At 32.9% G+C, this 57,671-nt stretch carries 42 protein-coding genes (2 of these 42 only partly in view); 33 read left to right on the top strand and 9 right to left on the bottom strand.

The features are described 5' to 3' along the window. The 28 genes from ACM55K_RS06350 to ACM55K_RS06215 form a co-directional block, all read left to right on the top strand. A protein-coding gene (locus ACM55K_RS06350) for a glycosyl hydrolase family 95 catalytic domain-containing protein (RefSeq protein WP_416849396.1) crosses the window boundary here: on the top strand, positions 1–1,575 show its 3' portion. The gene continues 432 nt to the left of window position 1, outside the view; the window shows 1,575 of its 2,007 coding nt (coding positions 433–2,007); the start codon falls outside the window, past its left edge; its stop codon occupies positions 1,573–1,575. A gap of 569 nt (positions 1,576–2,144) precedes the next feature. Continuing rightward, on the top strand, positions 2,145–5,138 hold the full coding sequence (locus ACM55K_RS06345) for a SusC/RagA family TonB-linked outer membrane protein (RefSeq protein WP_416849395.1): 2,994 nt from the start codon (positions 2,145–2,147) through the stop codon (positions 5,136–5,138). Between the two features lie 10 nt (positions 5,139–5,148). Continuing rightward, a complete protein-coding gene (locus ACM55K_RS06340) occupies positions 5,149–6,663 on the top strand; it encodes a RagB/SusD family nutrient uptake outer membrane protein (protein ID WP_416849394.1) in 1,515 nt (504 codons plus the stop codon). A gap of 286 nt (positions 6,664–6,949) precedes the next feature. Continuing rightward, complete coding sequence (locus ACM55K_RS06335; protein WP_416849393.1) at positions 6,950–10,267, top strand: VCBS repeat-containing protein; 3,318 nt, start codon at positions 6,950–6,952, stop codon at positions 10,265–10,267. Beyond that, entirely contained in the window at positions 10,260–13,520 is a 3,261-nt protein-coding gene (locus tag ACM55K_RS06330) for a VCBS repeat-containing protein (RefSeq protein ID WP_416849392.1), read from the top strand. The genes ACM55K_RS06335 and ACM55K_RS06330 overlap by 8 nt, the downstream gene beginning before the upstream one ends. A 40-nt stretch (positions 13,521–13,560) precedes the next feature. Continuing rightward, the gene (locus ACM55K_RS06325) at positions 13,561–14,916 is read left to right on the top strand and encodes a vanadium-dependent haloperoxidase (RefSeq protein ID WP_416849391.1); all 1,356 of its coding nucleotides are present in this window, start codon (positions 13,561–13,563) and stop codon (positions 14,914–14,916) included. Then, on the top strand, positions 14,916–15,833 hold the full coding sequence (locus tag ACM55K_RS06320) for a GyrI-like domain-containing protein (protein ID WP_416849390.1): 918 nt from the start codon (positions 14,916–14,918) through the stop codon (positions 15,831–15,833). Before ACM55K_RS06325 ends, ACM55K_RS06320 begins: the two co-directional genes overlap by 1 nt. A gap of 141 nt (positions 15,834–15,974) precedes the next feature. Then, on the top strand, positions 15,975–17,282 hold the full coding sequence (locus ACM55K_RS06315) for an MFS transporter (RefSeq protein WP_416849389.1): 1,308 nt from the start codon (positions 15,975–15,977) through the stop codon (positions 17,280–17,282). Then, on the top strand, positions 17,275–18,450 hold the full coding sequence (locus ACM55K_RS06310) for an amylo-alpha-1,6-glucosidase (RefSeq protein WP_416849388.1): 1,176 nt from the start codon (positions 17,275–17,277) through the stop codon (positions 18,448–18,450). Before ACM55K_RS06315 ends, ACM55K_RS06310 begins: the two co-directional genes overlap by 8 nt. A 1-nt stretch (position 18,451) precedes the next feature. Then, positions 18,452–19,390, top strand: a complete 939-nt coding sequence (locus ACM55K_RS06305; RefSeq protein ID WP_416849387.1) for a carbohydrate kinase family protein — start codon at positions 18,452–18,454, stop codon at positions 19,388–19,390. Positions 19,391–19,432: 42 nt separating this feature from the next. Further along, the gene (locus ACM55K_RS06300) at positions 19,433–20,647 is read left to right on the top strand and encodes an MFS transporter (RefSeq protein ID WP_416849386.1); all 1,215 of its coding nucleotides are present in this window, start codon (positions 19,433–19,435) and stop codon (positions 20,645–20,647) included. Further along, entirely contained in the window at positions 20,644–22,518 is a 1,875-nt protein-coding gene (locus ACM55K_RS06295) for a trehalase family glycosidase (RefSeq protein WP_416849385.1), read from the top strand. The genes ACM55K_RS06300 and ACM55K_RS06295 overlap by 4 nt, the downstream gene beginning before the upstream one ends. 64 nt (positions 22,519–22,582) lie before the next feature. Further along, positions 22,583–23,008: a CBS domain-containing protein gene (locus ACM55K_RS06290; RefSeq protein WP_416849384.1), complete on the top strand. Its 426-nt coding sequence runs from the start codon at positions 22,583–22,585 to the stop codon at positions 23,006–23,008. Between the two features lie 158 nt (positions 23,009–23,166). Then, the gene (locus ACM55K_RS06285) at positions 23,167–25,449 is read left to right on the top strand and encodes an NADP-dependent malic enzyme (protein WP_416849383.1); all 2,283 of its coding nucleotides are present in this window, start codon (positions 23,167–23,169) and stop codon (positions 25,447–25,449) included. Between the two features lie 95 nt (positions 25,450–25,544). After that, positions 25,545–26,126: a Holliday junction branch migration protein RuvA gene (ruvA, locus tag ACM55K_RS06280; protein WP_416849382.1), complete on the top strand. Its 582-nt coding sequence runs from the start codon at positions 25,545–25,547 to the stop codon at positions 26,124–26,126. Positions 26,127–26,149: 23 nt separating this feature from the next. Continuing rightward, positions 26,150–33,316: a T9SS outer membrane translocon Sov/SprA gene (gene sov / locus ACM55K_RS06275; RefSeq protein ID WP_416849381.1), complete on the top strand. Its 7,167-nt coding sequence runs from the start codon at positions 26,150–26,152 to the stop codon at positions 33,314–33,316. Between the two features lie 93 nt (positions 33,317–33,409). Next, positions 33,410–33,790 (top strand): glycine cleavage system protein GcvH, encoded by a 381-nt coding sequence (gcvH, locus tag ACM55K_RS06270; RefSeq protein WP_416849380.1) that lies wholly within the window; start codon positions 33,410–33,412, stop codon positions 33,788–33,790. Then, positions 33,759–34,166, top strand: a complete 408-nt coding sequence (locus ACM55K_RS06265) for a VanZ family protein (RefSeq protein WP_416849379.1) — start codon at positions 33,759–33,761, stop codon at positions 34,164–34,166. Before gcvH ends, ACM55K_RS06265 begins: the two co-directional genes overlap by 32 nt. 183 nt (positions 34,167–34,349) lie before the next feature. Beyond that, positions 34,350–35,093, top strand: a complete 744-nt coding sequence (gene deoC, locus ACM55K_RS06260) for a deoxyribose-phosphate aldolase (RefSeq protein ID WP_416849378.1) — start codon at positions 34,350–34,352, stop codon at positions 35,091–35,093. Between the two features lie 18 nt (positions 35,094–35,111). Then, positions 35,112–37,229 carry an energy transducer TonB gene (locus tag ACM55K_RS06255; RefSeq protein ID WP_416849377.1) on the top strand — a complete coding sequence of 706 codons (2,118 nt, stop codon included), beginning with the start codon at positions 35,112–35,114 and terminating at the stop codon, positions 37,227–37,229. 107 nt (positions 37,230–37,336) lie between these two features. Then, entirely contained in the window at positions 37,337–38,239 is a 903-nt protein-coding gene (gene cyoE, locus ACM55K_RS06250; protein WP_416849376.1) for a heme o synthase, read from the top strand. Positions 38,240–38,241: 2 nt separating this feature from the next. Continuing rightward, positions 38,242–38,829, top strand: coding sequence for a cytochrome c oxidase subunit 3 (locus tag ACM55K_RS06245; protein ID WP_416849375.1), 588 nt, complete (start codon positions 38,242–38,244; stop codon positions 38,827–38,829). A 42-nt stretch (positions 38,830–38,871) separates the two neighbouring features. Then, the gene (locus ACM55K_RS06240) at positions 38,872–39,849 is read left to right on the top strand and encodes a cytochrome c oxidase subunit 3 (protein ID WP_416849374.1); all 978 of its coding nucleotides are present in this window, start codon (positions 38,872–38,874) and stop codon (positions 39,847–39,849) included. 16 nt (positions 39,850–39,865) lie between these two features. Continuing rightward, the gene (locus tag ACM55K_RS06235; protein WP_416849373.1) at positions 39,866–40,216 is read left to right on the top strand and encodes a cytochrome C oxidase subunit IV family protein; all 351 of its coding nucleotides are present in this window, start codon (positions 39,866–39,868) and stop codon (positions 40,214–40,216) included. A 75-nt stretch (positions 40,217–40,291) separates the two neighbouring features. Beyond that, positions 40,292–40,933, top strand: coding sequence for a hypothetical protein (locus ACM55K_RS06230; protein WP_416849372.1), 642 nt, complete (start codon positions 40,292–40,294; stop codon positions 40,931–40,933). Positions 40,934–40,945: 12 nt separating this feature from the next. Then, positions 40,946–41,632 carry an SCO family protein gene (locus ACM55K_RS06225; RefSeq protein ID WP_416849371.1) on the top strand — a complete coding sequence of 229 codons (687 nt, stop codon included), beginning with the start codon at positions 40,946–40,948 and terminating at the stop codon, positions 41,630–41,632. Position 41,633: 1 nt separating this feature from the next. Then, positions 41,634–42,218, top strand: coding sequence for a DUF420 domain-containing protein (locus ACM55K_RS06220; protein ID WP_416849370.1), 585 nt, complete (start codon positions 41,634–41,636; stop codon positions 42,216–42,218). A 7-nt stretch (positions 42,219–42,225) separates the two neighbouring features. Next, the gene (locus ACM55K_RS06215) at positions 42,226–42,477 is read left to right on the top strand and encodes a hypothetical protein (RefSeq protein WP_416849369.1); all 252 of its coding nucleotides are present in this window, start codon (positions 42,226–42,228) and stop codon (positions 42,475–42,477) included. Positions 42,478–42,490: 13 nt separating this feature from the next. Here ACM55K_RS06215 and ACM55K_RS06210 read toward each other — a convergent pair whose 3' ends face one another. Then, positions 42,491–43,900: a DUF4403 family protein gene (locus ACM55K_RS06210; RefSeq protein WP_416849368.1), complete on the bottom strand. Its 1,410-nt coding sequence runs from the start codon at positions 43,898–43,900 to the stop codon at positions 42,491–42,493. A 194-nt stretch (positions 43,901–44,094) separates the two neighbouring features. Between ACM55K_RS06210 and ACM55K_RS06205 the strand changes: the two genes are divergently transcribed. The 3 genes from ACM55K_RS06205 (at position 44,095) to tsaB (ending at position 47,592) form a co-directional block, all read left to right on the top strand. Continuing rightward, the gene (locus tag ACM55K_RS06205) at positions 44,095–45,531 is read left to right on the top strand and encodes a TolC family protein (protein WP_416849367.1); all 1,437 of its coding nucleotides are present in this window, start codon (positions 44,095–44,097) and stop codon (positions 45,529–45,531) included. Between the two features lie 6 nt (positions 45,532–45,537). Next, positions 45,538–46,842 carry an efflux RND transporter periplasmic adaptor subunit gene (locus ACM55K_RS06200; protein WP_416849366.1) on the top strand — a complete coding sequence of 435 codons (1,305 nt, stop codon included), beginning with the start codon at positions 45,538–45,540 and terminating at the stop codon, positions 46,840–46,842. 81 nt (positions 46,843–46,923) lie between these two features. Continuing rightward, positions 46,924–47,592 (top strand): tRNA (adenosine(37)-N6)-threonylcarbamoyltransferase complex dimerization subunit type 1 TsaB, encoded by a 669-nt coding sequence (tsaB, locus tag ACM55K_RS06195; RefSeq protein WP_416849365.1) that lies wholly within the window; start codon positions 46,924–46,926, stop codon positions 47,590–47,592. Positions 47,593–47,604: 12 nt separating this feature from the next. On the opposite strand, the gene ACM55K_RS06190 is transcribed toward tsaB, so the two are convergent. From ACM55K_RS06190 to ACM55K_RS06175, 4 genes are all read right to left on the bottom strand, one after another. Continuing rightward, positions 47,605–48,432 (bottom strand): mechanosensitive ion channel family protein, encoded by an 828-nt coding sequence (locus tag ACM55K_RS06190; protein ID WP_416849364.1) that lies wholly within the window; start codon positions 48,430–48,432, stop codon positions 47,605–47,607. A gap of 77 nt (positions 48,433–48,509) precedes the next feature. Next, on the bottom strand, positions 48,510–49,019 hold the full coding sequence (locus ACM55K_RS06185) for a YtxH domain-containing protein (protein WP_416849363.1): 510 nt from the start codon (positions 49,017–49,019) through the stop codon (positions 48,510–48,512). A gap of 301 nt (positions 49,020–49,320) precedes the next feature. After that, positions 49,321–49,521 (bottom strand): dodecin family protein, encoded by a 201-nt coding sequence (locus ACM55K_RS06180; protein ID WP_416845068.1) that lies wholly within the window; start codon positions 49,519–49,521, stop codon positions 49,321–49,323. Positions 49,522–49,641: 120 nt separating this feature from the next. Then, positions 49,642–50,541 carry a NifU family protein gene (locus tag ACM55K_RS06175; RefSeq protein WP_416849362.1) on the bottom strand — a complete coding sequence of 300 codons (900 nt, stop codon included), beginning with the start codon at positions 50,539–50,541 and terminating at the stop codon, positions 49,642–49,644. A 152-nt stretch (positions 50,542–50,693) separates the two neighbouring features. On the opposite strand from ACM55K_RS06175, the gene ACM55K_RS06170 reads away from it, so the two are divergent. Both ACM55K_RS06170 and ACM55K_RS06165 read left to right on the top strand, forming a co-directional pair. After that, a complete protein-coding gene (locus ACM55K_RS06170; protein ID WP_416849361.1) occupies positions 50,694–51,692 on the top strand; it encodes a PorP/SprF family type IX secretion system membrane protein in 999 nt (332 codons plus the stop codon). A gap of 12 nt (positions 51,693–51,704) precedes the next feature. Then, on the top strand, positions 51,705–52,223 hold the full coding sequence (locus tag ACM55K_RS06165) for a gamma carbonic anhydrase family protein (protein ID WP_416849360.1): 519 nt from the start codon (positions 51,705–51,707) through the stop codon (positions 52,221–52,223). 276 nt (positions 52,224–52,499) lie between these two features. Here ACM55K_RS06165 and murI read toward each other — a convergent pair whose 3' ends face one another. From murI to bamA, 4 genes are all read right to left on the bottom strand, one after another. Continuing rightward, positions 52,500–53,276: a glutamate racemase gene (murI, locus tag ACM55K_RS06160; RefSeq protein WP_416849359.1), complete on the bottom strand. Its 777-nt coding sequence runs from the start codon at positions 53,274–53,276 to the stop codon at positions 52,500–52,502. 109 nt (positions 53,277–53,385) lie between these two features. Continuing rightward, positions 53,386–53,886, bottom strand: a complete 501-nt coding sequence (locus ACM55K_RS06155) for an OmpH/Skp family outer membrane protein (RefSeq protein WP_416849358.1) — start codon at positions 53,884–53,886, stop codon at positions 53,386–53,388. A gap of 20 nt (positions 53,887–53,906) precedes the next feature. Then, complete coding sequence (locus ACM55K_RS06150) at positions 53,907–55,136, bottom strand: OmpH/Skp family outer membrane protein (protein WP_416849357.1); 1,230 nt, start codon at positions 55,134–55,136, stop codon at positions 53,907–53,909. A 37-nt stretch (positions 55,137–55,173) separates the two neighbouring features. Beyond that, positions 55,174–57,671, bottom strand: partial view of an outer membrane protein assembly factor BamA gene (bamA, locus tag ACM55K_RS06145; protein WP_416849356.1) — the 3' portion only. 247 nt of this gene lie beyond the right edge of the window; the window shows 2,498 of its 2,745 coding nt (coding positions 248–2,745); its start codon lies beyond the right edge, outside the window; its stop codon occupies positions 55,174–55,176.

The raw sequence follows: 57,671 nt of genomic DNA, 5'->3' as shown, positions 1-57,671 counted from the left end.
GTCGAAATTACTCCTACTAAAGATATCGAAATATTGGCTAATAATTATATGATTGTCCCTGATGAATTGAAAGATGCCAAAAGTCAGTTTCGGGTATTAAAAGACAATCAGTATTTAATGCCGGTTTTTGGAACAACGGCAAAAACATTAACGGGTAAATATACCGTTTCAGCATCCACTACATTTCTTTTTGACGGGCAAAGCGAAACATTGAAGCAAACTGGAAATGAAGTTGGTTTTTCTAAGAAATTAGTAAAAGGGAAAAAATATCGATTTGCTATTGCCGGTGGAATTTGTACTTCAAAAGATATTACGGATCCATTGAACGAATCCGAAAGACAGCCAATATATGCATTGCAACAAGGAATTGATAATTTATTGAATCGTCATAAAGATGCTTGGGCTGAATTATGGAATACAGGAGATATTCAAATTGAAGGCGATTTAGATGCACAACAACGCGTTAGATTTGCGTTGTATAATTTGTATTCCTATATACGTCCAGAAACAAGACAAAGTGTTGCGCCTATGGGATTGTCTTCTCAGGGATATAATGGACATATTTTTTGGGATAGCGAGCTTTGGATGTATCCTACACTTTTAGCCTTACAGCCAGATATGGCAAAATCATGTTTGGATTACCGTTCAGACCGTTTGCAAAAAGCGAAACAAAAAGCTACAATATATGGCTATAAAGGTGCGATGTATCCATGGGAATCTGATGATACAGGAGAAGAGGCAACACCAACCTGGGCTTTGACAGGAATCTTTGAGCAACATATTACGGCTGATGTTTCGATTGCGTTTTGGAATTATTACGCTTACACACAAGATAAGTCTTGGTTAAGAAAAGAATGGAACGTGTTAAAAGAAACTGCTGATTTCTGGGTAAGTCGTGTAGTTAAGAATCAGGATGGAAGTTATTCTATTTTGAATGTTGTTGGTGCGGATGAATATGCACAGCATGTTGATGATAATGCATTCACAAATGCCTCAGCTATTGAATCATTAAAAAATACAATTAAGGCAGCCACAATTTTAAATGAACCTATTGATTCGAAATGGGTATCGGTATCTGAAAAATTAGTAATTCATACAGAAAATGGAATCACCCAGAATTACAAAGGATATAAAGGACAGATTATAAAACAAGCTGATGTAAATTTATTAGCGTATCCATTACATATTATTACTGATAAAGCACAAATTGAAAAAGATTTGGAATATTACGCTGAAAAAATTGATAAAAAAGATGGACCTGCTATGGCTTCAGGAGTTTTATCCGTTTTGTATGCTCGATTGGGAGATAAAGAAAAAGCATATAGTTATTTTGTGAAATCATATTTACCAAATAGTCGACCTCCTTTTGGGGTATTCTCAGAATCAGCAAATAGCAATAATCCTTATTTTGCAACCGGAGCCGGTGCGATGCTTCAAGCAGTAATTTATGGTTTTGGAGGAGTGGAGCAAACAGACCACGGATTGCAATATAATAAAGGGCTGTTGCCAAAAAAATGGAAGTCTTTAAAAATAATCGGTTTGGGAATGGATAACAAAACTATTACAATAAAATAAATAGCATAAACAATTTTTTCAGCCACGAATACACTTTTTAATCTTTTCTAAAGGATTTCAATAGTAGTGTATTCGTGGTTTTTTGTTTTTAGATATCCTTTTTTTATTTTCGAAAGAATAAAAACTTAAAAAATGAGAATTTATTAGGCTGAAGTTTCCCGTTTGGAAAAAGTGATATTTATTTTGATTATAATCAAAATTATAGTTTTACAGGTAATGAACGAAAAAGTTCATTGTGTCATTTTTACATTAAAATAATGATAAAAATGATTTATTCGCAATGCTTTTTTGATAAATCAGCGTTGTGTTGATGATAGCGTAAATGATTTTAGGTGTAAATGGATTATATGTTGAATATCTGTTTTTTTTAAGTGTTTTTTTTGTGTTTAATATAATTTTAGTATTAATATTTTGAAGTATTAATTTTTAAAATCGAAAACGTTTTCGGCTTAACGAAAACGTTATAGTTTGTAATTTTCTTAATATTATCATAAAATTAGTATTATGTTTACGACATATTTTAAAACAAACCATTAAAAACAAATTATTAACCAACTTATTTATTACGTATGAAAAATAGTCTACTAAAAGGCTTGATGGTGTTTCTAACGATGCTATGTACTAGTTTGACCTATTCGCAAGATGTGTCCGGTACGGTATCTGATGCTAGCGGTCCGCTTCCAGGGGCTTCTATATTAGTTAAAGGAACAACAAATGGAGCACAAACAGATCTCGATGGAAAATTTACTATCAAAAATGTTGGCTCAAACGCAGTTTTGGTTTTCAGTTACATTGGTCTTAAAACTCAAGAAGTAAGTGTAGCAGGAAAAAGCTCAGTGACTGTAATGTTAAAAGAAGACTCAGCTGAATTAAAAGAAGTTGTAGTTATTGGCTACGGTTCTGTTAAAAAGAAAGATGCAACTGGTGCAGTTGATCAAATTGGAGCGAAAGATTTCGATAATGTATCTTCTCCTTCTCCTGCTCAATTATTGAGAGGTAAAGTAGCGGGTGTGCAAGTAACTCAATCAAGTGGAGAGCCAGGAGGTGGGGTTGCAATTAGAGTAAGGGGGAATTCTTCTATTCGTTCTGGTAACGGTCCATTAATCGTTATTGATGGTGTGCCTTTGGATGGTGGAAACGTTTCTGCCGGTGGTGGACTTACATCTAACAGTGGTGCTCAAGATTTAGGGACTTCTTCAGCTAGAAATCCGTTAAACTTTGTGAATCAAAATGATATAGAAAGTATAAGTGTATTGAAAGATGCTTCTTCTACTGCTATCTACGGTTCTCGTGGTGCCAATGGAGTAATTGTAATTACTACTAAAAAAGGAAAATCTAAAGAACCTCAATTAACTTACAGTACATCAGTACAATTCAGTAAAATGTCTGGTAAATTTGGAGTAATGAGTGCAGATGAATTTGTAGCTGCTGGTGGAGTTGATAAAGGTTCAAGAACCTATGATTGGAAAGATGCCGTTATGCGCAATGGTTTTACTATGAATCATGATTTGTCTTTTAGCAAAACAACTGAAAATTCTAATACTAGAATATCTTTTGGTGCAGCTAATACAAATGGTATCGTAAAGAATTCAGGATTAGATAAATACTCTGCTTCATTTTACAATTCAAATGATTTTTTTGGTGGTGCTTTAAAAGTAGAATCAAGATTGATTTATGCATCGTTAAAAGATGAAACTACATTGTTATCTAATAATGCAGGTTTTATTGGAAATTTAATTGGTACAGCATTGTATTGGAATCCAACATTACCTATTTATAATGCTAATGGTTCTTATAATGTAGTAAGTAATACGTATTTGAATCCAGTACAGTTGTTAGACGCTTACAAAGATTTTACTAATACAAATAAAGTTTTGGGAAGTATTAATACTACCTGGAAGATTAATAGCCACTTGAAATACCAATTCCTATTTGGTATAGAAAGTTCTAATTCTACCCGAAAAGTCCAATTGTTGCCAACTATTGATATCTTGAATACTGCCCAGGCAGCTGTTCCTGGTTCAACGGATGTAAAACATGGTCAAGCAGCTATTGCTGTTCAAAACAAGTTTAATAAAACGTTTGAACATACTTTGAATTATAATAATGATTTAAGTGATAATTTTAATTTAGATGCGTTAGTAGGATATTCTTATTATGATTATACTGCAGATGGAAGTAATTCATCAGGAATTGGTTATGACATGGCTCAGACTAACTTGATTGATAATATTGAAGGTGGTCTTCAAAATGAGTTTAGAGTTTCTTCTTTTAGAAATAGAGTGGAATTACAATCTTATTTTGGTAGGATTAACGCTACTTTATATAAAAAATTAATTCTTACCGCTACCTTGCGTTCTGATGGATCTACTAAATTGGGAGTAAATAACAAATACGATTACTTTCCGTCAGCAGGTATCGCTTATAAAGTGGTAGATAGTAAAGAGGGTATCGTAAACAACTTCAAAATTAGAGGAAATTATGGTATTACAGGAAATCAGGAATTTGCACCAAACTCTGCAATTTCAAGAGGTTCTTATGGAATCAATGGTACTTTAGGTGTAGATACGAATTCTAATGCAGATTTGAAATGGGAAACTACTAAATCATATGGTGTAGGAACTGATTTTGAATTGTTTAATAATAAATTGACAGGTTCATTGGATTATTTCCAAAGAGATACCAAAGATTTAATTTTCCCTGTACCTGCGGCTGCTACGCAACCAGGTCCACCGTCTCCACGTTTCAAAAATTTACCTGGAAACTTAATCAATAAAGGTGTTGAGGTTTCTTTAAGTTACAAAGTTATTGATAAAGAAGATTTAACTTGGGATATCTCAGGTAATGCATCTTTCTTAAGTAATGAGGTTAAAAACTTTGCGGGTTTCATCTCTACAGGCGGATTGAATGGACAAGGATTGTCAGATGCTTATGCGCAAGTAATTACGAATAATAAACCAGCATATACATACTACATGTATGAGTGGAGAGGGTATGATGCAAGTGGAAATTCTATCTATGCTGATGCGGCTGGTAATGATACTGGTTTAGGAACAGCAGCTAAAAAATTATTGGACAAACAACCTTTACCGAAAATAAATGTTGGTTTCTCTACTAATCTTGCTTACAAAGGATTTGATGCCAGTGCTTCTTTCTATGGTGCATTTGGTCACTATATCTACAATAATACTACTAATGCTTATTTCTTCAAAGGAGCTTTCCTTGGAGGAAGAAACGTTACTCAAGAAGCAGCTACTTCAGCTCAGGCTCAGGGAGATCCAAACTCGCCATCTACTAAATACTTAGAAAAAGGTGATTTCTTAAGAATGGGTAATTTAACTTTTGGTTATACAATTAAGGGGGATGCTTTAGAGAAATATAAAATTAAAACAGCTCGTTTTTATGTAAATGGTTCTAATTTATTTATAATTACTGGTTATTCAGGTTCAGATCCTGAGGTGGATACTGATAAATCTTTGAATGGTGTGCCTTCAGCAGGTATGGAATATCTATCTTACCCAAGAGAAAAAAGTGTGTCTGTTGGACTTAACGTAACATTTTAATTAAAAAACAATGAAAAGAAATAATATTATAAAAAGCATCTTATTTGTCAGTACAATTGTACTAGGGGTAAGTTGTACCAATCTAGAGGAAGAAGTATTGGATGGTGTAGTTATTAATAATACTGCAGGCGGTACTGTTAATACAGCATCCTTATTGATTAGTGCCTACAATGGATTAAGAGGTTTTCAAGATCAGGACAAAATGTTCGCTTTAGACGAAATGTCAACTGATGCTTTAGTAGGGCCTACTCGTGGGGGTGACTGGGATGATAATGCAAAATGGAGACAGTTGCATACCCACACTTGGGCGCCAGATAACAATGAGATTAGAAATGCATGGAATTCATTACTGTCTCAAGTATACAACTGTAATTTAGTTGTGGAAAACGGTACTGCTTCAGAGGTAGTTCAAGCTCGTTTTCTAAGAGCATTTTATTATTACAATGTAGTTGATTTATACGGACAGGCACCTTACAGAGAGGCGGGGTCTTCATTAGAAGCAGATCCTAAAGTATGGACCAGACAAGAAGCAACGGCTTTTGTAATTAGTGAATTAGAGGCTGTTGTTGGAAGTTTGCCTGCACGTGTTGCTGGCGATGCCAGTATCGCAAATAAAGACGCAGCTCACTTTTTATTAGCTAAATTGTACTTAAACAAAGGGGTTTTCAATGCTGCTGATGCTGCAGGACCTTATGTTTTTGATGCAGCTGATATGACCAAAGTGGTATCTCATGTAGATGCAATCAGCAGCTCTTTAGCCGCGGATTATTGGGATAATTTTAAACCAGATAACAACACTTCTCCTGAGATATTATTCTCTTCAAAAAATTTAAGAGGTGGTGCTGGTGGAGGTGTTCAGTCAAGATGGAGAATGGGTATGCACTACAATCAAACTCCTGATGGATGGAATGGTTTTGCTACTGTAGCTGAATATTATAACAAATTTAGTCCGAACGACAGACGTATTAAAAATTCAGATCCAGCGATTATTGCTGCTTTTGGTAACAATGTTGGTTTTCAAGTTGGTCAAATGTACAAACCAGGTGGGTTAATACCATTGAAAGATAGAAATGGGAATCCATTAATTTATACTGCAGCTTTGACATTGATTACCGGAGGCGCTACACTTGAAACGGCTGGTATTAGAAGCCAAAAATATATTCCAGATGCTGCTAATTTAGGTACTCCGGAGAATGACTATGAATTAATGCGTTATTCTGATGCTTTGCTAATGAAAGCGGAAGCTGTATTAAGAGGTGGTGCAGGAAGTGTTGGAACGATCATGACTGCTATTGCTGCACGATCAGGTCAAGCGGCTTCGCCTGCTACACTTGATGGTGTATATCTTGAAAGATCTAAAGAATTATGGTATGAGGGATGGAGAAGAAATGATATGATTCGTTTTGGTAAATTCTTAGCAGCAAGAGAGCTGAAACCATACGTTTCTGATAAAAGATATGCTTTATTCCCTATACCTGCAGACGCTTTGTTTAATGCGAATTTAAAACAAAATCCTGGTTACTAAGGGTTTGATTATAATTTATTATGTTTTGAGTTAGTTATAAAGAGGGTATTGATTTACCCTCTTTATTTTTTTATACTATACTGTTTCTTCAAGTGCCTTTGAAATAGACTCCATTTTGTCTACTTTTTTTTACAAAAAGTAAAGATTGGTTTTCATGGGTTTAGTACTCAAAAATGAAATTTTTTTATTTAGAAATGACCTATTTATTTTTAGTATTTATTTTTTTTTATAATGAATAATATATAAATTGGTCAATTATAATTACCTAATTAAATAGTTTTTAAATATGTTTAATCGTATTGTTTTATTGTTACTTTTTATTTTCCTTTTCTCCAATTGCTCCAAAAAAAATTCAGAAAATGCGAATGCTTTATTTTCCAAATTAGACTCTACAAATACCGGAATTAATTTTGTAAATGAAGTTAAGAATGGTGTGGATATGAATATATTCAAATACAGAAATTTTTATAATGGTGGAGGTGTTGCAATAGGAGATGTCAATAATGATGGGCTTTCGGATGTGTATTTTACATCTAATCTAGGAGCTAATAAACTCTATCTAAATAAAGGGAATTTTAAATTTCAGGATATTTCCAAAAAAGCAGGTATTGAAGGTACGAAATCATGGTCGACAGGTGTTGTAATGGTCGACATCAATGCCGATGGTTTTCTCGATATTTATGTTTGTAATGCTGGAAATTCAAAAGGGAATAATCAAAAAAACGAGCTTTTTATAAATAATGGTAATGGGACCTTTACTGAAAAAGCAGATGAATATAATCTTGCTGATACTGGTATAACAACTCATGCTACTTTTTTTGATTATGATAAAGATGGCGATTTAGATTGCTACATATTAAATAATAGCTTTATTCCTGTAAGCAGTCTTAATTATTCGAATAAAAGAGATTTGAGAGATAAAGATTGGGATGTAGCAGATATTCTTAAAGGAGGTGGAGATAAATTATTGCGGAACGACAACGGAAAATTTATTGATGTAAGCGAAGCATCTGGAATATATGGTAGCCTTATAGGTTTTGGCTTGGGAGTCACAGTAGGTGATGTAAATGGAGATTTATACCCGGACATTTATATTTCTAATGATTTTTACGAGAAAGATTATTTATACATTAATAATAAAAACGGAACTTTCACAGAACAAATTCAAGGATGGGCATCTCACATAAGTCAATCTTCTATGGGGGCTGATATGGCCGATATAAATAATGATGGTAAAGCCGATATATTTGTAACAGACATGCTGCCTGAAAACGATGAGCGCTTAAAAACTACCACAAATTTTGAAAACTATGATCTATATCTTAGAAAAATAAATTTAGATTTTTTCAATCAATACATGCAAAATACTTTGCAGCTTAATAATGGAAACAATCAATTTCTTGAAATAGCAAATTATGCGGGTGTCTCTAAAACGGATTGGAGTTGGGGTGCTTTGATGTTTGATATGGATAATGACGGTTACAAAGATATTTATGTATGTAATGGGATTTATAACGATTTGACCAATCAGGACTTTGTTGATTTTTTTGCTAATGAATTTATGCAAAAAATGATAGTTACTGGCAAGAAAGAAGAAATTGAAACAATTATCAATAAAATGCCAAGTACGCCAATACCAAATTATGCTTTCAAAAACAATAAAAATCTAACATTTACTAATGAAGCCAAAAATTGGGGATTGGATACGCCCAGTTTTTCCAATGGCGCTGCTTATGGGGATTTAGACAATGATGGCGATTTAGATTTGATTGTCAATAATGTCAATATGCAAGCCTTTGTTTATAAAAATAATTCTGAAAAGAACAAAGGAAACCATTTTGTAAAAGTTAAACTAAAAGGGGATAATCAAAATAGATTTGGAGTAGGAAGCGTGGTTCAATTATTTTCAGGAAAAGAAATTTTAAGACAAGAGTTAATACCATCAAGAGGTTTTCAATCCTCTGTTGATTATGTTATGACTTTTGGAATTGGAAGTAAAAAAATTGATTCTTTACAAGTGATTTGGCCAAACAGTAAATTTCAAACGATTAAAAAAATAAAAAATAATTGTACACTCAGCTTGAATATTACAAAAGCAAAATTAAATTATATTCCAAAAGTTGATAAACCAAAACCATTGTTTTCGGAAAAGCAAAGTCAGTTTTTGACACATAAAGAAAATGATTATATCGATTTTGATTATGAAGGTTTAATTTCAAAAGAACTTTCACAAGAAGGACCTTCACTTGCTGTTGCAGATGTTAATGGTGATGGTAACGAGGATCTTTTTATTGGCGGAGCCAAAGGACAAGCCGGAAAAATATATTTGAATAATGGAAAAGACAATTACACGATTACGGACCAAAAAGATTTAGATAATGACACCAGTTATGAAGATACCGCAGCCAGTTTTTTTGATGCTGATGGTGATGGAGATCAGGATTTACTAGTTGGTTCTGGTGGAAACGAAAAAACGGATCAAACGAATTATAAAAATAGATTGTATTTGAATAATGGAAAAGGGATTTATACCAAAAGTAAAACGAATATTCCATCGACTAATAATAATGTTTCCGTAATAGCTACAAATGATTTTGATAATGATGGTGATATTGATGTTTTTATTGGTAGTCGAAGCGTTCCAGGGGTTTATGGAATTGACCCAAAACAATTATTATTGGAAAATGATGGGAAAGGAAATTTCACTAATGTAACCGATAAGAAAGCTTTCAAATTGAATGAAGTAGGTATGATTACGGATGCTGTTTGGGAAGATATTGATAATGACGGAAAAAAAGATTTAATTATTGTAGGCGATTGGATGGCGCCGCGAATATTCAAAAATACTGGAAGACGTTTGACAGATTATAAATCAAGTCTTATGGAATTAAAAGGTTTTTGGAATGCAATCAGCTGTGTAGATTTGAATAATGATGGTAAAAAAGATCTAATACTTGGAAATAAAGGAACTAATACTCCTTATAAAGCATCAAGCACTAATCCGATGCGATTATTTATAAATGATTTCGACAATAATGGAACAATTGAACAAATTGCTACCCGTTTTATAGATAATAAAGATGTACCAATTCATTTAAAACTAGAATTAGCCAAGCAAATTCCTTCAATCAAAAAGAAGAATTTAAGTTATGCTGATTATTCAAAGAAATCATTTCAGGAACTATTTGCTCAAGATATAGTTGATAATTCTATCCAAAAAACAGCAATGATTCAAGAAAGCGTAATCGCTATTAATAAAGGAAATGGAAAATTTGAAGTTAAAGCGTTACCAAAAGAAGTTCAATTTTCTTGTGTAAATGCTATTTGTACTTTGGATGTGAATAAAGATGGAGTTTTAGATTTGATTTTGGGTGGAAATCAATACGAGTTCAAGCCTCAATTTACCAGATTAGATGCTAATTATGGGAGTGTACTTTTAGGAAGTAAAAATGGAACTTTTACTTTTTTGCCTTATAATAAATCAGGTTTCTTCATGAAAGGTGAAACAAAACATATTAAAACAATAAAAAATAAGAATAACACTATTGCTGTTATAGCTGTTATTAATGATAATGCCCCTAAAATATTTAAACGCAATGAATAATTTTTTTAGAATAGTATTAGTTTCATTGCTGATTGTCAGTTGTTCAAAAAAGCAAGATCAGTTGTTTGAAAAACTATCGTCAGAGAAAAGCAATATTACATTCAATAACCAATTATTAGAATCCAAAAACATCTCTATTTTAGATTATCTCTATTATTATAATGGTGGCGGAGTTGCATTGGGAGATATCAATAATGATGGTTTGGTAGATATTTATTTTACTTCAAATCAAGGTAAGAATAAATTGTATTTGAATAAAGGCGGTAATAAGTTTGAGGATATTACAACGAAAGCTGGTGTAGAAGGGCAAAGTGATTGGAATGCTGGGGTTATAATGGCAGATGTAAATGGAGATGGATATTTAGATATTTATGTTTGTTCAGTTGTTGGCATTAATGGCTTTGAAGGTCAAAACGAATTATTTATCAATAACAAGAACAACACATTTACCGAAAGTGCTGCTGAATACGGATTAGATTTAGATAATTACAGCTCATCTGCTGCATTTTTTGATTATGATAATGATGGCGATTTAGATATGTATTTATTAAATCATGCTGTTCATTCTGAATTATCATTTGGTAATGCTGAAATTAGAAATAAGAGAAGTTACGAATGCGGAGATAAACTATTTAGGAATGATAATAACAAATTTGTTGATGTAAGCGAGCAAGCAGGAATTTTTGGCGGAGCCAATGGGTACGGTTTAGGAATAGCGGTTTCTGATTTTAATCTTGACGGCTATCCTGATATTTATATTTGTAATGACTTTCATGAAGATGATTATTATTACTTAAATAACGGTGACGGTACTTTTACGGAAAGTTTGAAAAAACATTTTGGGCATACCAGTAGATTCTCAATGGGAGTCGATGTTGCGGATGTAAATCACGATGGATTTCCTGATATTATGACATTGGACATGCTTCCAGAGGACGAAAAAGTTTTGAAATCTTCATTAGGGGATGACAATGTTCAAATGCTGAAAATGAGAACGGAGAAATTAGGGTATCATTACCAGTATACCAGAAACATGTTGCAACTGAATCAAGCAGGAGAACATTTTACAGAAACTGCTTTACTAAGTGGTGTTGCAGCTACTGATTGGAGTTGGAGCGCATTATTTGCTGATTATGATGAGGATGGGGAACAAGATATATTTGTATGTAATGGAATTCCGAAACGTCCAAATGATTTGGATTATGTGAAATACTTTTCAAACGATCAGATAAAAAGCAAAATCAGTGCTACTAAATTGTTGGACAAAGAAGCTTTAAGGAAAATGCCAAAAGGCAATGTGACCAATTACGTTTTTCAAGGTTCGAAAGATTTAATGTTTAAAAACAGATCTAAAGATTGGATTGAAAATGATTCCATAATTTCAAATGGTAGTGGTTATGCTGATATTGATAATGATGGGGATTTAGACGTAATTACTAATAATTTAAATAGCGTAGCTTCCGTTTATGTAAACAGTACGAATAAAAGTTCTAACTATTTAAAATTGAGATTGCAGTTTGGCGGGAAAAATACTTTTGGTATTGGGACCAAAGTAATTTCTTATTCTAAAGGAAAAAAACAATTCAAGGAACTGCAAACTACGAGAGGATTTCAATCTTCTTCGGAGCCTATTATTCATTTTGGTTATGGGAATACAAGAACTATAGATTCGTTAACGGTTATTTGGCCAGACAAAACATATCAAACATTGAAGAATGTTAAAACGTGTCAAACACTGACTATAAAACCGAATAGCAACCGAAAAGCATTTGATTATAGTAAATTACATCCTGCTGTCATGCCTATTTTCAAAAAAGTACCGACTAATTTAGGAATCGACTTTACGCATCAGGAAAATGATTATATCGATTTTGTTTTCCAAAAATTAATTCCTTACCAACGTTCTGATCGTGGACCAGCAACGGCAGTAGGTGATTTAAATGGAGACGGTAAAGATGATATTTTCTTTGGCGGAGCCAAAAATAAAAAAGCAGCCATTTATCTTCAGAACTCAAACGGTTTTGTTAAAAAGTCTTATAATCAAATTGAAAAGGATTCTATTTTTGAAGATGCTTCAGCTGTAATAGGCGATTTTAATAATGATAAAGTCAATGATTTGTTCGTGGCTTCCGGTGGAGGTGAAAATGCATCTAATTTACAAGACCGATTATATTTAGCTAATAAGGGGCAATTGGTAAAAACGATTTTGCCTGATTTAGCCCAAAACGCTTCAGTTGTAAAAATGTTCGATTATGATAAAGATGGTGATTTAGATGTTTTTATTGGTAATAATTCGGTAAACAATAGATTTGGTAGCATGCCGGATTGTTATTTATTGAACAATAATAAAGGTGTGTTTACCATTGTTGAAAGTAAAACCTTTTCAAAAATTGGAATGGTTACGGATGTTATTTTTACGGATTTTAATAAAGATAGTAAAATGGATATTATCGCAATTGGTGAATGGATGAAACCGACTTTTTTTGCCAATACGAAAGGAAAATTCAAAGATGTTACCGAAACTATTTTTCCTGAAAAAAGTAATGGATTATGGCAGTCTATAATACCTTTTGACATTGATAATGATGGTGATAAGGATTATTTGGTTGGAAACTGGGGAATGAATTCTAAATTCAAAGCTTCCCAGGAGTTTCCTATGAAAATGTATTACGATGATTTTGACGGAAATGGTTCTTTTGAAACTATTGTGGCTAAAGAGAAAAACGGGAAGTATTACACCACAATGGGGCTGGACGAGTTAGCCGAACAGTTTAGTGGAATGCTTAAAAAGAAATTCAATAGTTATAAATCATTTGCGGGAAAAATATTAGAAGAGGTTTTTGATCCAAAAATGCTCGGAAAAGCAAAATTATATGAAGTGCACAATTTGAAATCGGGGTATTTAAGAAATGACAAAGGGAAATTTACTTTTGTTGCTTTTTCTAATAAAATGCAAGTAGCACCAATTACCTGTTTTGTAAAATCAAATTTTGATTCGGATACAAAAGAAGAAGTTTTTGCGGCCGGAAATTATTTTGGAGTATCTCCTTATCATAGCCGATTTGATGGATTTTCAGGAGCTTTAATAAAAAATGAAAAAACAATTTATTTAGGAAATCAAATTGGTGTCGATTTAACTCAGAAAGCAGTTAAGCATTTAGATATTATCAATTTAAATAACAAAAAATATTTATTGATTACCATCAATAATAACAAAACTGAGGTTTATGAAATACCAATGATTAAGAATTAATTTAAAAAATACTACAAACAAAATAATTAAACCAAATAAAATGAAATCTAAAATTTATCTTTTAGGACTTATAATGCTATTTTTTATTTCTTGTAAAAAAGAAAATTCAATTAAAGTTACAACAAATGATTTCTGCGCTACAGTGGATACAGTAACGGGAATTATGGTTCATGATATCTTTTCACCTCCCGTTGCAAGTAGAATTTACGTTTATCCTAATGTTGCAGCTTATGAGATTATGGCACAAAACAATGCTAAATATCAAAGTCTGCAAGGGCAATTAAAAGGATTAGATTCTATCCCTAAACTAGATTCGAAAAGTGGAGTCAACAAAAATTTAGCGGCACTTATTGCCCATATTGAAGTGAGTAAACAATTGATTTTTTCTGAAGAAGCGTTAGAAAAATACAGAGATAGTTTATATGAAAAATGGGAAAGTGAGAACGCTGAGGAATTCTTGGTTTCTAAAGAATATGGCTTAAAAGTAGCGGATCGAATTAAAAAATGGATGGGAAAAGACAATTACAAGCAAACCCGAACTTTTTCTAAATTTTCGGTTTATGCAAACCAGCCCGGAAGATGGCAACCAACACCGCCCGCTTATATGGATGCTGTTGAACCACATTGGGGAGAAATAAGAACTTTAGTGATGGATTCAGCTTCTCAATTTAAACCAATTGCACCCCACCCTTTTTCTACAGATAAAAATTCTGCTTTTTACAAAGAAGCAAAGGAAACCTATGACGTAGGGAATATGATTTCCGAAAAATTAATTGCAATGGAGAAGAATAAAAGTACGGTAATTCCAGAAGAATCAGCAATTGCTACTTTTTGGGATTGTAATCCATATGCAACAGTGACACAGGGACACATGATGTTTGCTAAGAAGAAAAACTCACCTGATGCACATTGGATGAATATTACTAAAATTGCGCTGAAAAAAAATAAATGCGACTTTGAAACTTGCGTTTTTGCCTATACTAAAACCTCGATTGGAGTTTTTGAAAGTATTATTAGTTGTTGGAATGAGAAATTTAGAACTAATGTAATTAGACCGGAAACCTATATTAATCAAAATATTGATGAAAATTGGAGACCGCAATTACAAACACCTCCTTTCCCAGAATATACGAGCGGACATTCAGTGATTTCTTCTTGTTCGTCACTAATTTTAACTTCAATTTTTGGAGATAATTTTAGTTATATTGATGATTCTGAAGTTCCTTTTGGATTACCAAAAAGGCCTTTTAAATCGTTCAAGCAAGCAGCAGCGGAAGCCGCAATTAGTAGACTGTACGGAGGTATTCATTACAGAGCAGCAATCGAAAATGGTGTTGTGCAAGGTAATAATATTGGGAATTATTTGAATAAAAAATTAAAGATGTTTAAAAAGTAATGACAGTCAGAAGAAAAATTATATTAGGATTCAGTGCATTTTTTTTAGTCTTTTTAACTTGGTATTTATTTATTAAAAAAAGTGATTATTGTATTTCATTTAAGATTAATACTGCTACAGGAACTATTTTTCAGGGTGTTCAGGAATGGTCAGCCACTCAGTTACTAAATCAAAAAGAAAATTATACTACTCTGGAAAAGAGAAATTTTGATTTCATCAAACAAGAAATGAAAAAAGGGAACTCCTATATGGAATATACTTGGGAAATGAAATCCATTAATGACTCAATAACCGCAGTAACCGTTGGCATAAAAGATTTCGATAATAGTTCGTTCAATAGACTTACTGCGCCTTTTTATAGTACTAAGTTTAAGGTAGAACAAATTAAAAAAATAACCGATTTTAAAAACGGCTTAAATAATCATATAAAAAATTTTAAAGTCAAAATTGATGGCGAAGGTACTTCTCAAGAAACATTTGTAGCTTATATAAGCTTGAAAAGTATATTGCAGGAAAAAGCACAAACTATGATTGCAAATGATGCAATTATAACTGGTTTTTTGCAACAAAATAATATTAAGATAATAGGAAGTCCTTATTTAGAAATTCAAAGTTGGGATCTTGATAAAGAAACAATCAATTTTAATTATTGTTTTCCAATTGATAAAAATACCAAAATTATCGAAAATGAGATAGTTAAATTCAAAGTATTGCAAGCTCTTAAAGGTTTAGAAGCTACCTATTACGGGAATTTCAGAACTTCGGACAGAGCATGGTTTGCTTTGCAGGATTATGCAAAGAAGAATGACATTAAATTAGAAAATAAACCATTAGAGCATTTTCTTGCAAATCCTTTTAATGGGGGCGATGAACTGGAATGGGAAACTAAAATAATTATTCCATTTGCGAAAAAATAAAGGTTAAAAATTTAGATTATTTTAACATTTCGAAAACGTTTTCGGGTATTCCGAAAACGTTTTTGTTTTAATTATGTATTGAATTGGGGATTTTAAAATTAAATTTAAAAAAAATTAACAAACCAATACATTAACCAAAGAATGGGAAGTAAAATAAAATTAAATTTTTGGCAAATTTGGAATATGAATGTCGGTTTTTTTGGTATTCAATATAGTTTTGGTTTGCAACAAAGTGCTGTTAACCCGATTTATGATTTTTTAGGGGCCAGCCCAGATCAAATTCCTTTGTTAAATCTTGCTGGACCCATGACCGGTCTATTAATACAGCCTCTTATTGGTGCATTGAGTGATAAGACGTGGCATCCGAGGTGGGGAAGACGCAAGCCCTATTTTTTTATTGGCGCTATAATGTGTAGTGTTGCCTTATTGTTGTTTCCGTTTAGTAGTTCGTTATGGATGGCTGCGGGGTTACTTTGGATATTAGACGCCGGTAATAATACAGCAATGGAGCCTTACAGGGCTTTCATTGCTGATAAACTTGATGAAGAGCAACTACCTTTAGGTTTTCAGATGCAAAGTTTTTTTACTGGTTTGGGACAAACCTTAGCCAATTTGTCTTTATTTATTTTTCCGCTGATTATTGTAGGAAAAACAGGTTCATTGCCCACTTGGGTTTATGCTTCATTCTTTTTAGGAGCAGTTTGTTCTATTGGAACAATTTGGTGGAGTATGAAAACAACAAAAGAAATTCCACCTACAGCCGAAGAGCTTTTGTATATCAAATCAAATAAAGGTGGGGTATTTGATCCGCTGATAGAAATTTTTTCTGCAATTGGCGAGATGCCTAAAGTCATGTGGCAATTATCGTTAGTCTATCTATTTCAGTGGTACGCTTTGTTTTGTTATTGGCAAAATTCTTCCAAAAGTATCGCTTTATCCGTCTGGGATGCTACCCCAAAAAGTAATCCTGAAGCTTATGAAGCAGCAGTTGGATGGACAGGATTAGTTAATGGATGGTATAATGTTGTAACTTTTTTGACGGCATTTGCATTAGTGGGATTTGCAAAAAGATACAGCCCTAAAAAAGTGCATGCGTTTTGCTTGTTTATAGCGGCAATTGGTCTTTTGGTTTTTCCACATATACATGATAAGAATTTATTGTTTTTTGCGATAACAGGTTTTGGTATAGGCTGGGCCAGTATGATGGGAATTCCTTATTTAATGGTCGTGTCAGATATTCCAAAAGAAAGATATGGGGTCTACATGGGGATTATAAATATGATGATTGTTATTCCAATGATTATTCAAAATGTGTCATTTGGATATATATTGAAACATTTTTTGAATAACGATTCTCGATTAGCTATAACTTTTGCAGGAGTATTATTGATTATTAGTTCAGTATGTACCTTATTTATTAAAACTAAAAAACAAGAATTAAGTGAATGATTTAAATTATATAAAAGCAATTGAATTACTGAAAAGGGCAACTTCATCTGAAGGTTTTTTGGCAAGTGCTCAAGATATTTCTAATTATAAAAGAGTTTGGGCCCGCGATGGTGTGATTTGTGGATTAGCTGCTTTGGCTTCCGGAGAAGATGATTTAATTGAGACTTTTCGTAAAACATTAGAAACATTAGCCCGTAATCAACATTATAATGGAACTATTCCTTCAAATGTAATGACGAATGGTGATGCAGTTGAAGTAAGTTATGGAGGCTTAGCGGGTAGAGTAGATGCTGTTACTTGGTTTATTATTGGGATTTGCCAATATGCTTTCTATAAAAACGATATCACTTTCGTGAAAAAATACGAAGGTAATATTCAAAAATGTTTACAGCTTCTGGAAGCTTGGGAATTCAACAATAAACATTTGTTGTATGTGCCGCTTTCAGGAAACTGGGCAGATGAGTACATAACTGACGGCTATGTTTTATACGATCAATTACTTAGGATATGGGCACTGAAAAGTTATAATCATTTTGCAAAAAATAATGCGATTGCTTCTAAAATTGAAAAAATTACGGAGCAACTTGAAATTAATTTTACTCCAAATTCAGTTGGGGAGAAATACCACGAAAGGGCTTATAACGAAGCCAACATTCAGGAATTCATGCCTTGTTCTTTTTCACCGGCAGGTTATAAAACACAATTTGATGCTTTCGCCAATTCCTTGGCTTTGTATTTGAATATTGGGAATGAAAATTTTCAAAAAAGTATTTTGGAACATGCCGTGAAACTTTCAAATGAAAGGCCTTTGAAATTAATACCGGCTTTTTGGCCAGCAATTGAAGAAAGCGATTCAGATTGGAATTTGCTCAAAAACAATTGCAAATATGAATTCAGGAATTATCCAAATGAATTTCATAACGGAGGAAGCTGGTCTATGGTTAATGGGTTTTTTGGTCTGGCTTTGCTAGCCAAAGAAAAAGGAGAGGAAGCCACCCAACTTTTGAATGCCATAAATGAAGCAAATGCTATTGAAGATTTTAGTTTTTACGAAAATTTCAATAGTGAAACCAAAACGCCAAATGGAGTTCCGTTTTGTGCGTGGAGTGCAGCAGCAGCAGTAATGTTGCATCAAAGTATACATACAAATTTTAAATTTTTAGTTTAAATTGGAAAAAACAATAGACATAATATGCGCAGGAGAAGTATTGATTGACTTTATTGGTCACGAAGTAAATACTTCAATAAACAGAACAAAAGATTATCACCGTTTTCTAGGTGGCTCACCTACAAACGTGGCAGTGAATGCTGCAAGATTAGGATTGAAATCTGTATTGGTAGCCACTTGCGGTCAGGATGGTTTAGGAGAATATATCGTTCGAAAACTAAAATTAAATAATGTAATTACTTCCCAAATCAGAAAATCAGATACTGAACCGACCTCCGTTATTTTCGTTTCAAAATCTACTGGGACGCCAGATTTTATTCCTTACAGGGAAGCAGATTATCAAATAAAACAAAGCCAAATTCCAGAGGAGTTACTGGAAAGTGCCAAGATTTTTCATACTACTTGTTTTGCTTTAAGCAAAAATCCAGCTCGAACAACAATTCTGGAAAGTGCCAAAAAAGCAAAAGCATTGGGATTACAAACGAGTATAGATATTAATTTTTCGGAAAGAATATGGCCTGATAGAGAAGAAGCAAAACAAGTTTTAAGAGAATATTTATCAACTAATCCTCTTGTGAAACTAAGCGAGGATGATTGTTACAGACTTTTTGCAGAAGCGAAAACTGAAGATTATATTTTTGAATATTTCCATGAATTAGGTGCTTCGACTATTTGCCTGACAAAAGGAAAAGACGGTGTAGTATTATCAGATAAAAATTTCGGAATGTTTCACCAAAAAGCTACGCATATCGATGAAATAAAAGATACAACAGGAGCAGGAGATGCTTTTTGGACTGGTTTTTTATACGCACAATTATTGAATAAAAATTTTGAAGAAACAATAACGATAGCTCAAAAACTAGCTGTTTTGAAACTTCAAAATGTGGGAAGATTGCCAGAAGGAATTAATATTCAAGAATATTTGAATGCTGATTCTTAAATTTAATCTGAATCAAGTTAATAGCTTTTAAAAACTAAAAAAATGAAAAAAAACGCTGTCAAAATTGCGATGTATCTCAATTATTTTGTGTTTGCAATATTATTAAATAGTGTTGGGATTGTTATACTAAAATCGCAAGCAAATTATGGAGTAGATGAATTGCAAGCCAGTATTCTCGAAGCATTCAAAGATCTGCCTATTGCGATAGTTTCTTTTTTGATAGCGTCATTTTTGCCAAGAATAGGGTATAAAAGAGCCATGCTCATTGGATTAGCATTGGTTTCTGTAGCCTGTATAAATATGTATTTTGGAAATTCGTTTGACACCGCAAAAATACTTTTTGCAACTGTTGGAGTTTCCTTTGCTTTGATAAAAGTCTCCGTTTATTCACTAATTGGGACAGTTACAGAAAATCAGAAAGAGCATAATAGCTTGATGAGTAGCATTGAAGGTGTTTTTATGATAGGAATTGCCTTGGCTTACTTTTTATTTCCTGCTTTTAATTCGGATACAAATCCAGATTCATGGTTAAATGTGTATTGGTTGTTGGCCGGAATTTCATTAATATCATTTGGATTTTTGTTTTTTACCAAATTTGAAAATCAAACGGAAATCCCAGGAGTTAATTTGGTCGATGATTTTGCACAAATGTTCAAATTGTTTGCTCAGCTTCTAACAATCGTTTTTGTAATTAGTGCTTTTTTGTTTGTAATGATTGAACAAGGGATAATGTCTTGGTTGCCTACATTCAATAGTAAAGTACTGCATTTGCCACAAAATATTAGTATTATGATGGCGAGTATATTGGCAATTACTTTAGCAGTTGGACGGCTTTTAGCGGGTGTGATTACAAAAAAAATAAATTGGATTTGGGTACTCAGTTTTTGTATCGTGATGGCTATGCTGATTGTTGTTTTTGTTCTTCCAAAAACAGTTGGTTTAGAGGTTAAAGAAATTAATTCACTTAGCGACATTCCATTAATAGGATTTGCATTTCCATTAGTTGGACTTTTTATTGCGCCGATTTATCCACTTTTAAATTCGGTTGTTTTGAGTGCTTTGCCAAAGAAATTGCACAGTTCAATGACGGGTTTAATCGTTGTTTTCTCAGCTCTTGGAGGCACCCTTGGATCTAGAGTTATTGGTTATTTGTTCAAAAATGAAGGTCCTGAAAATGCTTTTTTCTATACTTTAATTCCAATGTCATTATTGCTTGTTTCATTTTTTATATTAAAAAAACTTACTTCTAAAATATGAATTTCTTAATTAACATAGACAAGGTATTTCATGAATTACTACTTCAGGAAGATACCGATAAAGATAAAAAAATAACTAAAGATGATAATGGGCCTAAAAAGTTTGCTTTAGTTGATGAAAACACCAAACAAGAAATTGTTATTGAGGGCACGTATCATTTGTCAAATTTACTTCAGGAATTAGCTTTATTAAAAGAAAATAAAGTGGAAAAAGGGGAGATAGATTTGAGTCGTATTCAAGAGAATCCTGTAGAACGGATTTCCAGGAAAATTAGAGAAGACTATTGGAATGAATTGACCAGAACTATTGATAGAAAAGGTTTGGATCAAATTCTTCAGGACGAGAAAACGACCAATGAAGTTCCTACGCTTTATGTTTCGGCAAAAGACAAGCAAGGTGTTGCCTATTTTCAGGAATTGGAAAAAGAACTACAGAATTTTAAAGTAGGTATTTTGCCCGAAAATTTCTCGATGGAATATGTAGATACATTAAATAAAAAACCAGGTATTTTGGCTTTGGCTTTAGAGCAAAAAATATACAGTTTACAAGGAGTGCCTTTCGTGGTTCCCGGAGGAAGATTCAATGAAATGTATGGGTGGGATAGTTATTTTATTGGAGTTGGTTTGATTATAGATAATCAACTGGAAAAAGCAATGTCAATTGCCGAAAACTTTAAATACCAAATCATACATTACGGTAAGATTCTCAATGCGAATAGAAGTTATTACTTAACGAGAACACAACCACCATTGTATTCTTCATTATTAATTGAAATTGTAAAAAAGAAAGTGCCTAGTTTAGAATGGTTGAGAAGCCATTTGGAGACAGTTATTTTGGAGTATAATACGGTTTGGATGGTTCAAGGAAACCGATTAACACCAACTGGTTTAAATCGATACAAAGCTGATGGAGTTGGAATGCCATTTGAAGTAGAGCCTGGACATTTTGATGATGTTTTAGAACCGTATGCTAAAAAATACAATTTACCAATCCGAGAGTTTGAAAAACAATATTTAAACCGAACTCTTGTTGATGCGGAGCTTGACGTCTATTTTGTTCATGATCGTAGCTTGAGAGAAAGCGGTCACGATACTACTGATAGGCTTATAAATACGTGTGCCAATTTAAACTCGGTAGACGTGAATAGTTTCCTTTATAAATATGAAAAGGACATTGAGTATTTGATAAAGGAGTATTTTAATAATAATTTCCAAGTTGGAGATGTAGCGTATACTTCGGAAGAATGGGAACAAAAAGCACTTTTTAGAAAAGACAAAATTGATGAATTGTGTTGGAATGAAGAATCAAGCATGTATTTTGATTATGATTTTGTAAATAAAAAACAATTTCCATTTGAAGCAGCAACTACATTTTTTCCTTTATGGGCTGGGTTGTGTAATGAACACCAAGCTAAAAAGTTAGTAGAAATAGCTTTGCCGCAATTTATAAAAACAGGGGGAATTACAGGAAGTACCAAAGCGAGCAGTGATAGTTTTTCAAAAGATGCGCCACAACGACAATGGGATTACCCATTTGGTTGGGCCCCACATCAAATGTTATTGTGGGAGGGTTTAATTAACTATAAATTTTTCAATAAGGCTCAAGAAATGGTCTACAGATGGTTGTGGTTAATCACTAAAAATGCGGTTGAATATAACGGAACCATTCCTGAAAAATTTGATTTAGAAATAAGTTCGCATAAGGTTTTTGCTGAATATGGTAATGTAGGAACTGAATTTGATTACATCGCCAAGGAAGGATTTGGTTGGGTAAATGCATCGTATCAATACGGTTTGCAAATATTGAGTGATAATTTAAAACAAGAACTAAATAAGCTGACTTCACCCGATGAATTATTTAATGTGAAATAAATAAATAAATTTACCATTTGATTACTATTTTTTTTAACTTTATAATAAATTAAACTTATCTATTATGACTGTTAATCAAATATTAAGCACAAAAGGAAAGGAAGTTTATTCCATACTTTCCACTAACACTGTATACGAAGCATTAACAGTGATGAGCGAAAAAAACATTGGAGCAATTCTTATCATCGAAGATGGAATTTTGAAAGGTGTTTTGTCTGAGAGAGATTATGCCAGAAAAATTGTTTTGAAAGCTAAATCTTCAAAGAAAGCCTTGGTTCATGAAATTATGGAGGCCGATGTAGTTACAGTAAAACCTTCCGATAACTTAGATTATTGTATGGAATTAATGAGTACTAAAAGGGTGAGACATTTACCTGTTTTAGAAAACGATACTGTCATAGGAATTATATCCATAAGTGATGTTGTAAAAGCAATAATCGAAATCCAAAAAGATACAATTCAACATTTAAACTCTTACATTACCCAATAAAAAGAATCAAAAAAGGTATAATTATAAAAAGCTGCAGTTAATGCAGCTTTTTTTTGGAACCCAAATAGGCTTGTTTTTATACAAAAGAATGGGGGAAAAGTCCTCTTTTTTTAAATCAAGACTCCTATCTTTGTAAGCTAGAATAAAATCTAAAAACAATGGACAAAAATAGCAAAAGAAGAGAAGCATTATTATACCACGCAAAGCCAACTCCTGGTAAAATTCAAGTAGTTCCCACTAAGAAATACGCAACACAAAGAGATTTATCTTTAGCCTATTCCCCTGGTGTAGCCGAGCCGTGTTTAGAAATAGCTAAAGACGTAAACAACGTTTATAAATATACTGCAAAAGGAAATTTAGTTGCAGTAATCACAAATGGAACTGCAGTCTTAGGATTGGGCGACATTGGTCCGGAAGCTTCAAAACCAGTAATGGAAGGTAAAGGATTGTTGTTTAAAATTTTTGCTGATATTGATGTATTTGACATCGAAATTGGGACAAAGGATATTGAGGAATTTATCCAGACCGTTAAAAATATAGCACCAACTTTTGGTGGAATTAATTTAGAAGATATTAAAGCTCCGGAGTCTTTTGAAATAGAAAGAAGATTGGTTGAAGAGTTGAATATTCCAGTAATGCATGATGATCAACACGGAACAGCTATTATATCATCAGCTGCTTTATTGAATGCATTAGAACTGGCTAATAAAAAATCAGAAGATGTAAAGATGGTGGTTTCCGGAGCGGGTTCTGCTGCTCTTGCTTGTGCCGATTTATATGTTTTATTAGGAGTAAAAGTTGAAAATATATTGATGTTTAACAGTAAAGGAGTTTTGACAAAAGACAATCCTTCTCTTTCTGTTTTGCAACAAAAATATGCCAGAGACATAAAACCAATGAGTCTTGAGGAAGCATTAGTTGGTGCAGATATCTTTTTAGGTTTGTCAACAGGAGGTATTATGTCTCCACAAATGTTGATGGGAATGGCAGAAAGCCCAATCGTTTTTGCGATGGCAAATCCAGATCCTGAAATTGATTATAATCTAGCTGTTGCAACTCGGAAAGATGTTATTATGGCTACGGGACGTTCTGATTTTCCTAATCAGGTGAATAATGTTCTTGGATTTCCTTATATTTTTAGAGGAGCGCTTGATGTTCGTGCAACCAAGATAAACGAAGCCATGAAAATGGCAGCTGTAAAAGCGCTGGCTTTATTGACAAAAGAATCTGTTCCTGAACAAGTAAATGTTGCTTATGGAGCTACAAAATTAAATTTTGGTAGAGAATACATCATCCCAAAACCATTTGATCCAAGATTGATAACTATTGTGGCACCTGCTGTTGCAAAAGCTGCGATGGATTCAGGAGTGGCATTAAATCCTATTACAGATTGGAAAAAGTACGAAGAGGAGCTTTTGGACCGCCTGGGGAATGATAACAAAATGGTTCGTTTGATTACAAATAGAGCCAAAATGGATCCAAAAAGAATCGTTTTTGCGGAAGCAGATCATTTAGATGTGCTTAAAGCAGCTCAAATTGTATTAGAAGAAGGAATTGGTTTTCCAATTTTATTAGGGAACAAAGAAATAATTTTAGAATTAAAAGAAGAACTAGGTTTTGATGCCGATGTTCAAATTATAGACCCAAAAATAAAAGAAGAGGAGCCTAGAAGAAATAAGTTTGCCAAAACCTATTGGAAATCCAGACAAAGACGTGGAATATCGTTATTGGATGCTCAGAAATTAATGCGTGAAAGAAACTATTTTGCTGCGATGATGGTCAATGAAGGTGAAGCAGATGCACTAGTTACAGGACATTCTAGAAGCTATCCATCTGTTGTAAAACCAATGTTGCAACTTATTGAAAAAGCTCATGGCGCTTCTCTAGTTGCCACTACAAATATGATGATGACCAGTCGTGGGCCGATGTTTTTATCTGACACTGCGATAAATATAAATCCTTCTGCAGATGATTTAGCTAAAATTGCCATTATGACTGCAAAAACTGCTAGAATGTTTGGAGTGGAGCCCGTAATTGCGATGATTTCGTATTCAAATTTTGGTTCTTCTACAAATGAAAGCGCCACTAAGGTGAGAGAAGCAGTAGATTATTTGCATAAAAACCATCCTGAAATGGTTATTGATGGTGAAATTCAAGCTGATTTTGCTTTGAATCCGGAGATGTTAAAAGCAAAGTTTCCGTTTTCTAAATTAGCAGGTAAAAAAGTAAATACGTTGATTTTTCCTAATTTGGAATCAGCTAATATTACCTATAAACTTTTAAAAGAATTGAACAAGGTAGATTCAATTGGACCTATCATGTTAGGAATGGGAAAACCAGTTCATATATTTCAACTTGGCGCAAGCGTAGAAGAAATGGTAAATATGGCAGCTATAGCAGTAATTGATGCTCAAGAAAAAGAGAAGAGAAAGAATTTGTAATTAAATAGTTCTTTGATAAAAAGAGCATTTAAACAGACATATTTAGCGAAATTATGTGCTAATTTTATTATATTTGGAGACATATATTATAAAAAATGATTGCACATATAGCGGGAAAATTAGTAGAAAAGACACCAACACAGGTAGTTATTGATTGTGGAGGTGTAGGATATCATGTAAACATATCCTTACATACCTACTCTTTACTCCCAAATACTGAATTTATAAAATTGTATACGCATCTTCAAATAAAAGAAGATGCGCATACTTTATTTGGTTTTGTAGAAAAATCAGAAAGGGAGATTTTTAAATTATTATTATCAGTTTCTGGTATTGGGGCTAGTATTGCCAGAACTATGTTGTCATCATTAGACCCAAAACAAATTACAAATGCTATTGCATCAGCTGATGTGGTTACAATTCAATCTATAAAAGGAATTGGTAGTAAAACGGCACAAAGAGTAATACTTGATTTGAAAGAAAAAGTATTGAAATTGTATGATTTAGACGAAGTTTCTATGTCGCAAAGCAATACAAATCGAGATGAAGCGTTATCTGCTTTGGAGGTCTTAGGATTTGTTCGAAAAACTTCAGAACGAATCGTCGAAAAAATTGTAAAAGAGGATCCAGATGCTTCTGTTGAATCGATTATTAAGAAAGCTTTAAAGAACTTATAAAAGGTACTCAAAACACGGATTATATGCATAAAATTTGTATTTTTTTGCTAGTCATATTTTGTGGTTTTGTATCGCAAGCTCAGGTAACACCGGTCGCTCAGGATACAATTAAAACGGGTTTCTCTACAGGAAAAGTCCAATTAAAAGATCCTCAAAGTGTTCTCTCTGCTTACACATATGATCCTGTTACGGATAGGTATATTTATACCAATTCTGTAGATGGATTTTCTATTAACTATCCTATTATTTTAACTCCAAAAGAGTATGAAAACTTGGTTTTGAAAGAATCTATGCGTGATTATTTCAAGAAGAAAGTAGATGCCATTGAAGGAAAAAAAGAAGGCAGTGAAGCTGCCAAAAAAGATTTATTGCCAAGGTATTATGTAAAATCAGGGCTTTTTGAATCTATTTTTGGAAGTAATACAATTGACGTAAAACCTACCGGATCAATAGAAATGGATTTAGGAATGCGGTATACAAAACAAGATAATCCTTCATTTTCTCCTAGAAACAGATCCAATCTTTCTTTTGATTTCAATCAAAGAATAAGTATGAGTTTAATGGGGAAAGTGGGAACACGACTTAGTGTAAACGCTAATTACGATACTCAGTCTACTTTTGCTTTTCAAAATCTAATCAAGTTAGAATATGCACCTTCGGAGGATGATATTATTCAAAAAATTGAAGTTGGAAATGTAAGTATGCCCTTGAATAGCTCGTTAATTAGAGGAGCGCAAAGTTTATTTGGTGTAAAAACACAATTGCAATTTGGGAAAACTACAGTTACAGGTATATTTTCGGAACAAAAATCGCAAACTAAAAGTTTAATTGCTCAAGGTGGCGGAACGATTCAGGACTTTGATTTGTATGCGCTAGATTATGATAATGACCGACACTTTTTCTTGTCTCAATATTTTAGAAACAAATACGATGCATCACTAAAAAATTATCCTTTCATTGATAGTAGAGTTCAGATTTCAATATTGGAAATTTGGGTTACCAACAAGCAAAACAGAGTTAGCACGACAAACAACAATCTAAGAAATATTATTGCACTTCAGGATTTAGGAGAAGGGCAATTAACAGATTCACAAGGCAATCCAATTAATGACAATGAAATTGTTGTGTTAGATCCTTCAACCGGGATTTTTAATAATCCGGTCAATTCTCCTTCTGATAATTCAAATAATGATTACGATCCTGCACAAATAAATGCAGGAACTGGTTTGTTGAATAATAACATACGAGAAATTGTTACTTCAAGTTCTGGATTTAATGTTACTGTAAGTGAAGGTCAGGACTACTCTAAATTAGAAAATGCGAGAAAACTCAATCCTAATGAATATACTTTTAATGCACAATTAGGGTATATTTCATTGCAACAACGACTAGCCAATGATGAGGTTTTAGCTGTAGCGTATCAATATACAATTGGGGATAAAGTCTATCAAGTGGGGGAATTTGGTAATGACGGAGTAGATGCAACAGTTGTTACAGGAAATAGTAATAATTCAACTCAGGCAATTATTACGCAAAGTTTGATCTTGAAAATGTTGAAAAGTAATTTGACCAATGTCAAGAATCCGGTTTGGAACCTGATGATGAAAAACATTTATCAGATTCCGGGGGCATACCAAGTGAAACAGGAAGACTTTAGATTTAATATTCTTTATACGGATCCTTCAGCCTTAAATTACATTACAGAAGTCCCGGGAAGCCCTTTTCCACCGAATCCATTGCCTGAAAATAAAGTGGCAGAAACTCCTTTGTTAAAAGTATTTAATTTAGATAAATTGAATTACAATAATGACCCACAAACTGGGGGTGATGGTTTTTTTGATTTTATGCAAGGCTTGACGATTGACGCTCAAAACGGAAGGATAATATTCACTACCAAAGAGCCATTTGGAGAACTCTTGTTTTCTAAATTATCAAACACGGGTTCTGGAGAAAATTATAATGATACCAATTCATACAATCTTAATCAAAAGAAATACGTGTTTAGAAACATGTATCGCAACACACAATCCGGGGCTTTACAAGACAGTGAAAAGAATAAATTTTTATTAAGAGGAAAATACAAATCATCAGGCGGTGACGGAATACCAATTGGAGCTTTCAATGTTCCCAGAGGTTCCGTTGTAGTAACGGCTGGAGGAAGGGTTCTGGTTGAAGGAATTGACTATAGTGTGAATTATCAATTGGGGAGAGTTCAAATTTTAGATCCTTCTCTTCAGGCTTCCAATACACCTATTGAAGTTTCTTTGGAAAACAATTCTATTTTTGGTCAGCAAACCAGAAGGTTTATGGGCGTAAATGTAGAGCATAAAATTTCTGATAATTTCTTGGTTGGAGCGACTTTTTTAAAAATGACAGAGAAGCCCTTTACCCAAAAATCCAGTTTTGGTCAGGAATCTGTAAATAATACCATTTTTGGTTTTAATACTAATTTTTCTACTGAAGTTCCTCTTTTGACCCGATTAGTTAATAAATTACCAAATTTAGATACTGATGTTCCTTCTAACCTTTCTATAAGAGGAGAAATTGCATTTTTGAAACCAGATTCGCCAAAAGCAGATCGTTTTGAGGGAGAATCGACTATTTATGTGGATGATTTTGAAGGTTCTCAATCGACCATCGATATGCGTTCCCCGTATGCTTGGAGTTTATCATCTACACCGGAGAAAAATGCCAGAAGCACGTATGATTTTAATGGCAATGCTAACGATTTGAGTTATGGATTTAAAAGAGCCAAGTTGGCTTGGTATTCAATTGACCCGGTATTTTATACTCAAAAACCATCCGGAATTACAAATGAAGAATTGTCTTTCAATACTACCAGAAGAATTTTTAGTGAGGAGTTGTACCCTTTAACTGATATCGCACAGGGACAATCCCAAGTTGTAAACACATTAGATTTAAGTTATTATCCTTCTGATAGAGGTCCGTATAATAATAGTTCAAACGTTTCTATAGAACCAGCAAGTAATTTTGGGGGAATTATGAGATCATTAAATTCTACTAATTTCGAACAAGGAAACGTAGAATATATTCAATTTTGGGTGTTAGATCCATACGTAGGAAGCGGTCAAATACCGCAGTCAAATACAGGTAAAGTTTATTTCAATTTAGGTGAAGTTTCAGAGGATGTATTAAAAGATGGAAGGAAACAATATGAAAATGGACTTGGTCCAGATCAGATATTGGCCAATCCACAGTCAATTTGGGGAGATGTACCTGCATCACAATCTTTGATTTATGCTTTTGATACTAATGCAGATAACAGAACCAATCAGGATGTTGGTTTAGATGGTTTGGCTAATGCCAAAGAAGGTAGTATTTACAATAATTATGCGTCTGATTCTGATCCTGCCGGAGATGATTATACCTATTATTTGAATGCCTCAGGAAATGTTTTAGACAGATATAAAAAATATAATGGTGTCGATGGAAACTCCGCAGTTGATATTAACGATCCTAATCGAGGTTCTTCTACAGTTCCTGATGTAGAAGATATTAATAGGGACAACACCATGAATACAATCAATGCGTATTATGAATACAGTATTGATGTTAAGCCTAATATGAATGTTGGGGAAAATTACATTACTGATATAAGAAGTACACAAGTTACATTGCCAAATGGGGCTGTAACTGATGCAAGATGGATTCAGTTTAAAATTCCTGTTTCCCAACCTGAAAATACAATCGGAAATATCTCTGATTTTAGATCAATCCGTTTCATGAGAATGTTCATGACCGGTTTTAATGATCTGGTAACGGTTCGTTTTGGTGCTTTGGATTTAGTGAGAGGAGAATGGAGAAGATATACCAATACACTTGATTTTAATGACACAAATGTTGCTGATGACAAAACTACTTTAGATGTTTTAGCAGTGAATGTTCAAGAAAATAATGAAAGATGTCCCGTAAATTATATCACTCCTCCAGGGGTAGTTAGGGAACAGTTGTATAACAATAATACCGTTATCAACCAGAATGAGCAATCATTATCTCTAAGAGTATCTGGTGATGGATTAGAGCCGGAAGATTCAAGAGCGGTTTTTAAAAATGTGAGTATTGACATGCGTCAGTTCAAAAAATTAAAAATGTTCTTGCATGCTGAATCTTTACCAAATGAAATTGCACTTAGAGATAATCAAATGGTAGGTTTTATCCGTTTTGGAAATGATTTTACACAGAATTTTTATCAAATTGAAATCCCATTAAAAGTTACCGTTCCTTCCTCAACTTCGAGTTCTGATTGTTCTGCTTTGAGTGCCGAAACAGTTTGGCCAGAAGACAATGAAATTGATCTGTCATTGGCATTATTGACTAAATTGAAAATTCAGGCAATGAGCATTGATAAGAGTACACTTCCGCTGGATGGAATTTATTATCAAAATGAAGAGGAATTAGATCCGTCTTTGGCTAATAAAAATAATAAGCTGAGATTAGGTATAAAAGGAAATCCTAATTTTGGATTAGCGCGAACATTAATGGTTGGTGTAAAAAGTAACGAAACCCATCAAGATGTTAAAGGAGAAGTTTGGTTTAATGAACTTCGTTTAGCTGATATGGATAACCAAGGCGGTATGGCAGCCGTGTTGAATATAGATTCAAATTTTGCTGATTTTGCCACAGTTTCAGCCACAGGTAAAAAAAGCACCATAGGTTTTGGAGCATTAGAAGAAGGTCCGAATGAAAGAAATCGTGAGGATACAAAACAATATAATATTGTAACGAATGTTAATTTAGGCAAATTATTACCTCCAAAATGGGGAATTAATTTACCGTTCAACTATGCTATTGGTGAAGAAATGATTACTCCAGAATATGACCCTTTTAATCAAGATATTAAATTAAAACAGTTATTAGATAATACTACGGATAGAGAGGAACGAGATAATATTCAAAGTCGAGCTACGGATTATACGAAACGTCAAAGCATCAATTTTATTGGGGTTAGAAAAGAAAGAAGACCAGAACAAAAGCAACACGTTTATGATCCGGAAAACTTCACTTTTTCGCAGTCTTTTAATCAAGTAGAGCGTCATGATTTTGAAATCGAGGATTATGTGGATCAGCATGCAAATTCATCTGTAGATTATGCCTACAGTTTTCAGCCTAAGCCAGTAGAGCCTTTCAAGAAAACTGCTTTTATGAAGAAAAGTAATTATTGGAAATTACTGAGTGATTTCAACTTTAATTATCTTCCTTCAAACATATCTTTCAATACCAATATTATCAGACAGTACAATCGTCAGCAATTTAGACAAGTTGATGTTGAAGGAATTGGTCTTGATCCATTGTATAGAAGAAATTTTGCTTTCAATTATCAGTATGGCTTTAATTTTAATTTGACAAAATCGTTAAAATTAAATTATACGGCTTCCTCCAGTAATATTGTCAAAAGTTATTTAAACGAAAATAATGAACCAATTGATACTTTTACAATTTGGGATAGTTATTGGGATATTGGAGATCCTAACCAGCACATGCAACAATTGGTTGTGAATTATGAGTTGCCAATTAATAAAATTCCGCTATTTAGCTTTATTAAAGCCAACTATTCTTATACAGGTGATTACAGTTGGCAACGTGCCTCTAATGCATTGTCTCAAATAGAAATTGAAGGGAATAGCTATAATTTAGGAAATACGGTTCAAAATGCAAGCTCAAATAATTTGAATGCTACATTCAATATGGATGCGCTTTATAAGTATTTGGGACTAACAAAAAATACAAATAAAGCAGTTGCTAAACCTAAGGCAACTGCACCGAAACCGGGAGAAAAAATTGTAAATACAAATACGCAGCAAATTGCAAAAAACAATGAATTTGTGGATGGTTTGATGGGAGTTTTAACGAGTGTTAAAAACATCCAGATGAACTATACAGAGAATAGTGGTACGATATTGCCAGGATATACGCCAAGTGTTGGATTCCTTGGTTCGTCAAGACCCTCGTTAGGATTTATTTTTGGTAGCCAAGATGATGTGAGATATGAAGCAGCAAAGAACGGATGGCTTACTAATTACCCTGATTTTAATCAAAACTATTCACAAGTAACTAATAAGTTATTTAAAGCTACTGCAAACGTAGATTTGTTGCCTGATTTGAAAATCGATTTGTCATTGGACAGAGCATATTCTAAAAATTTTTCAGAACAATATGATGTAACTGACGGACAATATAATTCGAGATCTCCCTATAGTTATGGTCTTTTTTCAATTTCTACAGTCTTAATAAAAACATCTTTCTCAACTAGTGATGAAAATGCATCTGTTGCTTTTGACGATTTTAGAAATAATAGACTAGCAGTTGCGAATCGATTGGCAACGCAGCGCGGGATAGATATCAATAATCCGGCAAATCTAGACGCGGAAGGATATCCTTTAGGGTATGGAAAAAATAATCAAGCGGTATTATTACCAGCTTTTTTAGCGGCGTATTCAGGAACTAATGCAACGGATGTTTCACTTGGAATTTTCAGGAATTTTCCAATACCAAACTGGGCTGTAAAATACAATGGATTGATGCGTTATACTTTTTTCAAAAAGAATTTTAAACGCTTTTCTATGCAACACAGTTATAGAGCTTCTTATACTATTAATTCGTTCAGATCTAATTTTGAATATGATAAAACACCAAATGGTGTCGATGCAAGTGGTAATTTTTTCAACAGCACAATTATGTCAAACATCAATTTAGTGGAGCAATTTAGTCCACTTATTAGAATGGATTTTGAATTGAAAAGTTCATTGAAAGTGCTAACCGAAATAAAGAAAGACCGGGCGCTGTCTATGAGTTTTGATAATAATCTATTGACAGAAGTAAAAGGGATTGAATATGTTGTTGGTCTTGGTTACCGATTTAAAGATGTGATTTTCTCATCCAGGTTGGCGGACAATCCAACAGGAATCATAAAAAGTGACATTAATATAAAAGGAGATCTTTCGTATCGAAACAATCAAACGATTGTTAGATATTTAGATTATGATAACAATCAATTGGCGGGAGGTCAAAATATTTGGTCTTTAAAAATTACTGCAGATTATGCATTCAGTAAAAATTTGACGGCAATTTTCTACTACGATCATTCCTTTTCGAGAGCAGTAATATCAACTTCTTTTCCTTTAACAAATATTCGATCAGGATTTACGATGCGTTATAATTTTGGGAATTAATTTTTTTAAAATCTAAACAAGATTTGAATTGAGATTGTTACATTTGTCACCTAAAATTCAATTATCAATTAATAATTATCAATTAGTATTTATATGAACATACCAGCAAATTTAAAGTACACTAAAGATCACGAATGGATTAGTATTGACGGCGATATCGCAACAGTAGGAATTACTGATTTTGCACAAAAAGAATTAGGAGATATCGTATATGTTGAAGTGGAAACTTTAGACCAGACTTTAGAAAAAGATGAGGTTTTTGGAACTGTCGAAGCAGTTAAGACTGTGTCTGACTTGTTTCTTCCATTGTCAGGTGAGATTATTGCTTTTAATGACAAATTAGAAAACACACCGGAAAGTGTAAATTCTGATCCTTATGGGGCTGGATGGATGATAAAAATAAAGATTGCAAACGAAGCAGAAATTGATTCTTTGCTTTCAAGTGAATCTTACAAAGAACTTATTGGTGCCTAAACAATTCTATTTTTGGATAGCTTTATCTTGGACAGGGTTAATAGTCTTTTTTTGTTTGATTAAATCAAGTGATATTCCTACTGTTCATATTGCGAATCTAGATAAAGTTGTTCATTCCTTTTTTCATTTTGTGTTTACATCGCTTTGGTTTTTCTTTTTTAAGAAGCAATTAAAGTGTTTAACTATTTTTAAGCCTTTGTTACTATCATTTATGTTTTCCATTTTTTTTGGAATAGCAATCGAAATAGCACAAACGTTATTTACTACAACTAGAAAAGGAGATTTGTTTGATGTTGCAGCAAATTTATCGGGAGCGATTCTCGCTGTTTGCGTAATTTTGTTTTTTAATAAGTACACTAACTTAAATAGAGTTTGATACAGATTATAATCCCACTTCGGTGGGATTTTTTTATATAAAAAATGATTTATTTTATTATAATCAAGAATTTATAAAATAAGATTGCATCTTTACGAAGTAGTTCTTAATAGTAATTAAATGTGAATTTAAAATGTATTTTTGTTAATTAGATTTTAACGATATCATATAACCATAAGAAAAATGAATATTAAACAATATTTAGATTCTACTTATTTAAAAACAGCAATACAGGCAGGACTTAGTAAAGCTGATAATATCATTGTTGTTAAGAAATTTATTCAAGAAGCCATCGATGAGCATTTTAAGCTTATTATGATTCGGCCAAATATGGTTTCTATGGCAAAAGAAATGATTACTAAGGCGAACTCAAGTTTGCTGATAGGTACAGTAATTGATTTTCCGGAAGGCAAGTCTAGTGTAGATGTGAAAATTTCTGAAGCAATTCAAGCGATTGAAGATGGAGCCGATGATTTGGATTTCGTTTGTAATTACGAAGCATTCAAAAATGGGAATATTGATTTGGTTAAAGATGAAGTTTTAAAATGCACACTATTGGGGCTTGAAAATAACAAGGTTGTAAAATGGATTATCGAAGTGGCGGCTCTCGATGATAAACAGATAATACAATTGTCCGTTTTGATAAAAAACGTTGTTATTTCAAATTTTAAAGAAGAATTGTACCAATCAGTTTTTGTAAAGTCATCAACAGGATTTTATAAAACAGTAGATGGTTTGCCAAATGGGGCTACAATTCCAACCATTATTATGATGTTGGAAAATGCTTCACCACTTCCGGTAAAAGCAGCTGGAGGAGTAAGGACTTATGAGGAAGCTGTTGAGATGATTCGATTGGGCGTAAAGCGAATAGGAACCTCGGGAGCAAAAGCAATTGCTGATGGACAAAATTCACAAACTGATCATTAAATTCACAAAGAAAACAACATGAAAAAAGGTTTGTCAACATTGCTTTTGTCATTTTATTCATTTTTTATTTATTCGCAAGACATTAGTTCGACTCAATCGAGTGTTTCTGCTGAGCGATTTCCTGTTTTTTTGAATTGTGAAAACTTGCAAGGTAAGGAGTTGGAAAAATGTTTTTATTACCAAGTGCAAAATTTTGTGTTCCAAAATTTTGAAGTTCCAGAAAATTTGAAGCAAAATAATTTCAAAGGGAATGTAGAAGTACTTTTTGAAGTCGATAGTAATGGTGTTTTCAAAGTAATTTATGTAAATGCTACAGAGGAGGATTTAATTAAAGAAACTAAGCGAGTTTTTGGTGCGTTTCCAAAGATTAAACCATCAACTTATAATGGGAAACCAACGTATTCTAAATATACAATTGCAATTGCTATCCCTTTAAAAAGTCCAGAACAATTGGCTTCGGAGGCGCTGGCTCGTGCAGAAATTTTACCAAATGAAACAAAGCAACTTACAGAATTAGATAGTATTGTATATAAAAAATTCAATAATCCAGAGTTCGAAAGCCATTTGAGTATTCCTTTTTCGCATAGTTATTATTCTCAGTTTGATGCTTCTTTAAATCAAGTGGGAAGCAATAATCATACGGCATCAAAACCGTATACTTATGCAGAGGTTTCTAAATATTATGACCTTAAAACAGTAAATGACAAACTCAAAAAAAATGTTTCCGGCTGGTGGGCCAGGAAATTATGGAATGAGAGTACAGTTGAAATTCAGGGAGAGGGTTATTGGTTTACTTTGAATCCTATTTTGGATTTGCAAGTAGGTAAAGCATCGCAAACCAAAGCGAATTACACCTACATAAACACACGAGGAATTAATTTTCGAGGTGGTTTGGGTAAACAAATTAATTTCTCTACTACAGTTTTTGAAAGCCAGGGACGCTTTGCTGATTATTACAATCGTTATGCGGAGTCTATACGGCCAGCGGGCGGAAATCCTGCGATTATTCCGGGTATGGGGATTGCCAAAGATTTTAAAACGGATGCGTATGATTTTCCATTGGCGGAAGCCAATATAACTTTTGCGCCCAGCAAACATTTCGATTTACAATTGGGTTATGGAAGAAACTTTATTGGAGATGGCTACCGCTCTTTATTAGAAAGTGACGGGGCCAGTCCGTATCCGTATTTTAAAATCAATACTAATTTCTGGAAAATAAAGTACACCAATACGTATATGTGGCTTAAAGATGTTCGACCAGAAGTTACTCTTGAAAGAACGTATGCTACGAAATTTATGGCAAATCACTATTTGAGTTGGAATGTGTCGAATAAATTGAATCTTGGTTTCTTTGAATCGGTAATTTGGACCGATACGAATAATAGGGGATTTGATGTGAATTTTGTAAATCCAATTATATTTTATCGTTCGGTTGAATTCGCCTCCTCGGCTAGAAGTGGGAATGCGCTTTTAGGGTTGACTTATAAATACAAATGGAATGATCAGATAAATACATACGGACAGTTTCTTCTTGATGAATTTTCTCTTGGAGATATTAAAAAAGGGGATAATAGCTGGAAAAATAAATTTGGGTATCAGCTAGGTGTTAAATATTACAATGCATTTCAGGTTGATAATTTAATACTGCAATTAGAGTATAACCATGTGCGTCCTTATGTGTATTCTCATAGTAATCCCATCACCAATTATGGGCACAACAATCAGAGTGTTGGACATCAATGGGGCGGAAATTTCAAGGAATTTTTAGTAATTGCCCGATATCATAAAGACAGGTATTTTGCTGATGCAAAAATAACGATGGGTACCCGTGGATTGGATTTTGATACTACAGAAGACAGTTTTAACTACGGAGGAAATATCTATAAGGATTATGATGAAAAGAGAGCTTTGGATAGCGGTGTAAAAGTAGGTCAAGGAAATAAAACGGCTGTTTTTATTGCGGATATACAAGCAGGATATTTGATAAACCCAGCAACTAATCTAAAACTTTTTGCAAGCTATATTTACAGAAATTTTGATCCAACAAAGAACACGGCAACTACTTTTACGGAAAGTACTAATTGGTTTACTTTAGGAATACGTTCCGATGTTTTTAACTGGTATTTTGATTATTAGCCTTAGTTTTATTTTTAAAAGAGCTTTTTTTATGAATTGTTTTTTGCCAAATCCCTTTTGATAAACTACTTTTGCAAAAGTTTTTATAAAGCAAATAAATATTAGTATTGAACGCAACGCAAAATACCCTTTCATTAAAGTCTATTTATATTGATTTCCGCGAAATAACCAAAGCGCGGCTCGCTGTTAGCGTCGTGTTTTCGTCAATTGCGGGATTTATGCTCGGGATTAGTGATATTCATTCTTTTAGCTGGGTGGTGTTGTTGAAACTGGCGATCGGTGGGTATTGTATGGTAGGTGCTTCTAATGCTTTTAATCAGGTTATTGAAAAAGATTTAGATGCTTTGATGGATCGGACAAAAAATCGCCCGGTTCCGGCAGGGAGAATGTCTTCTAATGCAGCATTGATTATTGCAAGCCTTCTTACTATTATTGGCATTGTTTTGTTATACACAATCAATTCTAAAACTGCCATGTTTGGGGCAATTTCTATATTTCTTTATACAAGTGTTTATACGCCTTTGAAAACGATGACATCATTATCAGTTTTTGTGGGGGCATTTCCTGGGGCAATTCCTTTTATGTTGGGATGGGTTGCTGCAACGGGAGAATTTGGTATAGAAGCAGGTACCTTATTTTTAATTCAGTTTTTCTGGCAGTTTCCACATTTTTGGGCTATCGGATGGTTTTTATATGAAGATTATGAAAAAGCAGGTTTTTTTATGCTTCCTACGGGAAAAAAAGATAAATCAACTGCCTTGCAGATTATTTTATACACGGTTTGGCTTATTATAGCTTCGCTTTTGCCAGTTTTGGGCTATACAGGTCAGTTGTTCATTACACCTATAGCAGCTATTATTGTGTTCTTGCTTGGACTTTGGATGCTTTATTATGGAGTGCAATTATACAAATTAAGAACGGCAAAAGCCGCGAGGACATTGATGCTGGTTAGCGTTTCTTATATTACGTTGTTGCAGTTAGTTTATATATTTGATAAATTTTTAAGATAATTATGGAGATTACAATGACAACAGACGAACATAAATCTAGAACAGCGCGGTCATATAAGTTGATACTGCTGTTTGCGATGGTTAGCATGACTATGATGTTTGCAGGGCTTACAAGTGCTTTTGTGGTGAGTAAATCTAGAGCCGATTGGTTGAAGGATTTTCAATTGCCTACCGCATTTTTTTATAGTACCGTTGCAATTATTGGTTGTAGTGTTACTTTTCATTTGGCGAAAAAAGCAATTCAAAAAGACAATCAAAAGTCGACAACTATATTTCTTTTGTCTACCTTAGCATTGGGAATTTTATTTGTGGTTTTACAATTCGCCGGCTTTGGTCAAATAGTTTCAAATGGGTATTATTTTACAGGAAGTGAGAGTTCAATAACGACAACTTTTTTATATATTGTGACAGTTGTACACCTGGCTCACCTTGCTGGTGGTCTAATTTCACTGCTAATTATAATTTATAATCATTTTAAACAAAAATACAATTCAACTCAAACTCTTGGAATTGAACTAGGTGCGATGTATTGGCACTTTCTTGATTTCCTATGGGTTTATTTATTTTTATTTTTATATTTCTTTAAATAATAAAAAAACGTAAATTTGGGAACTTTTTAACGAATAACTTATATGGAAGCGACAGTTACTACTGCAAATAGTGAAGGAAAAATTTGGGGAGGCGGCAATGAGCCAATGGGAGCAAGTTATGGCAAATTGATGATGTGGTTTTTTATCGTATCGGATGCCTTAACATTCTCTGGATTTCTAGCAGCTTATGGATTTTCTAGATTTAAATTTATTGAGACATGGCCATTGGCCGATGAAGTGTTTACTCACTTTCCATTTATGCACGGAGTATCTGCTCCGATGTATTATGTAGCATTAATGACATTTATTTTGATTTTTTCATCTGTAACAATGGTTTTGGCTGTTGATGCTGGTCATCAAATGAAAAAAAATAAAGTAATTATTTACATGTTTTTAACAATCATCGGAGGTGTTATCTTCGTTGGTTCACAAGCATGGGAATGGAAGAATTTTATAAAAGGTGAATATGGTGCTGTTGAGACAAAAGGAGGTAGCTTACTTCAGTTTGTTGATAAAGAGGGCTATCGTGTAGCACTTGCTGATTTTGCAGCAACTTTACATGAAGAAAGGGAACAATTGACAAGAAGTAAAGGGAAATGGTTCATGGATGAGTCTTCTTTACCATCTTATTCAGTTGCTGAAGTTCAAGCAGGTTTCAAAGCACATCCTGATCTTTTAATCAGAACTGAAACTATAACTGCTGAAAAGAAGAAGACAGTTCTTTCCAGAAAAGATTCAGAATTAAGATTAAGTCAAGCTAGCCTAGTGATAGAAGGAGCTAATTTAACTCACAATGAATATGGAAGTAAGTTATTTGCTGATTTCTTTTTCTTTATCACAGGATTTCACGGTTTTCACGTATTTTCAGGGATCATTATTAATATCATTATATTTTTCAATGTTCTTGTAGGGACTTATGAGAAAAGAGGAAGTTATGAAATGGTTGAAAAAGTGGGGTTATACTGGCACTTTGTCGATTTAGTTTGGGTATTTGTATTTACGTTTTTCTACTTAGTTTAATTTTAGATTTATCATTATGTCACACGAACATGTTTCTAATACAAAAAGAATTTGGACAGTTTTTGGTCTTTTATCTGTAATAACGATTGTTGAGGTAATTTTTGGAATTCTTAAGCCAGACGTTCTTCACATGAATAGTTTTATGTCAATGAGTTTACTAAACTGGTTGTTTATAATCTTAACACTTGTAAAAGCATATTATATTGTATGGGCTTTCATGCACATGGAAGGAGAGAAAAGTACGCTAAAAAATGCAGTTGTTTTACCAGTAATTTTTTTAATATTATATTTGCTTTTCATTCTTTTGACTGAAGGGAACTATATTTATGAGGTTTTTAAGAATTCTACGATTAAATGGAATTTTTAACAAGATATTAATTCAAAAAAAGGGTACGCATTGCGTGCCTTTTTTTATTTTTGTACTTTAAATTTTATCATTGTAATGAAAAAGAATATTGTCCTTTTTGTACTCTTTATTTTGCCTATTGTTGCTTATCTTTTTTTTGCATCTGGTATAAATAGTTTTACGAAGTTACCTGTTATTACTCCTAAAATTGCTGATTTTGGAGAATGGAAATCTTTAAAAGATGAAAAAGTTAGTTTGAATAATAAAATAACCATTTTAGGATTTTCTGGTTCTGAAATTTTAAAAAACAGAGGTAATTTTTTTAATCTAAATGAAAAAATTTATCAACGATACCATACTTTCAAGGATTTACAATTTGTTGTGGTTTGTCCTTTAGGCACTGAAGGCGATACAAAAAAGGTTGTCGATGCATTGGGTGCTTTTACAGATGTTAGTCAATGGCATTTTGTTTTTGCCTCTCCCCAAGAAATCAACGCTTACTACAATCAACTTAAACTTGTTGGCAAGCTTGATGAAAATCTAGGTACTCCAAATGTATATATAGTAGATAAAGAAAGAAATCTTAGAGGAAGAAAAGAAAAGAAAGAATATAAAGAAGGATATAATACATTTCATCCTGCTGATTTGAGTAATGAAATGTTAGATGATTTTAAAGTCATTTTGTATGAATATCGTGCAGCACTTAAAAAAAATCACAACGCTACAAAAGAACTTTAATTCTTAGAATTTATGCTTAAAAATAAATCATACATAGGAATTTCCTTTATTATTTTACTTTTTGGGATTTATGCTGTGCCAAAAATAATCGATAGGATACAAAATAACGATATTGTAAAAGGAGATCGTTTGGATAAAGTTGGTGAGACAAAAAAGAATGATGGTAAATTAGTGAAAATTGGTCCTGCTCCAAAATTTGAATTAATCAATCAGGACAATGTAAAAATTACTAATGAGACCTATAAAGGTAAAGTTTATGTCTTAGAATTTTTCTTTACTACCTGTCCTTCTATTTGTCCAAAGATGAATTTGAGTATGTTGGCCATAGAAAACTCTTTCTTTGGAAACCCTAATTTTGGAATTGTTTCTATTACTATTGATCCAACTCACGATACGCCGGCCATTTTGAAAGCACATGCTAAATTATTAGGAGTAAAATCATCTAGTTGGAATTTCCTTACAGGTGACAAGGATTATATTTTTGACATTGCGAATAAAGGTTTTAATCTATATGTGGGAGAAAATAGTAAAGTAAGTGGTGGTTTTGAGCACTCAGGGTTATTTGCTTTGATAGATAAAAATGGTACTATCCGTTGCAGAAAAGATGATTTTGGCAATCCAATTTTATATTACGATGGATTAGATAAAAAAGGCGTTAGAGATATTCAACAAGATATTAATATTTTATTAAAAGATTAAAATGGAAGATAAATCGATTGAAAAAAAATATAGTAAATGGATTATTATCCTATCAGTACTTATACCAGTGGCTGTAGCTATACTTTTTAAAGTGAAGCTTAAAGATTTTGGTATTCATGTTACCCCTTTGCGTTTCTTACCTTCAATATATGCTACTATTAATGGCGTTACAGCTGTTTTATTAGTTTCGGCTGTCCTGGCTATTAAAAATGGAAAAAGAGTGCTTCATGAAAATTTAATGAAATCTGCAATAGCTTGTTCTATTGCCTTTTTAGTTATGTATGTTGCTTATCATATGACGGCCGATTCCACTATTTTTGGAGATGTTAATCATGATGGTGAAATAGATATTGCTGAAAAATTGAATGTGGGTAATTTAAGATTAGTTTATTTTTTAATTTTGATTACACACATAATTTTATCGATTGTTATTATTCCACTTGTTTTAGTAACATATGTCAGAGCTTTGGCTGCAAAATTTGACAAGCACAAAAAAATAGCCAAAATTACATTTCCTATCTGGTTGTATGTTGCAGTTACCGGTGTAGTTGTTTACTTAATGATTTCACCATATTATGTTCAATAAAGATAAAATGAAAAAAATTGCAGCTGTACGATTTTCAAGATTTGTAAAGACGAGTTTCTTTCTTCTTGTGTCTTTATTCTTATACTTACCTGTAAATGCTCAGTGTGCCATGTGTCGTGCTGCATTATCTGGCGAAGGTAATAAAGCTAAAGCAGCGGCTGTAAATGACGGAATTGTTTATTTAATGGTTATACCTTATCTTCTGGTTGGGGCTATTGGTTATGCCGTTTATCGTATGAGAAAAAATAAATCTAAGTAGGTTATTCCATAAATTATTTTAAACCGTCAACCGATACATTTACAATTCCTTTTACTTTTATAAAAGCAATGATTGCTTGATTGGTTAATTCTATTTTTTGAAATTGAATATCCTCCATTTTTCCATTTACAAAAACACCCGGCATTGGTGAATAATTTTTCAAATAATTCATCATGCTTTGTTTGCCTTCATCTAAATTTGGTTTTATCGAATAGCGACAACTTTGTTGAATTTTTCTTAAAACCAATCCTTGAGCCAGCCAGTTGGCAGTTCGCATTAATTTGTTCTTAGTGTCCAAAGCGTAATCTAATTTATCAAAAAATACTTCTTTCGTTTTGTCATTATATTGTGGAAAACCTGCTAAATAAATAGTTCCGTTTACAGATCCCAATACATCTAAGGCAATTATCATTTTACCGTTTTTGTGCCAAATAGCTACATTTTGAACTTTAATTTTCTTACTCCCAGAACCAAATTCCTCTCCGGAGAAATTCTTAGTCATTATTTTTGAAGCTTCTTCATAAGTAGAAACAGCAATAATATTAGCAGTTATTTCTTGAGGTATTTTTATAACAGGTTTTAAAACAATTTTATTTTTGTCGAATTTTGATTCAGGTTTCTTACCTATCAATGTTTCCATAGAACATTTCATACCCATATCTAACAAAAAAGTATCATTTTTTAGTTTGGCAGTAGTGGAATAGATTTCAATTGGAATAATACGAAGCCAGCTTTGATATTCTTCATTCATTTGAAAGGGAGTGCAAATTTTCTCTAATGCGGTAAGAACATTAGGTTTGAAATCCATAGATTTTGCTATAGCATCGTCAATCTTCTTTTCAATTTTTGATTTAAAAAGCTTGATTCCGGGATTAATCAGGTATGTAACGGGAACATTTTTTCCAAAAACGGTCATCGTTGGACTTTCGTTCCAGTCTAATGATTTTAATTCAGTTTTAGTATTTAATTTCCAATTAATTAAGCCGGTGTCACTTATTAAGGTCACCACGCCATCTAGATTGAATTCTCGTGTGTCATAAAATTCAACACCCATTTTTTTTGTGCCAATTCTATATTTTACTATAGCCTTGAGTGGTAAAATAGTTTTTATTTTCTCTCCAGAAACTCCTTTATCATTAGTAATTGTAATTGGTGCCTGTTTCCAAACTTTCATTTCTATGTCGTCATCTTCAATAGTGTTGTCTTCATAGATTAATCCGTTTAAGAGCGAGTTAGTCTGATTTTCAATATCTTTTAGTTTTATGCTAATTGGTAAATTGATAAAAGAAGGAATATTTTCGTAAACTAATGGAACAGCATCATCAGGTTCCGGCTTTAATGTGGCTATTTTTTGAGAAGTGGAACAACCTGAAATCAACACGATAAGAAGGATAATCAATAAGATTGAAAAGGATTTTAGCATTTTGTTTTAGTTTAAAAGAGCAAAATTAACAAAACAAATATATTTTTAGTATTTTTTGTAACAAATGCTAATTTTCAAAGTCTAATTGTTTTTATAACGGATTCTGTTGTGAATTATTTTATAATATTTCTAAGTTCTTTAATAGAAAAACTTAAATTTGTTTAGCAGTGATACTGCACTTTTATTCGAAATATATGGGAAAAAGAAGTTTTCTTAGTTTAATTCTAATGTTAGTTTTTAGCATTACCATTCAGGCACAATCTAAAAAGTGGACCTTAGAAGAATGTGTGAAATATGCGATACAAAACAATATTTCAATCAAGCAAACCGAATTAGATTCTAAAACGGCTGCAATTGATAAAAAAGGGGCAATAGGAAATTTTCTTCCCTCCTTAAATGCCAATGCGTCTCATTCATGGAATATTGGTTTGAATCAGGATATTACAACAGGACTTTTACAAAATAAAACAACTCAGTTTACCTCTGCAGGAGCAAATATTGGGATTGATATTTATAAAGGATTGCAAAATCAAAATACACTTCGTAAAGCCAATCTTTCAATAGTAGCAGCGAAATATCAATTGCAAAAAATGCAGGAAGATGTTGCGTTAAATGTTGCCAATGCTTTTTTACAGATTCTTTTTAATAAAGAAAATTTAAAAGTGCAACAAGAACAATTAGGAATCAATCAAAAACAATACTCCCGTTCAGAAGAATTAGTAAATGCAGGGTCAATTCCCCGTGGAGATTTGTTGGATATAAAAGCGACTGTTGCGTCTAATAATCAAAATGTTATCGCTGCTGAGAATGCTTTATTAATTTCAAAATTGAGTTTGGCTCAATTGTTACAATTAAAAGAATTTGAGAACTTTGATATCGTCGATGATACTAATGCTAAAGATGAGAACAATATTTTAGCGCAAACTCCGGCAGAAATCTACGATAAAGCAAAAGAAAATAAAATCGAATTGAAAATTGCTAAAACCAATTTGGAGATAGCAGAAAAAAATGTTGCTATTGCAAAAGGGGCGTTTCAACCGACTCTTCAAGGATTCTATAGTTTTAGTTCCAGGGTTGCTTACAGTGACAGAGTTGTAGGTGTTCAGCCTAATACATCAAATCCTACATCTATAGTTGGGTATGTACAAGGGACAAATCAAAATGTTTTACAAAATAATTTTTCTCCTGTATTAGGAAATGCATTGCCATTTTGGGATCAATTCAGTAACAACAAAGGACAATCTTTTGGAGCGCAATTGTCTGTCCCAATTTTTAATGGGTTTTCAGCAAGAAATAATGTGGAGCGTTCTAAAGTAAGTTTAGAAAAATCAAAAATTGCATTAGAACAGCAGGATTTAGATTTGCAAAGAAATGTTTTTACTGCTTTCACGGATGCTAAAGGAGCACTGAATGCTCATGAATCTTCCATTATAGCATTAGAATCAAGACAGGAAGCTTATAATTATGCGAAAGAAAAATATGCGGTAGGTTTGATGAACTCTTTTGATTTCAACCAATCACAAACGTTACTTACTAATGCACAATCAGAGGTTCTTAGAACAAAATACGATTACATTTTTAAAATTAAAATTTTAGAATTCTATTTTGGAATTCCAATCATTAAAAACTAGTTTATTATGTCAAAAAAAACGATTTATATCTTAATTAGTAGTGCAGTGGTTATTATTGCAGTATTGATAGTACTTTCAAAAAAAGGAATTATTGGAAATAAAGATAAAGGCAAAGAAGTAGAAATTGCCCAAGTTGATGCTACTACAATAGTGGAAACAGTTTCTGCTACGGGGAAAATTCAGCCTGAAATTGAAGTAAAAATATCTTCTATGGTTTCAGGAGAAATTATTTCGTTACCTATAAAAGAAGGACAAGTAGTCAAAAAAGGAGATTTGTTGGTCAAGATAAATCCAGATTTGTATACTTCTGGTTTAAATAGAACAGTTGCCAATTTATCAGGAACTAAAGCAGGTTTGAGTCAGGCAGATGCCTCTTTTAAAGAAGCCAAAGCAAGTTATGACAGAAATAAAACGTTGTTCGATAAAGGAATTATTTCCAGATCAGATTGGGATAAATCAATTGCTTCTTTTGAGGTTGCAAAAGCGACCAAACAAACAGCCTATTTTAATGTAAAAAGTGCTTCTGCTTCTGTAAATGAAGCTCAAGATAATCTAGGACGAACAATTATTTATGCACCTGCCGACGGAACTATTTCGGTGCTTAACGTAGAACTTGGAGAACGTGTTTTGGGAACGCAACAAATGGCTGGAACAGAATTGTTGCGAGTTGCTAACCTCAATAACATGGAAGTTGAAGTTGATGTAAATGAAAATGACATTGTAAAAATAAAAGTGGGTGATGAAGCAAAAGTTGAAGTTGATGCTTATTTGAAAAAACAATTTAAAGGGATTGTTACCAGTATTTCTAACTCGGCTAGTTCTTCTTTGACGGCTGACCAAGTAACTAATTTTAAAGTTAAAGTAAGAATACTTAAAGAATCATATCAGGATTTATTACAAGGGAAACCGGCAGCTTATTCTCCTTTTAGACCTGGAATGACGGCTACAGTTGATATTATTACCAAAACAAAAAAGAATGTATTGTCTGTGCCAATAAGTTCAGTTGTGGTAAAATCAGATACCGCTGCTGTTAAGGAAATGAAAATTGAGGATCCTAAATCCGATGAGAAAAAAGCAGCACCTAAGAGTGATAAGAAATTTGAATGTGTTTTTGTAAAAGTAGGTGATAAAGCTAAAATAAGAATTATTAAAACTGGAATTCAGGATGATACTAATATTGAAGTTTTAACTGGACTTAAAAAAGGAGATGTAGTTATTACAGGACCTTACACTACAGTTTCTAAAGAGCTTAATTCTGGAGATAAAGTAACGTTAAAAACAGAAAAAGATAAAGAAGAAAGCAAGAAATAATGCATAAAGTACATATATTTGAAAATCACAATTGTAAATTTTATTTTATGATTGTGATTTTCACGTTAAAATAAAATAAAATTGGATTACATACTTAATATTGAAACTGCCACAAAAAACTGTTCTGTTGCTCTTGCAAAAGAAGGAAAAACAATTTTGTGCAAAGAAATTGCAGAAGAAGGGTATTCTCACGCCGAACGATTACATGTTTTTATTGAAGAAATTATACAAGAAGCAGGAATTACTTTCAAAGATTTAGCCGCTGTAGCGGTAAGTCAGGGCCCTGGGTCTTATACTGGATTGCGAATAGGAGTTTCTGCCGCAAAGGGCCTTTGTTTCGCTTTAGACATTCCTTTGATTGCTGTTGATACATTGAAAATTTTAGCTTCTCAGGTGACAGTTTCAGATGGGTTAATTATCCCAATGATTGATGCCAGGAGAATGGAAGTATATAGCGCCATTTTCACTCCTAATTTTGAAAATAAAAGAGGGACTTTAGCTGAAATTATAACTGAAAATTCATTTGAAGATTTCCAGGAAACACTCTATTTTGTGGGAGATTGTTCAGAGAAATGCAAAACAGTTTTGACTAAAGATAATTTTGTTTTTTTGGACGATATCAAATATCCGTCAGCCAAAGAAATGAGTTTGTTAAGTTTTGAAAAATTCAAAATAAACGACACGGTAGATGTCGCTTATTTTGAACCGTATTATCTGAAAGATTTTATGATTACTACTTCAAAGAAATAACAATTATATAAATTAAGAATCGGTCTTAGATAATCCTTTTGCAAAAGGTTGAATGACGATTCCGGCAGCATCAAATGCAATCTTACAGCTTTCTAAAGTTTGAGAGAAAACTTCGCCAAAATCTTCATTATTTGCCCATGGTCTAACTGCAAGTTGGATGGCATTGTCCGTTAAATTCTTGACTGAAACTTCAGGAATGGGCGTTTTAAGTATTTTTGGATTGTTGTCTAAAACTGTTGTAATGATTTCTCTTGCTTTTTTAATGTCAGTATCATAGGAAATAGCAATCGTCAAATCGGCTCTTCTAAATCCTTGCAAAGAATAATTGATAATAGTGCCATTAGATAAAGATCCATTTGGAATAAAAATGGTTTGATTGTTCCCGTTGATTAATTTGGTCACAAATATTTGGATTTCACTTACTGTCCCAATCACGCCTTGCGCTTCAATCGTATGGCCAACTTTAAATGGTTTGAACATAATAATTAGCATTCCACCTGCAAAATTAGATAAAGAACCTTGAAGTGATAAACCTACTGCAAGTCCCATTGCGCCAAGAATAGCTACAAAAGATGAAGTTTCTATTCCTAGTTTTGAGATGAAGGATACAAATAATAAGACTCTTAAAACCCAAAGTAAAATATCGGCAAGAAACTTAGTCAAAGTAGGGTCTAAATCTCTTTTTATCATTATCCTTCTTATGAATCTGTTTAGAAGCCGAATGATATAAAGTCCAGCAAATAAAATAACAAATGCAGAAATTAATTTTGGAGAATAATCGATTAATGCTTTTACAAAAGTACTGGCGTAATCAGTAAATTGATTCGGGTCTAAATTCATTTTTGAGTAATAAAAAACCCTCTCAAAAGAGAAGGTTTAGGTTTGAAGTGCAAAAATACAAATATTTTTTTTATAAATTAATCAGCATCTTCGTCTATTCTATTTATGGTTTTTTTGGCAATTTCTGTAGCTTCTGAATCGGTATCATTTGCCAATTTACTTGTTTTTTCGGTAATAGTTTCAGCAGCTTCGGAAGCTACTGCTTTGGTTTCACTGGCTACATTTTTAACTTCATCAGCAGTTACTTCAGTTTTTTCTTTTACGCTTTCAACTGCTTTTCCTAAAGCATCACTTGTTGTTTCCTTGGTATGACCGGTAAAATTTTCTACTTTAGTTAAAATTGGCGCAGCAGTTTCTTTTACTTTATCAAATGTTTCCTCAGCGAATGTTTCTACTTTTTCTAAAATTGGTGCGGCAGTTACTTTTGCTTTATCAAATGTTTCCTCAGCGAATGTTTCTGCTTTTTCAATGTAAGGTGCTGCGGATTCTTTAGCATGTTCAAAAGTTGTTTCGGCTTTATCTGCTAATTCACTGGCTGTTTCTTTGGCTGAGCCAAACAAATTTTTTAAAAATGAAGATAGTCCCATGTTGTTTATATTTGATTAGACTTACAATATTAAGCAATTTTTTCTAAGAACACTTTATTAAACTGTTAATAATTTGCTGAAAATCAGTATTTGGCGCTAAATAAGTTTGGTTTTGATAAACATAAAAGCGTTTCGTTATTTTTATATTGGGAAGCTAAAAAGAGAGGATTTTAAGTTTGTTTATTTTTGTGGAAATAGTAGCAGTGAAAAGATTGGAAGGATATCGGAAATCCTAAAAAATAAATTATAAATAAAAAAAGCGTCTCAAATGAAACGCTTAAATTAATTGAGTCAAATTAATCTATTCGAGTTCGAAAGTTAATTTTAGGTTGACTCTATATTCTGTGATTTCTCCTCCACTTACGGCTGCACTATGGTCTTTAATGTATACAGAACGGATGTGTTTTACGGATTTAGCCGCCTTTGCAACTCCTTTTCGAGCTGCATCTTCCCAACTTATATCTGAACTGGAAAGCACTTCAATTACTTTTAATACTGACATAATTTCTATTTGTTAAGTTAAAGATTAAATGTACCTATTTTTATTTAAAATTTCTATTTAAAAGGGTAATTATTTTATGTAACTATAACATTTTCAATTAAATGTGTATTTTTAGTTTGTTTATGCGTTAATGGCTTCCACTTTAATTCCTTCATCGTTCAACATGCTTTTCAACATGTTTTCGATACCGCTTTTTAAAGTAAATGTTGAAGATGGGCAACCGCTGCAAGCTCCTTGAAGGATTACTTTTACGGTTTTGTCAGCTTCGTTATAAGAGTCAAATGCAATATTACCTCCGTCTGCTTGTACAGCTGGTTTTACATATTCCTCTAATATGTTGATGATTTGTTGTGAAGTGACATCCAGATTGTTAAATTCTTTTGCTTTAGTGTTTTCTTCAGCTGTTACGGCTTCAATGAAATTTTCATCTAAAACAGTTCCTCCATTTTCAATATATTGCTTGATGAAACTTCTTATTTCTAAGGTGATTTCCTGCCATTCATTGATTTCATATTTGGTTACGGAGATGTAGTTTTCGTCAATGAAAACTTCTTTTACGTATGGAAATTTGAATAGTTCTTTTGCCAATGGCGAAGCAGCAGTTTGATCAATGTTTTTGAATTCAATTGCATTTTTGGTCAACATTCGGCTCACCACAAATTTTAAAGCTGCTGGATTAGGAGTTGTTTCTCCGTAAACGGTTATAGGCTGTTTTTTTGTTTTGTTTTCGTCTGGGGTAATGATTATTCCACCATCATTTACAAATTTTTCTATTTGTTCTGCCACAGCATCTTTTACATCTTCCCATTCCACAATGCTATATTTTTCGATAGCGATGAAGTTTCCGGAGATATAAATTGTTTTTACAAATGGTAAATAAAATAGTTGTTGGGCAAGTGGTGAAGATTTAGCCTCATCAATATTTTTGAATTCAAAACTTTCATTTTGAGTAATAAAATCTGCAAATTCAAATTTTAATATCGTTGGGTTTTGTGTTTCTTTTATGCTAATTTTTGTCATGATCTTAGTAAATTTTTACAAATTTAGTAAAGTTATTTTCCACGAATAGCTATATTTGAATTTTAATAAAATAAATTAACAATAATTTAGTTATTAACAAGGTATATATACCTCTCATTGAGTCAGCAATTCCTTTATATAATAGTATTTCTATGTATAACAAAATTAAAATTTTTGCGGTCCTGTTTTTTGTATATCAGTATTCTTTTTCACAAGAAGGAGTTGCTGTATATTCTGATTATCTATCGGATAATTATTATTTGATACATCCTTCAATGGCTGGAGCAGCAAACTGTGCGAAAATTAGACTTACGGCACGTAAACAATGGTTTAGCCAGGAAGATGCGCCAGAACTTCAAACACTTAGTTTTAATGGTCGAATAGGGGAAAAGGCTGGAGCGGGAATTATTCTTTTTAATGATAAAAATGGGTATCATTCTCAAAAAGGAGTCAAGTTCACTTATGCGTATCACCTTATGTTTTCAAGAGATGAAATTGATTTAAATCAATTGTCTTTTGGTATTAGCGCAGGATTGATTCAAAGCCAATTAGACGAAACAGAGTTTTTGCAATCAGGTGATTTTGATCCTATTATTGATGGAACAGTTGTACAAAAAGATTCTTATTTCAATTTTGATATTGGAGCATCCTATAATTATTTAGATTTTTATGTTCATGGTACAGTTAAAAATGCCGTTGAAACCAGAAGAGATATTTACACAGAATATGAAAGTGATAATTTGAGAAAATATTTATTGAGTGCCGGTTATGTTTTTGGTGATGCGGATAAAATATTATGGGAACCATCATTTTTATTTCAACTGGTGGATAAGACAAAAGAAAAATCAATTGACTTTAATATCAAGGCATATAAAAATATGGATTTTGGAAGGCTTTGGGGAGGTTTGTCCTACCGTAGAAGTTTAGACGGAGCAGAATATACTAATGGTTCAGGAGTTTCTAAACAGAAACTTCAATATATTACTCCTATTGTTGGTGTTAATTTCAATAATTTCATGTTTGCTTATACGTATTCACACGTGTCAGGTCCTGTGAAATTTGATAATGGTGGCTTTCATCAGATCACTTTGGGAATCAACTTATTTTGTAAGCCTGAAAAATACGAATGTAAGTGTCCTGCAATCAATTAATTTATTTTATTTATGTTAATTAAATCTGTTAACGGTAAAACACCTTCCATACCTGAAGATTGTTATGTAGCTGAGAATGCCACTATTGTTGGCGATGTGAGTTTCGGTACTTCATGTAGTGTTTGGTTTAATGCCGTAATAAGGGGTGATGTGAATTTCATCAAAATAGGGAATAAAGTAAATATTCAGGATGGTGCTATTATTCATTGTACATATAAAAAGCATCCAACAATTATAGGGAATAATGTTTCTATTGGCCATAATGCCATTGTACATGGGTGTACCGTTCATGACAATGTCTTGATTGGAATGGGCGCAATTGTTATGGATAATTGTGTGATCGAAAGTAATTCTATTGTTGCTGCCGGTGCTGTTATTACCCAAAATACAATTGTTGGTTCCGGGTCAATTTGGGCTGGTGTTCCTGCTAAAAAGGTAAAAGACATTGATCAATCTGATTTTGCAGGAGAAATCGAACGTATTTCGAATAATTACGTAATGTATTCCAGTTGGTTCAAAGAGGAAGAGTAATCTATTTCGCTTTTCAATAATTATAAGAATAGGCAAGAAAAAGAACAAGACTTTGCATATCTTAAACACTTCGTCAACATTACTTGGGAATTGTTTTATTGTACTGTCGTCAATCCATTTAAAATACTAAAACAACTACTATTATTGATCAACTCACTGCGTTCTATTATAAAAAGAGAGGAATCAGTGATGGACTCCTCAAAGAAAATTTTCACAAATTATCTATTAATTTGGGTTTAGATGGGATTTGGTTTGTCAAAAGGAAATTTGAATAGATTAAAAATCTATTTCTTCAACAGCATATTTCTTTTCTAAAATTTCAGTTAAAACCTTTGAATTGCTATTGGTATAGAAAATAGGTTCGCTTTTTTCGGCTGATGATATCCCTATTTTTTCTTTTAATATTTTTTGAGTCTGTTTGGCGACAGCTTCACCAGAATCGATGATGTGAATATGCTCCGGCAGTATTTTTTTTATTTGAGGAATCAAATATGGATAATGACTACATCCTAATACTAAATAATCAATGTTAGCTTCAATCATAGGGGTGAGATAGGAGTGAAGTAGTTTTGTCATTTCCGGCGAATTGATGTCGCCATTTTCAATCAGTTGCACTAATCCATGGCCTACTTGCTCAATTATTTTGGTGTCTTGATACATTTCAGTAGTCTTATTAAAAAGCTCACTGTTTAATGTGCCTTGTGTAGCAAGTATTCCTATGATTTGTGTCTTAGAATGAGTCGCAGCAGGTTTTATGGCCGGTTCAATACCTATGAAAGGGACATCGTATTTTTCTCGTAATTCTCGAATGGCATTCGTGGTTGCGGTATTACAAGCTACTACAATCAATTTACAGTTCATTTTTAGCAGAAAATCAGTGTTTTTCATACTTAAGGCGACAATTTCATCTTTCGATTTTTGACCATAGGGAGCATTCTTGCTATCCGCTAAATAGATTGTTTTTTCATTAGGGAGTAAATCATGAATTGCCCTCCAAATTGAAGTGCCTCCAATACCTGAGTCAAAAATTCCGATTGGTTTATTGTTGTCCATAGAAACAAAGTTAAGTGCTACCATTTAAATATCCTAAAAATTATTTTAACAAAAAAAACTGCTCGATCCCAAATTTGGGTGAGCAGTTATTTGAACTATTATTGGTTTTTTAGAAACCTAAATCTTTTTTTACATCAATAGTCAAGTTTGGACCATCAGCAAGTAAAAGAGTAGAACCATCTAATACATATTGAAATCCTTTTGCTTTACCAACTTTTTGGATAGAAGTTCTTACTTTTTCCATTAAAGGTTTTACGATATCAGATTCTTTTTGTTGTAATTCTTTTTGAGCATTATCTCTAAAATCAACAATTCTTTTTTGCATATCTTGAACTTCTTTAGAACGTTCTCCATTTACAACTTCAGTTACTGTTGCAGATTCTGCTTCGTATTTTTTTAATTTTGTTTGGTATTCTTCAACCATTTTCTTGTAATCAGCATCATAAGTTCCGCTCAATTTCTCCAATTGTTTTTGAGCTTCTAACATTGCTGGCATTTTTGCCATAATCTCACTTACATCAACGTGAGCAGTTTTTGCTTGTGCATTAATAGTTTGGTTTGCACCAAAAAAAAGTATTCCGGCAATTAGTAAAGTTTTGATTTGTTTCATCGTTTTTAAAATATTTAGTATTAATTTTTGTTTGTATTTTCTTTTAATTTTTCTGCTGCTGCTTTTTTAATAGCTTCCCTTTCTTCAAGAGTTTTTTTTCTTTTTTCTTCTAAAGCTTTTTTACGATCTTCCAAGACTTTTTTACGCTCTTCTAAAACTTTTGTTTTTAACTCCTCTTGTTTCAGTTTAGCATCTTCTACTGTTGTTGGAGGCACTCCAGTCGAATCATTGACTGTCGTTTTAGTTTTTAAATCTTCTGTTTTAGCAGAGGCAGAAATCGTGCCATTTTTTTTCGCTTCTCTTTCCTCGAGTATTTGTTTTCTTTTCTCTTCAGCTACTTTTTTGCGATCTTCAATCAGTTTTTTACGATCATCCAGTGTTTTTGCTCGAAGTTCCGCCTGTTTTTGCTTTGCTTCGATAACAGCTGTTTTTGCAGCTTCAATTTCTTGGGCTTTATCAGTTGTTGTCGTTTTTTTACTATCGGTTACAATTCCGGACTTTTTCGCTTCTCTCTCAGATAGAAGTTGTTGTCTTCTTTCTTCAAATTCTTTTTTCTTTTCTTCTTGAAGTAATTTCCTGTCAGCTATAATTTTATCTCTAGCTGCTTTTTTTTCATCCAATGCCTTTTGTCTGTCGGCCAAAACTGGATTTTCATCCAATGCGTCCTCTTTATTTTCTTTTGCTTCCTCTTCCTTAAGTTGTTTTTTGCTTAATTGTTCTCTCTTTTCAGTTCGATTCAATACGCGTACAACCTGATCGCTGATGTCAAATCTTTTTGCTGCAAAAAGCATGGTCAAATCAGAAGATTTATCAAAAATAAAATCATATTTTTTTGCTTCTGCGATATCTTGTACAGCAGTAAAAACTTGATCTTGTATTGGCTTTGCCAGAACTGATTTTTGTTGAATCAAATCTCCGTTGGCTCCAAATCTTTTTTGTTGGTAATCTAAATTCTCGTTTTCAAGGAACTTAATTTCTGTTTCTCTTTCGTTGATAAGTTCTTTTGTCAATAAAGCTTGCTCAGCCCTTAATGCATTTTTCAACTTATCAATTTCATTTTTTTTAACTTCAATCTCTTGTTTCCATTTTTGGGCTTTTTGCTCTAATTGGATTGTCGCTTCGGTATAATCTGGTACATTCTGAAGAATATACTCCATGTCAATGTAACCTACTTTGGTCCCCCTAGTTTGCGCATGAACTGTATTTACTACTGTCAGCGCTAAAAATATAAATAAAAATTGTTTTCTCATAACTTTAATGTATTAGAAAAATTTTTAACTAATTTTTTTAAAATTGTTGTCCAATAATAAAATGGGTTTCCCATCCGTTTGGTTTGGCTGTTCCAGGCAAGGCATCGAAACCATATCCGAAATCTATTCCTAATAATCCAAATGCAGGCATGAATACACGTAAACCAGCTCCTGCGGAACGACTCAATGCAAATGGATTGTAGCTTTTGAAATTTGCATAAGAAGAACCTGCTTCTAAAAACGTTAATGCATATATAGATGCTGAAGATTTCAGTGTTATAGGATAACGCATTTCCAATGAAAATTTATTATAAACTGTTGCTCCAATTTGCTCACCAGAACTGTTTACCGGAGTTAATGAGTTGTTTGGATATCCTCTCAATTGAATAGTTTCTCGACCATCCATAGAGTAATTTGCTAGTCCATCTCCACCTACATAGAATCTTTCGAACGGCACAACACCTCTATCTTGGTTGTATGCTCCAAGGAATCCAAATTCAGTTAAAGTTCGGAGTACTAATTTACCATAAATTTTTGTGTACCAGTCTGCTTTAAACTTAATTTTATAATATTCTAACCAATTAAATTTCTTCTGATCCACTTTAGCTGGGTCAGCAGCAGCATCTTGGTAATTAGAAACTTTATTTGGAGTAACATTTGTTGTGCTAGGAATAGCTTCAACATAATCTCCTTCATTTACTTGTATTCCGTTTGAACCGGTATACGTTGCTCCTGTATACTTGTATTTATATTCTTGTTGGTCACTTAATGTTGCATAATCAGTTCCATTTATCAAAGAGTATGGAGGAGTCACTTTTGCCGAAATACTAAACTCTGAGCCGTATGTTGGGAAAATTGGATTTACCCCTTTGTTACTTCTGGTTAGACCTATTGTGTAAGCTAAGTTTCTTGAGGTTCCATTTCCAAATGTAAATAACCCTGTGTTGTAATTATGTAAGTCATAATGTTGGTAACTTATAGATTGGGACAATACAAAGAAATCATCCGGCACTGTTAATCTTTTAGCTAAACCAACTGACAAAGTAAGGATATTAAAACTTTTAGTTTTATCAACTCTTTGTGTTACATAATTATTTAAAAACTGTTTGCTATACGATAGTGATGTGCTAAATTGTACTGGTTTTTTTTGTCCAAACCAAGGTTCAGAAAATGACATACTATAGGTTTGAAAGTACGTACTTCCTTGTAATCTCAACGAAACTTTTTGACCATCTCCCATTGGCAATGGTTTGTAAGCATCTTTATTCAAAAGATTTCTTGCAGAGAAATTGTTAAATGATAATCCCAAAGTACCTATGAAACCACCTCCGCCATAACCACCTTGTAGTTCTATTTGGCTAGAGCCTTTTTCAACAAGATTGTATTCAATATCAACAGTTCCTGCGCCAGAATCTACATTCTTGAATTTTGGATCAATCGTTTCGGGATCAAAAAATCCTAATTGTCCTATTTCACGGATTGTTCTTACTAATTCTTCTTTACTGTATTTTTCTCCCGGTTTAGTTCTTAGTTCTCTATAAATTACACGGTCATTTGTTTTGTCGTTTCCTACAACCGTAATTTTATTAAAATAGGCCAAAGGTCCTTCAGTAACTCTTATCTCGAAATCGATAGTGTCGTTTGCTGTTTTTACCTCTACCGCATTTATATTTGAAAATAAATACCCGTTGTTTTGATATAAATTGGTAATGTCTTCGCCATCAGGTTTAGATTTATCTGCAATTCTCTTTTCAAGAAGTACACCATTATAGATTTCTCCTTTTTTAACACCTAATATTCTGCTCAATAATTGATCTGAATAAACAGTATTTCCTAAAAATTTAATATTTCCAAAATAGTATTTGTTTCCCTCTTCTACATTTATTTTAATTGACAATGCATTTTTGTCTTTGTTGTAAGTAACAGAATCCGAAAGTATTCGGGCATCACGATATCCTTTTTCTTTATAAACGGCTATTACTTTTTCTAAATCGGTTTTATATTTTGCTTGTATAAACTTAGATGCTTTTAAGACTCGAATAAAATTTTTCTGTTTCGTATCTTTCATCGCTTTACGCAAAACTTTGTCCGATAATTTTGTATTGCCCACAAAATCAATATTTTGAATTTTTATTTTTTGGCCTTTATCAATATTTACAAGCATATTTACTTGATTTATTGTTGTAGTGTCTTTAATGGTATTTATAGTTACTTTAGTGTTATAGTAGCCATCTTTTTTATATTTATTTTCAATGTAATTTTTGGTAGTGGTAATTAAATTTTCATTTACGATTTTATTTTTAGTAAGACCATTATCTTTAATTAAACCTTCAGTTTTGTTTTTCTTTATGCCAACAAATTTCACCTCATTTAACTTAGGTAATTCTGCGATGTTTAAGTCAAGATAAATACTGTCGTTTTGGATTCTATTAACGTAAAATGAAATTTCATCAAAAAGTCCAAGTTTCCCAAGTTTTTTAATAGCGCTGCTTATTTCTTCACCCGGAATTGTAATTTCCTGTCCTTTTTGAAGTC

It is taken from the genome of Flavobacterium arabinosi (genome assembly GCF_048158725.1).
Classification (GTDB): Bacteria; Bacteroidota; Bacteroidia; order Flavobacteriales; family Flavobacteriaceae; genus Flavobacterium; species Flavobacterium arabinosi.
Note: the sequence above shows the minus strand (reverse complement) of the source record. Positions and strands in the feature narration are given on the sequence as shown.

Excerpts from the sequence above, each read along its gene's own strand:
- ACM55K_RS06345 (WP_416849395.1), top strand. The coding sequence starts at position 2,145 with ATGAAAAATAGTCTACTAAAAGGCTTGATGGTGTTTCTAACGATGCTA.
- ACM55K_RS06340 (WP_416849394.1), top strand. The coding sequence starts at position 5,149 with ATGAAAAGAAATAATATTATAAAAAGCATCTTATTTGTCAGTACAATT.
- ACM55K_RS06335 (WP_416849393.1), top strand. The coding sequence starts at position 6,950 with ATGTTTAATCGTATTGTTTTATTGTTACTTTTTATTTTCCTTTTCTCC.
- ACM55K_RS06330 (WP_416849392.1), top strand. The coding sequence starts at position 10,260 with ATGAATAATTTTTTTAGAATAGTATTAGTTTCATTGCTGATTGTCAGT.
- ACM55K_RS06325 (WP_416849391.1), top strand. The coding sequence starts at position 13,561 with ATGAAATCTAAAATTTATCTTTTAGGACTTATAATGCTATTTTTTATT.
- ACM55K_RS06320 (WP_416849390.1), top strand. The coding sequence starts at position 14,916 with ATGACAGTCAGAAGAAAAATTATATTAGGATTCAGTGCATTTTTTTTA.
- ACM55K_RS06315 (WP_416849389.1), top strand. The coding sequence starts at position 15,975 with ATGGGAAGTAAAATAAAATTAAATTTTTGGCAAATTTGGAATATGAAT.
- ACM55K_RS06300 (WP_416849386.1), top strand. The coding sequence starts at position 19,433 with ATGAAAAAAAACGCTGTCAAAATTGCGATGTATCTCAATTATTTTGTG.
- ACM55K_RS06295 (WP_416849385.1), top strand. The coding sequence starts at position 20,644 with ATGAATTTCTTAATTAACATAGACAAGGTATTTCATGAATTACTACTT.
- ACM55K_RS06290 (WP_416849384.1), top strand. The coding sequence starts at position 22,583 with ATGACTGTTAATCAAATATTAAGCACAAAAGGAAAGGAAGTTTATTCC.
- ACM55K_RS06285 (WP_416849383.1), top strand. The coding sequence starts at position 23,167 with ATGGACAAAAATAGCAAAAGAAGAGAAGCATTATTATACCACGCAAAG.
- ruvA (WP_416849382.1), top strand. The coding sequence starts at position 25,545 with ATGATTGCACATATAGCGGGAAAATTAGTAGAAAAGACACCAACACAG.
- sov (WP_416849381.1), top strand. The coding sequence starts at position 26,150 with ATGCATAAAATTTGTATTTTTTTGCTAGTCATATTTTGTGGTTTTGTA.
- gcvH (WP_416849380.1), top strand. The coding sequence starts at position 33,410 with ATGAACATACCAGCAAATTTAAAGTACACTAAAGATCACGAATGGATT.
- deoC (WP_416849378.1), top strand. The coding sequence starts at position 34,350 with ATGAATATTAAACAATATTTAGATTCTACTTATTTAAAAACAGCAATA.
- ACM55K_RS06255 (WP_416849377.1), top strand. The coding sequence starts at position 35,112 with ATGAAAAAAGGTTTGTCAACATTGCTTTTGTCATTTTATTCATTTTTT.
- ACM55K_RS06245 (WP_416849375.1), top strand. The coding sequence starts at position 38,242 with ATGGAGATTACAATGACAACAGACGAACATAAATCTAGAACAGCGCGG.
- ACM55K_RS06240 (WP_416849374.1), top strand. The coding sequence starts at position 38,872 with ATGGAAGCGACAGTTACTACTGCAAATAGTGAAGGAAAAATTTGGGGA.
- ACM55K_RS06235 (WP_416849373.1), top strand. The coding sequence starts at position 39,866 with ATGTCACACGAACATGTTTCTAATACAAAAAGAATTTGGACAGTTTTT.
- ACM55K_RS06230 (WP_416849372.1), top strand. The coding sequence starts at position 40,292 with ATGAAAAAGAATATTGTCCTTTTTGTACTCTTTATTTTGCCTATTGTT.
- ACM55K_RS06225 (WP_416849371.1), top strand. The coding sequence starts at position 40,946 with ATGCTTAAAAATAAATCATACATAGGAATTTCCTTTATTATTTTACTT.
- ACM55K_RS06220 (WP_416849370.1), top strand. The coding sequence starts at position 41,634 with ATGGAAGATAAATCGATTGAAAAAAAATATAGTAAATGGATTATTATC.
- ACM55K_RS06215 (WP_416849369.1), top strand. The coding sequence starts at position 42,226 with ATGAAAAAAATTGCAGCTGTACGATTTTCAAGATTTGTAAAGACGAGT.
- ACM55K_RS06210 (WP_416849368.1), bottom strand. The coding sequence starts at position 43,900 with ATGCTAAAATCCTTTTCAATCTTATTGATTATCCTTCTTATCGTGTTG.
- ACM55K_RS06205 (WP_416849367.1), top strand. The coding sequence starts at position 44,095 with ATGGGAAAAAGAAGTTTTCTTAGTTTAATTCTAATGTTAGTTTTTAGC.
- ACM55K_RS06200 (WP_416849366.1), top strand. The coding sequence starts at position 45,538 with ATGTCAAAAAAAACGATTTATATCTTAATTAGTAGTGCAGTGGTTATT.
- ACM55K_RS06190 (WP_416849364.1), bottom strand. The coding sequence starts at position 48,432 with ATGAATTTAGACCCGAATCAATTTACTGATTACGCCAGTACTTTTGTA.
- ACM55K_RS06185 (WP_416849363.1), bottom strand. The coding sequence starts at position 49,019 with ATGGGACTATCTTCATTTTTAAAAAATTTGTTTGGCTCAGCCAAAGAA.
- ACM55K_RS06180 (WP_416845068.1), bottom strand. The coding sequence starts at position 49,521 with ATGTCAGTATTAAAAGTAATTGAAGTGCTTTCCAGTTCAGATATAAGT.
- ACM55K_RS06175 (WP_416849362.1), bottom strand. The coding sequence starts at position 50,541 with ATGACAAAAATTAGCATAAAAGAAACACAAAACCCAACGATATTAAAA.
- ACM55K_RS06170 (WP_416849361.1), top strand. The coding sequence starts at position 50,694 with ATGTATAACAAAATTAAAATTTTTGCGGTCCTGTTTTTTGTATATCAG.
- ACM55K_RS06165 (WP_416849360.1), top strand. The coding sequence starts at position 51,705 with ATGTTAATTAAATCTGTTAACGGTAAAACACCTTCCATACCTGAAGAT.
- murI (WP_416849359.1), bottom strand. The coding sequence starts at position 53,276 with ATGGACAACAATAAACCAATCGGAATTTTTGACTCAGGTATTGGAGGC.
- ACM55K_RS06155 (WP_416849358.1), bottom strand. The coding sequence starts at position 53,886 with ATGAAACAAATCAAAACTTTACTAATTGCCGGAATACTTTTTTTTGGT.
- ACM55K_RS06150 (WP_416849357.1), bottom strand. The coding sequence starts at position 55,136 with ATGAGAAAACAATTTTTATTTATATTTTTAGCGCTGACAGTAGTAAAT.